The organism is Micrococcus sp. KRD026 (assembly GCF_017168445.1).
In the GTDB taxonomy this organism is placed as follows: Bacteria; Actinomycetota; Actinomycetes; order Actinomycetales; family Micrococcaceae; genus Micrococcus; species Micrococcus luteus.
This window is the reverse complement of the sequence record NZ_JABFBA010000019.1, coordinates 30,129-77,487: the sequence shown is the minus strand read 5'-3', so window position 1 is coordinate 77,487 and position 47,359 is coordinate 30,129. Positions and strand designations below refer to the sequence as shown.

Sequence of the window (47,359 nt, the reverse complement as noted above, 5' to 3'; positions counted from 1 at the left end):
CCTCGGGGTCGCGGGGGCGGGACATCCCGACCAGTCTAGGCGTCGGCGCGCCGTCCTGCCGGGGCTCACCAGCGGCCGAGCCGGTGCTGGAGCACGGCGAGGGCGGCGGGGCCGGCCGTGGAGGCGCGCAGCACGTGCGGGCCGAGCCGCACCGGCACGGCCCCCGCGGCCACGCAGGCCTCGAGCTCGGCCGGGCCGATCCCGCCCTCGGGGCCCACGACGACGGCGATCTCGACGGCCGCGGAGAGTCGCTCCGCCGGCACCGCGGACACCCCGTGCTCCGCGTCCTCGTGCAGTACGAGGACGAGCCGGCCGCCGTCGTCGTCCCAGGCCAGCCCGGCGACCGCCGTCCCGGAGACGTGGTCCCGGACCGCGGGCACCCGGGCGCGACGCGCCTGCTTGGCGGCCGCGCGGGCCGTGTCCGCCCACTTCCGGCGGGCCTTGGCGGCCTTGGGGCCCTTCCAGCGGACGATCGAGCGCTCCGCCTCCCAGGGCACCACGGCGTCCACGCCGAGCTCGACGGCGGCCTGGACCGCCATGAGGTCCCGGTCGCCCTTGGCGAGGGCCTGGACGAGCACGAGCGCCGGGGTGGGCGCCGGCTCCTCCGCCACCGCGTCCAGCCGCACGGACACCGCGTCCGGGGCGGCCGCGAGCACGGTGCCGTGGCCGAGCGTGCCCGACCCGTCGGCCAGGAGCACGGCCTCCCCGGGGGCCAGGCGCATGGCCGCGGCGGCGTGCCGGGCCTCGGCGCCGTCGAAGACGACCTCCGCGCCCGCGCTCGCGCCGGCCAGGGCGCCCGGCTCGAGGTGGAACAGGGGGGCGGTCACAGGTTCCTCAGGTTCTCCCGCAGCCGGGCGAACATGCCCTTGGCCTGGGGTGCGCCGTGCACGACCTCCTCGCCGCGCACCTCGGCCAGGCGCTCCAGGAGCTGGCGCTGCTCGTCGTCCAGGTCGGTGGGCGTGGTGACCACCACGTCCACCTTGAGGTCGCCACGGCCCTGCCCGCGCAGGCGACCGACGCCCAGGCCGTGGAGGACCTCGACGTGGCCGGACTGCACGCCCGGGTCCAGGCTGAGGGACTGCTTGCCGTCCAGGGTGTCCAGCGTGACGGTGGTGCCCAGGGCCGCGGCGGCCATGGGGACGGTCACGGTGGTGGCCAGGTGGTCGCCCTCGCGGCGGAAGGTCTCGTCCGGGCGGACCGCGATCTCCACGTAGAGGTCGCCGTTCGGGCCGCCGCCCGGGCCGGCCTCGCCGCGGCCGGCGAGGTGGATGCGGGTGCCGTCGTCCACGCCCGCGGGGATGCGCAGGGTCAGCGGCGTCCGGGTGCGGACGCGGCCCTGCCCGTCGCACTCGTGGCAGGGCGTCGGGATGACGGTGCCGAACCCCTGGCAGGCGGGGCAGGCCTCGGTGGCCATGACGGTGCCCAGCAGCGACCGCACGGGGCGCTGGATCATGCCGTGGCCATGGCAGGTCTGGCAGGTCTCCGGCTGGGTGCCGGGCTCGCAGCACGAGCCCTCGCACCGATCGCAGCGCACGGCCGTGTCCAGCTCGATCGTCTGCTCGCCGCCGAAGACGGCGTCGCGCAGGTCGATCCGCGCGGTCACCAGGGCGTCCTGGCCGCGGCGGGCGCGGCTGGCGGGGCCGCCGCGGCCGCCCTGGCCGGCGGCGTTCATGAAGGTCTCGAAGATGTCGGCGAAGCCCCCGAAGCCGCCCGCCCCGCCGAAGCCGCCCGGGAAGCCGGCCTGGCCGTTCTCGTTGCCCGTCGTGTCGTAGGCCCGGCGCCGGCCCTCGTCCGAGAGCACCTCGTAGGCGTGGGAGATGCGCTTGAACTGCTCGGCCGCCTCCGGGTCGGGGTTGACGTCCGGGTGGTGGGTGCGCGCGAGCTTGCGGTAGGCGCGGCGGATCTCCTCGGTGCTGGCGTCACGGCTGACGCCGAGCGTCTCGTAGTGGTCGGTCACGGTGGGGATTCCTCTCGGGGAGAGCGGGACGTGGGGCGATGCGGGACGGGGCCCGCCAGGACGCGTGGAGGCGCGTCAGGTGGTCAGGATGCGGGAGAGATAGCGGGCGATCGCCCGGACGGCGGCCATGGTGCCCGGGTAGTCCATCCGGGTCGGACCGATGACGCCGACCTTCGCCACGGCGCCGGGGCCGTAGGCGGCCGCGACCACCGAGGTGTCCGCGAGCGATCCGGCGTTCTCGGAGCCGATCCGCACGGACACCCCGTGGGCGTCCTGCTCCATCTCCGTGAGCAGGCGCAGCAGCACCACCTGCTCCTCAAGCGCCTCCAGGATCGGCCCGATGGACGCGCCGAAGTCCCCCGGGGAGCGGGCCAGGTTGGCGGTGCCGGCCAGGACGATGCGGTCCTGCCGGCCGGCCTCGAGCAGGTCGTGGACGGCCGCGGCCACGAGGGCGGCGGACTGCCGGTGCTCCGGGCGGACCCGGGTGACGACGTCGTCCACCACGGTGGCCGCCTGCACCGGACCGAGCCCCAGCAGGGCGTCCAGCAGGAGGCCGCGGAGCACGGACAGCTCCGCCTCGTCGACCGGACGGTCCAGCACGGCGTGCCGCTGGTCCACCCGCCCCGTGGACAGGATGAGGACCACGAGCACGCGCGTGGGCGCGAGGGAGACCAGTTCGAGGTGGCGGATCGTGGAGCCGTCCTCGTGGGGGAACTGCGCGACGGCGACCTGCTGGGTCAGCTGGGCCAGGAGGCGCACCGTGGACTCCATCATGTGCTCGGTGTCCGTCTCCGGGTCCAGCAGGGTCCGCACGGCCCGGCGCTCGGCGGGGGACAGCGGCTTCACCTCGGAGAGGCGGTCGACGAACACGCGGTAGCCCTTGTCCGTGGGGACGCGCCCGGCGGAGGTGTGCGGGGCCACGATGAGGCCCTCCTCCTCGAGCGCAGCCATGTCGTTGCGCACGGTCGCGGAGGACACGCCCAGGGCGTGCCGTTCCACGAGCGCCTTGGAGCCCACGGGCTCGCGCAGCGCCACGTAGTCCTCCACGATCGCCTGGAGCACCTGCAGGCGGCGGGGCTGCTCCGACATCTCGGTCCTCCTCTGGTCCGTCGGGATCCGGGGCGACCCCGGAGGTGCCCCTGGCTGGCACTCCGGCGGGTCAAGTGCCAATGCTACCGTCCGACCCGGGGGACGACCCGACCGGCCCGCACGGCTTCGCTCACGGTGATCGCCCGCCCCCGTTGCTACCGTGCTCTCCCATGGACTGGAGCAGCTGGGGCCCCGCGGGCCACGACGACCTGACGCGCCGCCCCGCCCGGACCGTCCCCGATGTGCCCGCCACCCCCGGCACGGTGGTCGAGGACGTGGCCTCCGGGTTCACCGGGGCCGTGAGCGGCATCGAGCGCTCCGGCGGCGTGCACGTGGTGGTCCTGGAGGACCGCCGCGGCGTGCGCCGCGGCTTCCCCCTCGGCGGCGGCTTCTGGATCGACGGCGAGCCCGTGACCCTGGTCCCCCCGACCGCCGCGGCCCCGGCGGCGCCGGCCCGCACCGCCTCCGGCTCGCGACGGGTCGAGGGGGCGCGGGCCCGCACTGCCCGCGCCTCTCGCATCTGGGTGGAGGGCGTGCACGACGCCGAGCTGGTGGAGAAGGTGTGGGGCGAGGACCTGCGCCTCGAGGGCATCGTCGTGGAGCCCCTGCACGGCGTGGACGACCTCGCCGGGGCGATCCGTGCGTTCGCCCCCGGTCCGCGGCGCCGGCTCGGGATCCTCGTGGACCATCTCGTCACCGGGTCCAAGGAGGAGCGCCTCGCGGCCGAGGCCATGCGCGTGCCGGGGGCCGCGGGCAACGTGCTCATCCTCGGTCACCCCTACGTGGACGTCTGGCAGGTCATCAAGCCCTCCGTCTTCGGCATCCCCGCGTGGCCCGTCGTGCCGAAGGGGCAGGACTGGAAGACGGGGATCCTGCGGGGACTGGGCTGGCCGCACGGGAGCAAGGAGGCCACGGGGCTGGGGTGGAAGCGGCTGCTCTCCCACGTCACCACGTACGCGGACCTCGAGCCGTCCCTGCTGGGCCGCGTGGAGGAGCTCATCGACTTCCTCACCGCCGCACCCGAGCACTGATCTCGGCGCGGCCCCCGCCCGCCCGCGCTATGCTGGCCCATGCCCTGCGCCCGGTCCCCGGCGCGCGGGTCCCGCGATCCAGGAGGAGCCCCTCGTGAACACCCGCGCGCAGCCCGACGCCGGCCGCACCGGCCACGGCCCGCCCGCCTGGCTCGTCTCGGCCGGCGGCCGCGGCGCCCCGCTCACGGCGAAGCAGGACCGTGACCGCGCGGCGCTGGCCCATCTCAGTCTGGCGTTCGGCGTGCTCGGCCCGCTGGTCGTGTGGCTGCTCTATCGCGACCGCGGCCCGTTCACCTCGCAGGAGTCGCGGGAGGCCCTGAACTTCTCCGGGCCGCCCACGCTCATCACGCTCCTGTTCTTCTTCCTGTCCCTGTTGCCGGTGGTCGGCCCGATCTTCGCGATCCTCGGCGCGCTCACGTGGGCCGCCATGGCGGTCTACGGCGTGATGGGCGCCTCGCACGTGTCCAAGGGCCGTCCGTTCCGGTACCCGTTCAACCTGCGCATCCTGCGCTGACCCGGGGTCGGCCGGTCAGAAGCCGGCCAGCGCCCGGACGATCGCGTCGTTGCGCAGCCGCCCCTCGAGCGTCGGGATGATGCGCCCGTCGACGGCGGCGCGCCCGTCCAGCAGGCCCGCGGCGATGAGTTCGGCGATCGCCCCGCGGATCCGCGCGGCCTCCCCCGGCGTCTCCGAGACGAGCTCCGCGGTCGGGAGCCCGCCCACCGTGCGCACCGCGAGCATGATGCGCTCGAGGCGCCGCGCGTCGGCGTCGGGCCGCTCGCGGCCGACGGCGGGGGTGACCCCCGTGGCCAGCCGCTGCGCGTAGGCGGCGGGGTGCTTGGCGTTCCAGAACCGGACGCCGGCGAGGTGCGAGTGCGCGCCCGGGCCGATCCCCCACCAGTCCTGGTCCTCCCAGTACGCCACGTTGTGCCGCGCGCGGTGGACCCCGGACCCCCGCGGATCCCGCGCCCAGTTGGACACCTCGTACCAGCGGTAGCCGGCGGCGCTGAGCAGCTCCTCGGCGAGCAGGTACTTGTCCGCCTGGTCGTCGGGGTCCACGTCCGCCACCTCGCCGCGGGCCACCTGGGCCCCGAGCTTGGTGCCCTCCTCCACGATCAGCGAGTACGCGCTCACGTGGTCCGGGGCCAGGACGACTGCGGCCTCGAGCGTGGCCCGCCAGTCGGCGAGGGACTCCCCCGCGGTCCCGTAGATCAGGTCCAGGGACACCTCCAGGCCGGCCTCGCGGGCCGCGGCGACGGCGGCGGGGACGGACTCGGGCCGATGGGTGCGCTCGAGCGTGGCGAGCACGTGCGGCATCGCGGACTGCATGCCCAGGGAGAGGCGGGTGAAGCCGCCGGCCGCGAGCTGGCGGGCGTACTCCGGGGTGATCGTGTCCGGGTTGGCCTCGGTGGTCACCTCCGCGCCGGGCGCGATCCCGAACCGGTCCACCGCCGCCTGGAGGATGCGCACGAGGTCCGCGGCCGGCAGGAGCGTGGGCGTGCCGCCGCCGAAGAACACCGTGTGCAGCGGGCGGGCGGGCACGTCCGAGGACGCGAGCACGTCCGCGGCGAAGTCCAGCTCCGCGACCGCCGACTCCCAGTAGTCGCCGCGACCCGCGCCGGGGCCAAAGTCGACGGCCGTGTACGTGTTGAAGTCGCAGTAGCCGCAGCGCACCGTGCAGAACGGCACGTGGACGTACAGGCTGAAGGTGCGCGCCGCGCCGTCGCGGGCGGCCGCGCGCACCCGCTGCCCGACGTCGGCCGGCAGCCGGCCGTCGTCGGGGACGGGCTCGCCGAGGGGCAGGGCGGGCACTTACTTCTTCGCGGCCTGGTCGGCGCCGGCGCCGTCCGAGGATAGGGCGGCGATGAAGGCCTCCTGCGGGACCTCGACCCGGCCGACCATCTTCATGCGCTTCTTGCCCTCCTTCTGCTTCTCGAGCAGCTTGCGCTTGCGGGAGATGTCTCCGCCGTAGCACTTGGAGAGCACGTCCTTGCGGATCGCGCGGATGTTCTCGCGGGCGATGATGCGCGAGCCGATGGCGGCCTGGATCGGCACCTCGTACTGCTGGCGCGGGATCAGCTCCTTGAGCTTGCCCGTCATCATCACGCCGTACGCGTAGGCGTTGTCCCTGTGGGTGATGGAGGAGAACGCGTCCACCTGTTCGCCCTGGAGCAGGATGTCCACCTTGACGAGGTCGGCGACCTGGTCGCCGTCGGCCTTCCAGTCCAGCGAGGCGTACCCCTTGGTGCGGGACTTGAGCTGGTCGAAGAAGTCGAACACGATCTCGGCCAGGGGGATCCAGTAGCGGATCTCCACGCGTTCCTCGGAGAGGTAGTCCATGCCCTTGAGGTTGCCGCGCTTGGCCTGGCACAGCTCCATGACGGCGCCGATGAACTCCGCCGGCACGATGATCGTGGCCGAGGCCATGGGCTCGCGCACCTCGAGGATCTTGCCCTCGGGGAACTCGGAGGGGTTGGTCACGGTGACGACCTCACGGTCCTCCCGGGTGACCTCGTAGACCACGTTGGGCGCGGTGGAGATGAGATCGAGGTCGAACTCGCGCTCGAGGCGCTCGCGCACGATCTCCAGATGCAGCAGACCGAGGAAGCCGACGCGGAAGCCGAAGCCCAGCGCGACCGAGGTCTCCGGCTCGTAGACGAGCGCGGCGTCGTTGAGCTTGAGCTTGTCCAGGGCGTCACGCAGCACGGGATAGTCCGAGCCGTCGATGGGATACAGGCCCGAGAACACCATGGGCTTGGGGTCCTCGTAGCCACCCAGGGACTGCTCCGCCGGGTGGGCGTGGTTGGTGACCGTGTCGCCCACCTTGGACTGACGCACGTCCTTCACGCCGGTGATGAGGTAGCCCACCTCGCCCGCGGCCAGACCGTTCGTGGGCACGGGCTCCGGGGAGGAGACGCCGATCTCGAGGAGCTCGTAGGTGGTGCCCGTGGACATCATGCGGACCTTCTCCCGCGGGGAGAGCCGGCCGTCCACGACGCGCACGTACGTGACGACGCCCCGGTAGGTGTCGTACACGGAGTCGAAGATCATCGCGCGGGCCGGGGCGTCCGCGTCCCCCTCCGGGCCGGGGATGGCGCGGACCACGCGGTCCAGCAGGTCCTCGACGCCGACGCCCGTCTTGCCGGAGACGCGCAGCACGTCCTCGGGCTCGCAGCCGATCAGGGAGGCCAGCTCGGCCGCGTAGCGGTCCGGATCCGCGGCGGGCAGGTCGATCTTGTTGAGCACGGGGATGATCTCCAGCTCGTGCTCCATGGCGAGGTAGAGGTTCGCCAGGGTCTGGGCCTCGATGCCCTGGGCGGCGTCCACCAGCAGGATCGCGCCCTCGCATGCGGCCAGCGAGCGGGAGACCTCATAGGTGAAGTCCACGTGCCCGGGGGTGTCGATCATGTTCAGGGCGTAGTCCACCCCGTCCACGGACCAGGGCATGCGCACGGCCTGGGACTTGATGGTGATGCCGCGCTCACGCTCGATGTCCATGCGGTCCAGGTACTGGGCCTTCATGTCGCGAGGCTGCACGACGCCGGTGGCCTGCAGCATGCGGTCCGCCAGCGTGGACTTGCCGTGGTCGATGTGGGCGATGATGCAGAAGTTGCGGATCACCGAGGGGTCGGTGGCAGCGGGCACCGGGGGGTTCGACGCCAGGGGCGACACGGGCACTTCCTCTACGGGTGACGGGGACGGGACTCTGACCGCCTAGTCTCTCATGTCCCGCCGCCGACCCGACCCGGACGCCGGGCCCGCGCGTCCACTAGATTCACGCCCATGGCCTTCGACCTGCATCGCGCCCTGTCCCTCGGCCGCCGGACGGCACGCCTGATCGGCGCCCTCCGCGACGACGCCCGGCCGCGTCGAGCCGCCTCTGAGGCCGGTCGACGGGCCGGCGAACGGAGCGGCCCGTCGCCCTTCCCGGGCCCGCCCGGGCCTCCCGGGCCCGCGTGGGACCCCACGGAGCCCACCGACTCGTGGCCGATGCCCGGGCCCGGGCAGGAGCGCCGGCCCCGGCGACAGGACACCGACCGCCACGTGTCCCTGCCGGACTTCACCGGGACCGTCCGCGTCGAATACGCGCCCGCGCCCGGGCCGACGGCCGGGCCGGGCGAGGTCGTGTGGACCTGGGTGCCGTACGAGGAGATGGACGGCCGGGGCAAGGACCGCCCCGTGCTCCTGATCGGCCGGGACGGGGCGCTCCTGCTCGGGCTCATGCTGACCAGCCGGGACCGGAACAACGCGCTGACCCGCGACGAGGACTACGTGGACGTGGGCGCAGGCGCCTGGGACCGGTCCGGCCGCGCCTCGGAGGTGAAGCTGGACCGGGTGGTCCGCGTGGATCCGGCCGCGGTGCGCCGGGAGGGCGGCGTCCTGGACCGGGCGGCCTTCGACCGGGTCACGGCCGCGCTGGCCCGCGCCCGGAGGCGGGTGCGCTGAGTCGGCCGCGCGGATCGCGGGGTCTGGGTGGTAGGATCGTCCGCATTGTGTCCGCCGGTCGACGGGCACCCCCGGAACGGGTCATCATCGGTGTTCCCCACGCCGCTCAGTCCACGGATCCGGGCACCCTCCACGACCCCCTGTTCATGCGGCGCCCGGACCCTCGTCCGCGCCGCCGACGACGAAGGACCCGATTTGGCTAACATCAAGTCCCAGAAGAAGCGCATCCTCACCAACGAGAAGGCGCGCCAGCGCAACGTCGCGGTGAAGTCCGAGCTGAAGACCGCCATCCGCGCCGTGGACAAGGCCGTCGCCGCCGGCGAGGCCGAGGCCGCCGCCGCCGCCCTGCGCACCGCCTCCCGCAAGCTGGACAAGGCCGCCTCGAAGGGCGTCATCCACAAGAACCAGGCCGCGAACCGCAAGTCCGGCATCGCCGCCCGCGTGAAGGCCCTCCTCGGCTAATCCACGCCCCCGGCTGTGACCGCGGCCCCCGCCCCGAGCGATCGGTGCGGGGGCCGTTTCGTGTCCGGGCTGCCCCCGTGGGGTGCCGTCCGGCGGCGCCGTCAGCGGCTGACGGCGGTGGCCACGCGGATGACCGCGCGCTCGACGGCGAACTCCGGGTTGCGGGAGGCGCCCTTGGCCTCGGCGTCGGCCTGGGCGATCCACTCCACGGCCTGCGCGATGCCGGCCGCCGTCCAGTGCCGCGCCGCCTGCTGGATGTAGCGCACCTGGAACGGGGCCACCCCGAGCAGGGACGGCAGCTCGGCGGCGGGCCGGCGGGCGTCGATCATCCGCGCCACCTGCCGCGCCTTGAGCGCGAGCGCCGCGGTGATCATCACCGGGTGGACGCCGGTGGCCATCGCGTGCCGCACGAGGGACACGGCCCTCGCCGCCTGCCCCTCGAGCGCCGCATCGGCCACCGCGAAGCTCGTGGCCTCCACGCGGCCGCTGTAGTAGGTGTCCACGGTCTCGACGGTGACGACGCCCTCGGTGTCGTCGACGAGCTGGGCGCACGCGGCCGCGAGCTCCGTGAGCGAGGCGCCGGTGGCGCGGATGAGCGCGCGGGCCGCCTCCTCGTCGATGCGCCGACGCCGGTCGCGGAACTCGGCCTGCACGAAGGCCAGCCGCTCCTCGTCCTTCTTCAGCGGCACGCACTCGACCACCGTGCCGGCCTGGGCGACGGCGTCCAGCAGCTTCTTGCCGCGGTTGCCGCCGGTGTGGCGCAGCACGAGCGTGACGTCGTCCGCGCCGGGGCCCTGCTGGACGAGGCGCAGGGCGTCCTCGAGGAACGCGTCGTTCATGGCCTCGAGGCCCTCGACCGTGATGAGGGTGGGCTCGGCGAAGAGGGACGGGCTGGCCGCGGTGGCCAGCTGGCCGGGCTGGTACTCCCCCGCGCGGAGCCGGTGGATCTCCAGCTGGCCGTGGCGCTCGCGCAGAGCCTGGGTCACGCGGTCCGTCACCCAGCGGGCGGCATGGTCCTCGGGTCCCTTGAGGAGCATGAGCGGGGCGGGCTCGGCTCGCCGCCAGGCCAGCGGGTCGGTGCGGCCGGCTCGGCCGGAACGGGGGCTGCGGGCGGCGGACATGCGTCCCATCCTAGGGTCCGGTGCGGACGCTCGAGGGCGGGCGGACGGTGTGAGCCGTGATCTCGGGCGCGCCGTCGGGGTCGGGGCCGTCCGCGGCCGTGAGGGCCAGCGTGCCGTGCAGGTCGGTGCGGGCCACCGGCCCGAGGCGGCCGAGCGCGTCCACCGTGGCCCGGTGGGGGTGTCCGTACGGGTTGTCGGCGCCCACGGAGACCATGTGCAGGCGGGCGCCGACCGCGCGCGGCACGGCCGTCCCACCGTTGCGGGCCCCGTGGTGGGCGACCTTGAGCACGTCCACGCGCGGCGGAGCGGCGGCATCGGACCGGTGCCCCGCGACCCATGCCGCGGAGGCGTCCTCCTCCATGTCGCCGGTGATCAGCGTCGTGACCGGACCGGCCTCGCTCTCGACGGTGACCAGCACCTGGGCGGAGGCGTCGTTCTCCTCGGGGGCCCGCGCGTCGGCGAGCAGCACGTGCCACCGCACCGGCCCGGCCGTGCCCGTCGCGCCGGTGCGGAGCCGTGCCGCGTCGGCGGGCCGGTCGACGCCGTCCGCCTCGCCGCCGCGCCCTCCCCTGCCCTGCGCCGGCGCGTCCCGGGTCGCGTAGTGCACCGCCCCGCGGGAGGCGCGGTCGACCACGCCGGGCAGTCCCCCGGTGTGGTCGGCGTGCAGGTGAGTGAGCAGCACGGCGTCCACCCGGTCGACGTCGAGGTCGTCGAGGCAGCGACGAGCGAGCCCAGGCTCGGGCCCGACATCGACGACGACCCCCGCGCGCGGGCCGGACCGGAACACGGCCATGTCTCCCTGGCCGACGTCGCAGAACGCCACCGCCCAGTCCGGCGGGGCCGCGCCCGAGGCCCGCGGCACGAGGACCGCCCCGACCGCACCCGTGGTGGCCGCGGCCAGCGCGGCGGCGAGCACGACCAGGGCGGGGAGGCGCTCGCGGGTCCGCGGCGCGCTGCGGCCGACACGCCGCACCGGGGCGGCCCGGCGTCGTTCGAGCAGGAGCACGGCGGCGAATCCGAGGAGCGTCGCGGCCACCAGCAGGACGCCCAGCCCGGCGCCGAGGGCTCCGGCCGGCCACGGACGCAGCGCCCCGGGCAGGGAGGCGCTGGTGTGGGCGACCCACCCGATCCAGGCCGCGGGCCACTGGATCACGGCGACGAGGGCGGCGGCGATCCCCGGCGCGGGCAGGGCGAGGGCCGCGGCGAGGGTGCCCAGGACGGTCACGGGCGGCACGGCCGGGGCGGCCAGCAGATTGGCCGGCACCGCGTAGGCCGACACCTCACCGGTCATGGCCAGGATGATCGGCTGGCAGGCCAGGTGGGCGGCCACGGTCACCGCGAGCGACGCCGAGAGCCACCGCGCCACGACGTCGGGCAGCACCCGGCCGAGCCCGGCGTGCAGCGCACGGTCGAGGGGCGCGCCGCCCAGGACGATGCCCGCGGTCGCCGCCAGGGAGAGGTGGAAGGCCGGTTCCACGGCGAGGGCCGGCACCGCGACGAGCAGGGCCGTGCCGCCCACCGTCAGGAGTCCGAACGCCTGCCGCGCGCGGCCGAAGAACACCGCGAGGGCGCCGAGAGCGCCCATCACGGCCGCCCGGAGGACCGACGGCTCCGGCCCCACGACGACCACGAACACCCCGAGGACCGCCAGCCCGGCGCTGAGGACCACCGCCCGGTGCACCCGCGCGCTGCGCAGGGTGATCGCGACCGCGCCGAGGATCATGGCCACGTTGGCCCCGGACACGGCAGACAGGTGCGACAGGCCCGAGGCCTTCATGGCGTCGTCGAGGGCGGCCCCCTGGGCGGAGCGGTCGCCCAGCACCAGCCCCGGGATGAGCTCCGGCGCCGTGCCGACCGTGCCCTCCGCGGACTGACGGAACGCGGCGCGCAGCGCCTCCCGCCGCGGCGGGCCCGGGCCGCCGTCGGTGGCCCCGCCTGCCGGCTCCGCCCCGCCGGGGCAGGGTCCCGGCTGCGGGGCGGCCGCGGCGGCCAGGAACACGGTGGAGCCGGACCTCGACGGCCGGGCCACCACGCACACCCGCGATCCCGGCCCGCCGCCGGGGGCCGCCGTCCCGTCCAACGGCGCGGCGATCGTCGCGGGCGGTGCGCCCCCGCCCGTGAGTCGGGCCGTCACGGCCGCCTCGGGGGCCCGCGGCGGATGACCGAACGTCTCGACCCGCACGGGCACGCTCCAGCGTGGGCCGAAGGTCGCCTCGCTCCGGGTGGCGGGCCCGTCCAGGGTCAGCTCGAGCCGCAGCGGTGAGCCGGCGTGCACCGCGCCGGTCCAGCCGCTGGCGCTGGCCGCGGCGGCGGGCCCGGCCGAGTGCTGCAGCATCAGGGCCGCGGCCACGCCGGCCAGCGTCGTCGCGGTGGCCACGCCCCGTATCCGACCGGTCGAGCGGGCGGCGCCCAGGACAGTGGTCGCGGCGACGGCCAGCCCGGTGAGGGCCGCCGCCGAGCGGGCCGGGGCGTCCCAGGCGACGCCGAGGATCCCGAGGGTCAGGCAGACGAGCAGGGCGGGCACCCACCGGGCCTCGAGCGGGCCGGGCACCTCGCGGTGGCGGGCGCGGCGGTCCACGGGATCGCTGGGCGGGCCCGGGGCCGGGCTCACCACGAGACGTGGTCACGCAGCCGGTCGAGCGTGGCCGGGCCGATGCCGGGCACCGCGTCCAGGTCCTGCAGGCCGGTGAACGGGCCGACCGTCTCGCGGTGGGCGATGATCTTCTCCGCCGTGGCGGGGCCGACGCCGGGCAGGGTCTGCAGCTCCGTGGCGTCGGCGGTGTTCAGGTCCACGGTGTCGCCGGACTCGGCGCCGCCCGGCTCGCCTCCGCCACCGGCCCTGCCCGTGGTCGGCGTGGGCTGCGCCTGCGCGGCCCCGGCCACCCGGTCCAGGGCGTCCTGCGGTGTGCGGGCGGAGGGGACGAGGACCTGTTGGCCGTCGTCCAACGGGGCCGCGAGGTTGATGCGCTCCGCCCGGGCGTGCCGGGTCGGGCCGCCGGCGGCGCCCACGGCGTCGGCCACCCGGGAGCCCGGCGCGAGGCTGACCACTCCCGGCCGGGCGACCTCGCCCACCACGTGCACCCGCAGCGGGCCGGACCCGGCGGGGCCGGACGCCTCCCCCGACGGCCCCGCCTCGGACGTCCGCGCGTCGGTGCCCGCCGCCGACGGGGCGGTGGAGGGCGCGTCGGTCTGCGGGATGCCTGCACCGGCCGCGGCCGCCGGGATGGCCGCGGGCGGCGCCGGGGTGGTCAGCCAGGCCACCGCCCACCAGGCCGTGGCGGCGACGAGCAGCACGGTGACGGCCAGCAGGGCCGGCCGCCACCGCAGCACCGGGCCCCGAGGTGGGGTGCGCTCCCACCGGGACGCGGCGTGCGGGCCGGCTGTGTCGACGTCGGGGGCGGCCGCGGGCGCGGGGTCCGGGGCGAAGGCGGGCGGATCGTCGCAGAGGCGGTGGCTGGGGCTCATGCGGGCAGTCTGCGGCCCCGTCGCCGAGTCGGGCGCGTCCCGCACCCGACCTGGGGATGACCTCCGCGGTCCAGGGTGGTGTGCAGGAACGGACGCGCCCGTCTCCTCGGCGCTCCCGCACGGGCGGCCTCAGTCCCCCGAGCCCCCCGTGGGCGATTCCAGCGGGCAGATCACCACACCCAGGGCGCCCAGGCCCAGGTGCGCGGCGAGCACGGCGGGCAGCTCGACGACGGGCACGGGGGTGGTGGAGACCGGCTGGAGCCGCTCCGCGAGCTGCACGGCCGTCTCGGGGTCGCCGTACTCGTGCACGGCGATCCGCACCGGGTCCCCGCCGGCCCGCTCGGTCGCGAGCTCCACGAGCCGGTCGACGGCCCGGGCCGCGGACCGCGGGCGGTCGACCAGGCCGATCGCGCCGTCGTCGACGGCCATGACGGGGCGCACCTGCAGCAGCGTGCCCAGCAGCGAGGCCAGCCCGCTGATCCGCCCGCCCCGGCGCAGCTGCTCGAGGCTGGGCACCGTGAACAGCACGTGGCTGGAGTCCACGGTGGCCTCGAGCCGCTCGCGGATGCGGGCCACGGGCATGCCCACCCCCGCGTCCACGGCGGCGTCCACCACGGCCATGCCCAGCGCGAAGCCCACGGTGCGCGAGTCCACCACGGTCACCGGGCGCTCGGCCTCCGCGGCGGCCAGGCGCGCGGCCTCCACGGTGCCGGAGAGCTCGCCGGACAGGTGGACGGAGAGGATGCGTGCGTAGCCGGCGCGGGCCAGCTCGGCGTAGGCCGTCCGGAACGCGCCCGGCGAGGGCCGTGAGGTGCGCACCGGGGTGCCGGCGGCCAGGGCCAGCGGCAGCTCCAGCGCGAGCTCGTCCGTGCCCTCCGTGTGGATCTGCTCGCCCACCATGACGGGCAGCGCCACCTGGCGGATCCCCGCGGCCAGACCGTGTCCGAGGACGGCGCCGGGCAGGGCCGCGGCCGAGTCCGTGACGACGGCCGTGCGGTCCCGGCGGGGCGGGCGCAGCCCGTAGCGTGCCCGCCCGGCCAGCTGGGAGCGGCGGGAGCGCAGGCGGACGAGCGCATCGTCGCGCCACTGCTCGATGCTCGCCACGGCCTGCCTCCTCTCCCCCGGCCCGGTCGGGGACGGTCTCACGCGGTCAGCGGATCACCAGGTTCACGAGCTTGGGCTCGCGCACGATCACCTTGACGATCTCGGCGTCCCCGATGAAGTTCCGCACCTTCTGCGACGCGCGGGCGCGCGCCTCGAGATCCTCGGCGGTGATGTCCGCGGGCACCTCGAGGGTGTCGCGGACCTTGCCCTTGACCTGGACGACCGCCGTGACGGTGTCCTCGACCAGCAGCGCCTCGTCCACCGCGGGCCAGCCGGCGCGGACCACGGAGGGCTCGTGGCCGAGCAGCACCCACATGTCCTCGGCCGTGTACGGCGCCACGAGCGAGAGCAGCACGGCCACGGCCTCGGCGGCCTCGCGGACGGCGGGGTCGGCCGCGCCGGCGCCGGCGTCGATCTCCTTGCGGGCCGCGTTGACCAGCTCCATCGTCTTGGCGACGACCACGTTGAACTTGCCGTCGTCCAGCAGCTGCTGGGCCTCGTGCACGGTCCGGTGGGTCACCCGGCGCAGGGTCACGGCCCCGCCCGCCGGGTCCGTGCCGGCCGGGGCGCCCGTCGCGCGGACGTCGCGGGCCAGGCGCCACGCGCGGGCCAGGAACTTGCCGGCGGCGCCCGGGGCGACGTCGGCCCAGTCCACGTCGTCCTCGGGCGGCGAGGCGAACACCATGGTCAGGCGCACGGCGTCGACGCCGAACTCGTCCAGCTGGTCGCCCAGGTCCACGCCGTTGCCCAGCGACTTGGACATGGCCTTGCCGCCGTTGAGCACCTGGCCCTGGTTGAGCAGGGCGCGGAACGGCTCGGTGAAGGGCACCAGGCCGAGGTCGTGCAGGGCCTTGGTGAAGAAGCGGGCGTACAGCAGGTGCAGGATCGCGTGCTCCACGCCGCCCACGTACTGGTCCACGGGCAGCCAGCGGCGCAGGGCGTCGGGGTCGAAAACGCGGGCGTCGTCGTTCGGGGACGCGTAGCGGAGCATGTACCAGGACGAGTCCACGAACGTGTCCATGGTGTCGGTGTCCCGTCGCGCGGGGCCGCCGCACTGCGGGCAGTCCACCTCGACCCACGACGTCGCCGCGGCCAGGGGCGACTGGCCCTTGGGGGCGAGCTGCTCGCCCTTGAGGTCGGTCGGCAGGGTGACCGGCAGCTGGTCCTCCGGCACGAGCACCTCGCCGCAGTCCGGGCAGTGGACCACGGGGATCGGGGTGCCCCAGAAGCGCTGACGGGAGAGCAGCCAGTCGCGCAGGCGGTACGTGGTGGTGCCCCGGCCGGTGCCGCGCTCCTGCACGATCTCGATGGCCCGCGCGATGGCGGCGGTCTTGTCCAGGCCGTCGAGCTCCCCGGAGTTCACCAGGATGCCCTCGCCGGTCGTCGCGACGCCGGAGACCGCCGGGTCCTCCTCGCCGGTGTCCAGCACGGTGCGCACGGGCAGGCCCATGGCGCGGGCGAAGTCGAGGTCGCGCTGGTCGTGGGCCGGCACGGCCATGATGGCGCCCGTGCCGTAGTCGGCCAGCACGTAGTCCGAGGCCCAGATCGGCAGACGCTCACCGGTCAGCGGGTTCACCGCGTGGCGGCCCAGGAACACGCCGCTCTTGGGACGGTCCGTGGCCTGGCGGTCGATGTCCGAGACCTTCTTCAGGTCCTCGCGGTACGCCTCGAGTTCGGCCCGCACGTCGTCGCCGGCGAGCTCGGCGGCCAGCGGGGCGTCGGCGGCGACCACCATGAAGGTCGCGCCGTGCAGCGTGTCCGGCCGGGTGGTGAAGACCGTGACGACGGGGCCGTCCTCGACCTGGAAGTCGACGTGGGCGCCCTCGGAGCGGCCGATCCAGTTGCGCTGCATGGCGAGCACGCGCTCGGGCCAGTGGCCGGTGAGCTGGTCCATGTCGTCCAGCAGCGCGTCCGCGTACTCGGTGATGCGGAAGTACCACTGGTTCAGGGTCCGCTTGGTGACCTCGGTGCCGCAGCGCTCGCAGCGGCCGTCCACGACCTGCTCGTTGGCGAGCACCGTCTGGTCCTGGGGGCACCAGTTGACCGGGGAGTCCTTCCGGTACGCCAGGCCCCTGCGGTACAGCTGCTGGAACAGCCACTGGGTCCACCGGTAGTACTCGGGGTCCGAGGTGTGCAGCTCACGGGACCAGTCCACGGCGATGCCGTACCGCTGGAAGGAGCGCTTCTGCGTCTCGATGTTCGCGTAGGTCCACTCGGCCGGGTGGGCGTCGCGCTTGATGGCGGCGTTCTCGGCCGGCAGGCCGAAGGAGTCCCAGCCGATGGGATGCAGCACGTCGAAGCCGCGCTGCATCCAGTGGCGCGCGACGACGTCGCCCATCGCGAACGCCTCGGCGTGCCCCATGTGCAGGTCGCCCGACGGGTACGGGAACATGTCGACCACGGTGCGGGTCTCGGAGCCGTCCTCGCGCGGGGCGAACGTCCCGGCCTGCTCCCAGTACCCGGCCCAGCGGGCCTCCACGTCACGGAACGAGTACTCCGCGTCGGCGGGGATGCTGGGGGTGGCCGGCACGGCGCTGTCGGGGGTCTGGCTCACGGCGGTTCGAGTCCTCACGCAGTCGGGATGGGGCGCCGGCCCTCGGGCGGCGCGGACGGGGCCGGCGGCACGGCCGGCCACCCCATCCTACGGCGACGGCGCCCCGGCTCGGCCACAGGGCCGCTCCGAGACGCCGTGCCCGGCCGGGCAGGCGCGTTCAGGCGGAGTGGCTGCCGCCTGCCGGACGCTCGGGCCCGGCGTCGGGACCGGGATGCACCTCGTCGGGGGTGACCGCGTCGTCCTCCTCCAGCACCTGGGCGACCTCGTCCTCGAGGGCCTCCGTCACCGCGCCTGGGGCCGCCACGGAGTCCCCGACCGCCTCCTGCAGCTGCACGGCGTGCTGGGCCGTGAAGGTCTTCTCCGGATGCTCACGCAGGCGGAGCAGCGCGAGCAGGCGCAGACGCAGCCCCGACTCGGCGGAGATCTGCCGGCGGTGGGTGAGCCACCAGACGAGGAGCACGAGCGCGAGCACGATCCCCAGGTGGCCCAGCGCCGGGTAGACGACGTTCATCAGGTCGCCGAAGCCGACGAAGCTCACCGCGAAGGCCAGCAGCGTGACGCCGGCGAACACGGGGCGGTAGCGGCCCGGATGGTCGGCCGTGAGGCGGCGTCCCAGCGCGTAGAACATGCCGATCGCGGTGTTGTAGATCATCAGGTAGATCACCACGACCATCGCCCAGCCCAGCCAGGGCGCGATCGAGGCGAACAGCCGCAGCATGGGGACGTCGGCGCGGCCGATCTCGGCGTAGCCGAGGTAGAGCAGCGTGGAGGCCATCAGGAGCAGGACGGTGTACATCAGGCCGCCGGTGAGGCCGCCGAGGAACGCCTCACGGGGGTGGGTGATGGACCCGCCGATCACGAGGCACATGGACACGGCCATCACGACGACGAGGCCGAAGTAGTTGACCGAGGACAGCCACCACGGGTCCACCGGCGTGGTGGCCTGGACGGCGAGGGACTCGTGGGCGGTGAAGCCGCCGTCGCGGGTGACCAGGACGTGGACGAACCCGGCCACGACCGCGACGACCACCAGGGGCGTGATCAGGGAGATGATCGCGGAGACCTTCTCCACGTCCAGCATGCCCGTCACGAGCACGAGCAGGGTCATCAGGGTGGAGCCCGCCCACGTCGGCCAGCCGAACTGCTGGGCGAGCGTCGAGCCCGCCCCGGCGAGCATGACGACGCCGATCGCGAAGAGCGTCACCGTGACCACGACGTCCAGGATGCGGGCCATCACGGGGTGTGAGACGCTCCGGAAGACGACCTTGTGGTCGGCCGCGAGGAACACGCTGCCCAGCTGGAGGATGACGGCGCCGCCGGCGGTGACGAGCAGGCCGGCCAGTCCCGCGCCCACGATGCCGATCCAGCCGAAGCCGACGAAGTACTGGATGACTTCGGCGCCGGTGGCGAAGCCGGCGCCGACGAGCAGACCGACGAAGGCGAGGGCGATCTTCAGGGATCTGAGGGCGACGGGGTGCTGCACGCATGGGCCTTTCGTGGGAGACGGGGTGCGCCCGTCCGGGCCCCGGGACCGAGGACGGGCTGGAGTACGGTAGGCACGCGTGCGCCATCGTGGCCAGGACCAGACGTCGCCGGGTTCCGGGCAGCGTGGCCTCAGGCCCACCCCAGGGCCGCCCTCCCGCCGGTACGCCCGCGGCCGTGATCAGGCCGAGCACCTCGGCGGACCCCGTCCCCGCGCCCAGGTCCATCTGCAGCGTGCGGGAGGCGTGGGTGACGTCGGTGAGGTTCCAGGCCGGCCTGGCTAGGGTGGGGACGTGCCTGTCCGGGCCCGCCCGTCCGCCTGCGCGATCTGCTGCGCCCGCCCGCGGCGCCCGCCGATCCCCGCGTGCTCACGGGCCACCCGGCCCGGACGCCCCGCCGGCGTACCCTGGCGGTCCCGGACCCCGTCCGCAGGACCCCGTCGTCCGTGGCCGTGTGGGAGTATGCCCCCGTTCCGGTGGCCGCGCCGGGATCGCCCGGCGCACTCGAGGGGGACGCGGCCGCTGCCCCGCTCGTGTTCGTGCACGGCTTCCGCGGGGACCACCACGGCCTCGCCCTGCTGGCCGACGCGCTCCCGGAGCATCCGATCCACTCGATCGAGCTGCCCGGCTTCGGGGCCTCGGAGCCCTTCCCCCGCGCCGAGCACACCGTGGCCCATCACGCGGACGCGGTGGCCGCCGCCGTCGTCGCCCTGGGGCTGCCGGCCGCCCCCGTGCTGGTCGCACACTCCTACGGGACGACGGTGGCGGCCGAGCTGGTCGCCCGGGAGCCGTCCCGGTGGGGACGGCTGGTCCTGCTCAACCCCATCGCCGAACCCGCGCTGCAGGCGTCGGCGTCCGCGACGAGTCGGGTGCTGGCGGCCGTCGCCGAGGGGTACTACGAGGTCGCCGCCCGCCTGCCCGAGCGCTCGGCGCGGCTGCTGCTGGGCGCGCCGCCGGTCGTGTGGGCGACCACGCTCGCCATGACCCGCACCAGGGACAGGGATGTCCTTGCGTACACCCATGACCAGCACCGGCGTCACTTCTCGGGCTTCGCCTCCGCGCGCATGCTCTCCGAGGCGTACCGCGCCTCGAGCACGGGCTCCGTGGCCGACGTCGCCGCCCGCCTCACCCTGCCGGTGCTGCTGGTCGCGGGGCGGGAGGATCCGCTGGGCTCGGTGCCGGCACAGGAGGCGCTCGCCGCGGCGATCGACGCCGCGGGCGGCACAGCGGAGCTGCACGTCCTCGACGGCGTCGGGCATCTGCTGCACTACGAGCGGCCGGCCGCCTGCGCGGCGCTGATCCGCGACTGGTTCCGCCGCGCCGGCCGCTGACGTCGTCGTCGCCCCGGCGTCGCCGCGCTCCGGCCCCTCGGGCTGGGGGTCGGTCCGGCCGCCCCCTCAGAGCACCCCGGCCGGGTCGAGCCGCACCCGCACCGGGGCGGTCTCGCGCCGGGCGCTCGCCGCGGACCGGGCGGCGCGCAGGGCGCCGACGGTGGCCTCGGCCGCCGCGTACGGGAAGATCAGCAGGGCGCGGGAGCGGGTCTCGTCGGCGGGGTCCGGCACCGGCCCGATCCAGGGCAGCCGCGCCGGGCCGCCGTCGAGCGGGGCCGAGTGCGGATCCTCGTGGACGTCCTCGTCCGGCCGTTCCCGGCGGGCGGCCTCCACGAGCTCGAGGTACTCCGCGACGGCGGCGGCCTCCCCCGTGACCTCTGCGAGGCGGCCGGCGGGAGGCAGGTGCAGCTCGCGCCGCTCGGCGACCTGGCGCGCGGCGAAGCCGTCGGGGTCCCGTCGGACGAGCGCGTTCACCGCCTCCCCCGCGTCCGCGGTGACCACCACGACGCCCCCGTCGGAGGCGGGGCGGACCAGGCAGGCGGCCGCGAGCCAGCGGGCGAGCACGCGGCCCGGCACGTCGAGGCCCTCGCGCTGGAGCTGGCTGTCCCCGTCGAGCAGCAGGGCGGCCGCGTAGCCGTCGGGCGTCACCGGCTCGGCCCCCACGGTCGCCACCACCAGGGAGGGCCCGGGCGGCACCGAGCCGAGCATGTGCTGCGCCGAGGAGGCGTGCACGGGCACGCGCGGGAACGCCCGGCCCAGCTCCTCGGCCGTGCGGTCCACGCCGCGGGCCCCGGCCCGCAGCGTCGTGCCGCCGCACTCGGTGCACCGGAAGCCGCGCTCCCGGGTGCCGCACCACCGGCACGCCACCTCCCCGTGCCGGGCGGCCCGCGCGTCGCGGAAGCCCAGCGGCCCCGCGCAGACGCGGCAGCGGGCGGGCGTGCGACAGCGCTCGCACACGAGGGCGGGGATGAAGCCGGCCCGGGCCACCTGCACGAGCACCGGGCCGGGCCGTGGCCCGAGCAGCGCGGCGCGGGCGGCGGCCCAGGCGGCCTGCGGCAACCGCGCCCGCTGCGCGAACGGGTCGCGCGCCGTCTCCCAGGCGTCGGCGGTGGAGACGACCCGCGGCCCGAGCTCCCGCTGGGTCGCGCGGGAGGGGCCCAGGTGCAGCAGCCAGCCCGACTCGACGAGCCGTTGCACCGGGACGGACCGGGAGGGCCCGGCGAAGAGCAGCGCCGCGCCGGTCGCGCGGGCCCGCTCCAGCACGACCTCTCGGGCGTGGAAGTAGGGCGCGCGGGGTTCTGCCCACGCGTCGTCGCCGTCGTCCCAGAGCACCACCAGCCGCAGGTCGCGCACGGGCGACCACACGGCGGCCCGGGTGCCGGCCACGATGCGCCGGGTGCCGCGCAGCGCGGCCAGGTGGGCGCGGTACCGGGGCGTGTTGCCGTCCTCGGAGCCGATCCGCGCGTAGGCGTCCTCCCCCACGTGCTCGTCGAGGGCGGCGCAGAGCCGGTCGAGGTCGCGGTGGTCGGGCACCAGCAGTAGGACGCCGCCGTCCGAGGCGGCCACCGTGCGCGCCAGGGCGGCCAGCGCGCCCGCCTCGTCCCATTCGAACAGGCGCGAGGGCACGACGGCGGCCGCCCGCGCGGCGTCCCCGGCCAGCACGGCGGACACGAACGCGGTGCCCCCCTCAAGGGACTCCCACACCGTGGGCACGAGGCCCTCCTCCGCCGCGGGAGGCTCCGGGCGCTCGGCGTCCGTGCCGGTCAGCGTCACAGGGTGGTCCGCGGCGGTTTCCGCGTCCTCCGCCAGGGCGGCCTTCTCGACCTGCGCGACGCGCGGGGGCACCGCGGCCCGCAGCACGTCCGTGACGACGCCGGCCTGGCGGCGGGCCACCGCGCGCGCGGTCGCCAGGACCTCCTCCGTCAGCGGCGGGATGACGGTGAGCACGCCGGTGAGCTCGGTGAGCTGGGCGCCGGTGGCCGGCTCCTGCTCCCGCGAGACGAGCCAGCCCGTCATGGCCCGTCCGCCGAAGCGGACGGACACGCGGGAGCCGGGGACCGCCCGGTCGTCCAGGGCCACGGGCACGAGATAGTCGAACTCGCGGTCCAGGTGCGGCACGGGCGAGTCCAGCAGGACGCGTGCGATCGGCCGCTCCGGCCACCCCTCGGCCCGCTCCGGCAGTCGGGGCGCGTCCTCCGGCTCCGGGAGGGCGAACAGCGCGTCTGTGATGCCCGCCTCCGGGTCAGAGGCCGGCGGCAGCGCGCAGCTGCTCGACGCGGTCCGTGCGCTCCCACGTGAAGTCGGCGTCGTCCCGGCCGAAGTGGCCGTTCGCGGCGGTCCGTCGGTAGATGGGCCGCAGGAGGTTCAGCTCCTTCACGATGGCGGCCGGACGCAGGTCGAACACCGCGTTCACGGCCTCGATGATCTTCTCCTCCGGCACCGTGGCCGTCCCGAAGGTGTCCACGTACAGGCCCACGGGCCGGGCCGAACCGATCGCGTAGGCCACCTGGAACTCGGCGCGCGAGGCGAGGCCGGCGGCCACCACGTTCTTCGCGACCCAGCGGAGCATGTAGGCGGCGGAGCGGTCCACCTTGGACGGGTCCTTGCCGGAGAAGGCGCCGCCGCCGTGCCGGGCCATGCCGCCGTAGGTGTCCACGATGATCTTGCGACCGGTGAGGCCGGCGTCGCCCACGGGGCCGCCGATGACGAACTTGCCGCCCGGGTTGATGATGATCCGCATGCCGGAGGTGTCGAGGCCGGAGCGCTCGATGACGGGCCGGATCACGTGCTCCTCCACGTCCGCCCGCAGCTGCTCCTGCGTGACCCACTCGTGGTGCTGCGTGGAGACCACCACGGCCTCGACCGTGGTGGGCACGTGGCCGGGCGCGTAGCCGATGGTGACCTGCGTCTTGCCGTCCGGCAGCAGGTACGGCATGGGCGTGTTCTCCGCCCGGCGCACCGCGGTGAGCCGCTCGGAGAGCCGGTGCGCGAGGTAGATGGGCATGGGCATGTACGCCGGGGTCTCGTCCGTGGCGTAGCCGAACATGATGCCCTGGTCCCCCGCGCCCTGCTCGTCCACCTCGTCCGCCGAGCCGTACTCGCGGGCCTCGAGGGACCGGGAGACGCCGGCGAAGATGTCCGAGGACTGCTGGCCGATGGAGATGTTCACGCCGCACTGGGCGCCGTCGAAGCCGTTGGCCGAGGAGTCGTAGCCGATGTCCAGGATGGTCTCGCGCACGATCCTGGGGATCTCCACGTACGCTGAGGTGTTCACCTCGCCGGCCACCTGCACCAGGCCGGTGGTGGTCAGGGTCTCCACGGCCACCTTCGCCGACGGGTCGGCGGCGAGGATCGCGTCCAGGATGGCGTCGGAGATCTGGTCGCAGATCTTGTCGGGGTGGCCCGCCGTGACGGACTCGGAGGTGAAGAGGCGGAGCTCTCCGCCGCCCACCCCCGAATACGGGTCGGCGTGGCGGGCGGGGCTCAGCGAGGCGGCATCGGTCATGCCGCACAGTCTAGGTCAGCGGCCCGACGCGCCGACGGGGTCGCGACCGGCGAGGTCATCCACGATCGCCTGCACGACGGCGGCCGCGGCCTCGTCCTTGGAGCCTGCGGCCTCCACGGCGGGGCGGCCGTCGGCGAACAGGATGGTCACGGCGGTCTCGTCCCGGCCGAACACCTTGTCCGTGCCGACCTCGTTGACCACGAGCATCTCGCAGCCCTTGCGCGCCAGTTTGGCCCGGCCGTACTCGAGCACGGAGGACGTCGCGTCGCCGGTCTCCGCGGCGAAGCCGACGATGAGCGGGGCCATGGGCCCGCCCTCGGAGCGGGTGCGCACGGCCGTGGCGAGCACGTCCGGGGTGCGCTCGAGCACGATGACGGGCGCGCCGCCGTCGTCGCCCTTCTTCATCTTGGCGTCCGAGACCTCGGCCGGCCGGAAGTCCGCGACGGCCGCCGCCATCACGAGGACGTCGGCGTCGGCGGCCTCCGCCTGCACGGCGTCCAACAGGTCCTGCGTGGACTCCACGGGCACGACGCGCTCGACGCCCTCGGGCGTCGGGACGGACATGGACCCGGCGACGAACCGCACGGTGGCGCCGGCGTCGAGGGCGGCGCGCGCCAGGGCGGCCCCCTGCTTGCCGGAGGAGCGGTTCCCCAGGTAGCGGACCGGGTCCAGGGCCTCGCGGGTGCCCCCGGCCGTGATCACCACGGTGCGACCGGCCAGCGGGCCGGGCGTCGGCTCGGCGTCGGACCCGGAGGCCCGGGGACGGCGCGGGGCGCCCGCGGCGGCGGCGGCCTGCGCACGCTCCCAGATCTCGGCGGGCTCGGGCAGACGTCCGGCGCCGGAGTCGGCCCCGGTGAGGCGGCCCACGGCGGGATCCACGACCGTGACGCCGCGCTCGCGCAGGAGGGCGACGTTGGCCACCGTGGCGGGGTGGTGCCACATCTCGGTGTGCATGGCGGGGGCCAGGACGACGGGGCACGTGGCGGTGAGCAGCACGTTGCCCAGCAGGTCGGGCGCCATCCCCGCGGCGGTGCGCGCGAGCAGGTCGGCCGTGGCCGGCGCGACCACCACGAGGTCCGCACGCCGGCCGAGCCGGACGTGGTTCACCTCGTCGACCGCCTCGAACGTGTCCGTGCGGACCGGGCGACCGGAGAGGGCCTCCCACGTCGCCGCGCCCACGAACTCGAGGGCGTTGGCGGTGGGCACCACGGTCACGCCGTGGCCGGCCTCGGTCATCAAGCGCAGCAGCAGCGCCGCCTTGTAGGCCGCGATGCCGCCGCCGACCCCGAGGACGATCTCCATGACGGGCTCAGGCCTCCGTGGCGTCCTCGGAGGTGCCCTCCTCGGCGCGCACCGTCTCGGCGGCCTCCTCGATGGCGGCGGGATCGCCCATCGGCTGGTGGGCGTCGGACGACTCGAGGGTGGCGAACGGGTCGTCCTCGCCCGGCAGGGAGAAGTCGCCGAAGTCCTCGGCGGCCAGGTCGGCCTCCGGGGTGGCCTCGACGGCCTCGTGGGACTCGAGCAGGTCGGCCTCGATCTCGCGCAGGGCGATGGACAGCGGCTTCTCGTTCAGCTGGGTGTCCACGAGCGGGCCGACGTACTCGAACAGCCCCTCGTGCAGCTGCGAGTAGTAGGCGTTGATCTGCCGGGCCCGCTTGGCGGCGAAGAGCACCAGGGCGTACTTCGAGTCGACCCGCTCCAGCAGGGAGTCGATGGGCGGGTTGACGATGCCTTCGTACTGTTCGGTCACGGGGTCTCCAAAGTCTTCATCTCACTGTCACGTCGGCGCCGGGTGCGGCGTCGGTGCGGCCGGTCCTCAGGCCTCGGTCGGACGGCGCTCGGGGTCCAGCCCCATGAGTCTCACCAGTTCCTCGGCGGCCCGCTCCACGCGGTCGTTCACGACGACGGCGTCGAACTCGGGTTCCGCTGCGAGTTCCAGTCTAGCCGTTTCGAGCCGACGCCGCTGTTCCTCCGGGCTCTCGGTGCCGCGGCCGAGCAGCCGGGACACGAGTTCCTCCCAGCTCGGCGGCGCCAGGAACACGAAGGTGGCCTCCGGCAGCGCACGGCGGACCTGGCGCGCGCCCTGCAGGTCGATCTCCAGCAGGACGTGGCGCCCCTGCGCCACGGCCTCCATCACACGGTCGCGCCGCGTGCCGTAGCGGTGGACGCCGTGGACGACGGCCCATTCCAGCATCTCGTCCGCCTCGACGAGGGAGTCGAACTCCTCCGGCGTCGTGAAGTAGTAGTGCACCCCGTCCTCCTCGCCCGGGCGCGCCGGGCGGGTGGTGGCGGAGACGGACAGCCAGGCCTCGGGGTAGTGCTCGCGGACATAGGCCGACACGGTGCCCTTGCCGACGGCGGTGGGGCCGGCCAGGACGGTGACGCCCGGGCCCGGAGGGCGTTCCTGGACGGCGGTGCGGGCCACCGGGACGGCGGGGGCGGGTCCGGGGTCGAACGTGTCGGTCACGCATCCTCCTGGTGGGACGGGCCTCGCAGACCCGTCACCCGGGCCGGCGCCGACCCGCCGGGATGTGGGGGTCACCGGCCAATATAGGCGATCAGCGCCTCGCGCTGACGACGGCCCAGGCCGCCCAGCCGACGCCGCGGCGAGATGCCGCACCCCGCCATCGCCTCCCGGGCCCGGACCTCGCCCACGCCCGGCAGGGCCAGCAGCAGGTCCACGGTCCGCAGACGGGCGACGGCGTCGTCGGCGTCCGCGCGCGCGAAAATGTCGGCCAGGCCGACCTCACCGGCGGCGAAGGCCGCCTTGAGCTCCGCCCGCGCCTGGCGGGCCTGGAGGGCCTTCCTCCGGGCCTCCGCCCTCTCCTGCACACTGAGCTGCCGCAACGCCATGGGTCTGACCTCGATGCCTCTCGTTCCCCACCGGCCCCGTCGTGACCCTTCCATGGTCAAGGACGACGAGCACAGCCGATCGAAAGGGAAGATACCATCCCGTCCACACGGCACGGGCGCGCCGGGAGGACGCGGGCGTCACCGCAGGGCGGCGCGATTCTCCTCGATCGTGTCCACCAGCGAGGCCACCGACGGGCCCGCGCTCAGGATGCCGCGGGACGAGGTCGCCAAGACCTGCGGCCAGGCCGTCCCGAAGTCGGCCCGCATGCCCCGGGCCGTGGCGCCCTGGGCACCGAACCCGGGCGCCAGCAGGGGCCCGCCGAGGGCCGGCAGGTCCAGGCCGAGGCGGTCCGCCTCGGCGGCCACCGTGGCGCCCAAGACGAGTCCCACCGGCCCCCACGCGTCGTCGCCGCGCAGGGCCGCGTTCTCGGCGGCCGCCGCCGCGGCGATGCGCCGGGCGACCGATCCCTCGGCCGACCCCTCGCCCACGTGCTGGACCTCGCGGCCCTCCGGATTGGAGGTCAGCGCGAGGACGAACACGCCGCGGCCGGCCTCGTGGGCGGCGCGGATGGTCGGCACGAGGGTGCCGAAACCCAGGTACGGGCTGAGCGTCACCGCATCCGCGGCCAGGGGCGAGGCATCGGCGATCCACGCGGCGGCGTAGCCGTCCATGGTGGAGCCGATGTCACCGCGCTTGGCGTCCGCGATCGTGAGCACCCCGGCGTCCCGGGCGGCCGCGAGCAGCCGCTCCAGGGCCGCCAGGCCGGCCGATCCGTGGCGCTCGTACAGCGCCACCTGGGGCTTGATCGCCGCCACGCGGGGCCCCTCGGGACCCACCGCCGCCTCGAGGGCGGTCAGGGAGAACGCCTCGAGGCCCGCCGGGGTGTCGCTCAGGCCCCACTGCCGCAGCAGGCCCGGATGGGGGTCCACGCCGAGGCACAGCGGACCGGCCGTCTCCATGGCCTGGGCCAGCCGCCGCCCGAAGGGGGCGCGGGGCCCCGCGCCGCCCGTCGCCGTCGTGGTCACGCCGCGGCCTCCGGACCGGCGACAGCCTGCTGCAGGCGCGCGTCGTGCTCCTGCAGTGAGGTGACGGACCACTCGTAGGACCGCATGGCCTCGATGGCCTGCAGGCACGCCCCGAACTCGGCCGTGGTCGTGATCACCGGCACGCCGAGCGACGTCGCGGCCGCGCGGATCTCGTAGCCGTCCGTGCGGGCGTCGCCGCCGGAGGGCGTGTTCAGCACGAGATCGACGGTGCCGGCGTGCAGCTGCTCCAGCACGGTGCCCGCGCCGTCCTCGTGCCCGGCGTCGGCGATCTTCGCCACGACCTCCGCGGGGATGCCGTTGCGCCGCAGCACCTCGGCGGTGCCGCCGGTGGAGACCACCTGGAAGCCGAGGTCGACGAGGCGCTTGGCCTGGCCCACGAGGGTGCGCTTGTCCCGGTTCGCGACCGACACGAACACGCGCCCCGAGGTGGGCAGCGGGCCGCCGGCGGCGGACTGGGACTTGGCGAACGCGGTGTCGAAGTGCTTGTCGATGCCCATGACCTCGCCCGTCGAGCGCATCTCCGGGCCCAGCAGCGAGTCGACCACGCGGCCCTCCGCGGTGCGGAAGCGGGTGAACGGCAGCACCGCCTCCTTGACCGCCACGGGCGCGCCGATCGGCAGGGTGCCGCCGTCGTACGCCGTGGGCAGCATGCCGGCCGCGCGCAGGTCGGCGATGCTCTCGCCGACGCCGATCCGCGCGGCCGCCTTGGCCAGCTGGACGCCCGTGGCCTTCGAGACGAACGGCACGGTCCGCGAGGCGCGCGGGTTCGCCTCGATCACGTACAGCACGTCCGAGGCGAGCGCGAACTGGATGTTGATCAGGCCGCGCACGCCGACGCCGGCCGCGATCCGCTCGGTGGCGCGGTGCACGCGCTCGAGCACGTCCGGGCCCAGGGTGACGGGGGGCAGCACGCACGCGGAGTCGCCCGAGTGGATGCCCGCCTCCTCGATGTGCTCCATGACGCCGCCGAGGTACAGCTCGGTGCCGTCGTAGAGGGCGTCGACGTCGATCTCGATCGCGTCCTCGAGGAAGCGGTCCACGAGCATCGGCTGGTCGGGGGTGATCTCCGTCGCGTGCGCCACGTAGTGGGCCAGCGCCTCCTCGGAGTACACGATCTCCATGCCGCGGCCGCCGAGCACGTAGGAGGGGCGCACGAGCACGGGGTAGCCGATCTCGTCCGCCACGCGCTTGGCGTCGTCGAAGGAGACGGCCGTGCCGTTCTTCGGCGCCACCAGGCCCGCGCGCTCGAGCACGAGCGCGAACTCACCGCGGTGCTCGGCCAGGTCGATGGCCGCGGGCGAGGTGCCCAGGATCGGCACGCCGGCGTCGGCGAGCTGCTGGGCCAGCTTGAGCGGGGTCTGGCCGCCGAGCTGCACGAAGACGCCGCGCACGCCGCCGGAGGCCTCCTCTGCCGCGATGACCTCCAGGACGTCCTCGAGCGTGAGCGGCTCGAAGTAGAGGCGATCGGAGATGTCGTAGTCCGTGGATACCGTCTCCGGGTTGCAGTTGACCATCACGGTCTCGTAGCCGGCCTCGCGCAGCGCCATGGTGGCGTGCACGCACGAGTAGTCGAACTCGATGCCCTGGCCGATCCGGTTCGGGCCCGAGCCGAGGATGATCACCGACTCGCCCTCGTGCGGGGCGACCTCGGTCTCGAGGTCGTAGCTGGAGTACCGGTACGGGGTGAAGGCCTCGAACTCGGCGGCACAGGTGTCCACGGTCTTGTAGACGGGGCGCACGCCCAGGGCGTGACGCACGCCGCGCACGACCGCGGCGTCCATGTGCCGCAGCGAGCCGATCTGGGCGTCGGAGAACCCGTGCCGCTTGGCGCGGCGCAGCAGGGCCTCGTCGAGGACCTCGGCGTCGCGGATCTCGTCCGCGACCTCGTTGATGAGCACGAACTGGTCCAGGAACCACGGGTCGATCGCGGTGGCCTCGAAGGCCTCCTCGATCGTGGCGCCGGCGTAGAGCGCCTGCTGGGTCTGGGAGAGCCGGTCGGTGGTGGCCGTGCTCGCCGCCGCGAGCAGGGCCTGCGGGTCGGCGTCCTGCGGGAACGCGAGCTCCGAGCCCTTCTGCTCGAGCGAGCGCAGGGCCTTCTGCAGGGCCTCCGTGAAGTTGCGGCCGATGGCCATGGCCTCGCCGACCGACTTCATGGTGGTGGTCAGCGTGGGATCCGCCGCCGGGAACTTCTCGAACGCGAAGCGCGGGACCTTCACGACCACGTAGTCCAGGACCGGCTCGAAGGACGCCGGGGTCTTCTGGGTGATGTCGTTGGGGATCTCGTCCATCGTGTAGCCCAGGGCCAGCTTGGTGGCGATCTTGGCGATCGCGAAGCCGGTGGCCTTCGAGGCCAGCGCCGAGGAGCGGGAGACGCGCGGGTTCATCTCGATGACGACGACGCGCCCGTCCACGGGGTTCACCGCGAACTGGATGTTGCAGCCGCCGGTGTCCACGCCGACCTCGCGGATGACGTTGATCGAGATGTCCCGCAGCTTCTGGTACTCGCGGTCCGTCAGCGTCATGGCCGGGGCCACGGTGATGGAGTCGCCGGTGTGCACGCCCACGGGGTCCACGTTCTCGATGGAGCAGACGACGACGACGTTGTCGTTCTTGTCCCGCATCATCTCCAGCTCGTACTCCTTCCAGCCGAGGATGGACTCCTCGAGCAGGACCTCGGAGGTCGGGCTGTACTGCAGGCCGGCGCCGCAGATGCGGTACAGGTCGGCCTCGTCGTAGGCCATGCCGGAGCCGAGGCCGCCCATCGTGAACGAGGGGCGCACCACCACGGGGTACTTCAGGTCCTCGACGGCGGCCAGGGCCTCCTCCATCGTGTGCACGATGTGGGACCGGGCGGACTCGCCGCCGGCACGCTCCACGACGCCCTTGAACAGCTCGCGGTTCTCGCCGAGCTCGATGGCCTCGATGTTCGCGCCGATCAGCTCGACGCCGAAGCGCTCGAGCACCCCGTCCTTGTCGAGGGCGATGGCGGTGTTCAGCGCCGTCTGGCCGCCCAGGGTGGGCAGCAGGGCGTCCGGGCGCTCCTTCTCGATGATCTTGGCGACCACGGCCGGGGTGATGGGCTCGACGTAGGTGGCGTCGGCCAGCTCCGGGTCGGTCATGATCGTGGCCGGGTTGGAGTTGACGAGGACGACGCGGACGCCCTCCTCCTTGAGGACGCGGATGGCCTGGGTGCCCGAGTAGTCGAACTCGGCGGCCTGGCCGATCACGATGGGGCCGGAGCCGATGACCAGGACGGACTTCAGGTCGGTGCGCTTGGGCATGGATCAGGCTCCTTCGGTGGCGGGGGTGGTGGCGGCGCGGTGCTCGGTGAGCAGCTGCACGAAGCGGTCGAACAGGTCGAGGGTGTCGTTGGGGCCGGCCGCGGACTCCGGGTGGAACTGCACGGAGAAGGCGGGCCGGTCGAGCAGGCGCAGGCCCTCGACGACCTGGTCGTTCAGGGACCAGTGGGAGACCTCGACGCGGCCGAAGCGCGACTCCGGCGCCTCGATCGGCTCGCCGAGGGGGGCGTCCACGGCGAAGCCGTGGTTCTGGGAGGTGATGGCCACGCGGCCCGTGGCCTTGTCCAGCACCGGCTGGTTCGGGCCGCGGTGGCCGAACTTCAGCTTGTAGGTGTCGAAGCCGAGCGCGCGGCCGAAGATCTGGTTGCCGAAGCAGATGCCGAAGAACGGCAGGCCGGCGTCGAGGACCTCGCGCAGCAGCTCCACCTGGGCGTCTGCCGTGGCCGGGTCGCCGGGGCCGTTGGACAGGAAGACGCCGTCCGGGTCCACGGCGCGGATGCCGGCCAGGTCCGTGGCCGCGGGCAGCACGTGCACGCGGATGCCGCGGGAGGCCAGGTGCCGCGGCGTGGCGGCCTTGATGCCGAGGTCGAGGGCGGCGATCTCGGCGATCGGCTCGCCCTCCCAGCCGTGCTCGGCCGGCTCGATGACGTACGGCTGCTCCGTGGTGACGGACTCCGCGAGGCGGGCGCCGGCCATCGACGGCTGGGCGCGCACCTCCGCCAGCAGCTCGGCCTCCGGGCGGGCGGCGTGCTCGCCGGAGAACACGCCGGCGCGCATCGAGCCCTCGGTGCGCAGGCGGCGGGTGATGGCCCGGGTGTCGACCTCGCGGATCCCGACGACGCCGAACGTCTCGAGCTCCTCGTCGAGGGTGCGCTCGGCGCGCCAGTTGGACGGACGCCGGGCCGCGTCGCGGACCACGTAGCCGGCGGCGAAGATCGCCCGCGACTCGCGGTCGGCGTCGTTGACCCCGGTGTTGCCGATGTGCGGGGAGGTCTGCACGATGATCTGCCCCGCGTAGGACGGGTCGGTGAGGGTCTCCTGGTAGCCGGTCATGCCCGTGGTGAACACGGCCTCGCCCAGGGTGCGGCCGCGGGCGCCGTAGGCCCGGCCGCGGTGGACGGTGCCGTCCTCGAGGACGAGCAGGGCCAGGTCGTCGGTGGGGGTGCTCATCGGGGGTCTCCTTCTCCTGCGCGGCCGGCCGGGTCGGCCGGGGCGGGGTCGATGATGGTCTGCAGGGCGGCGAGGAGCCGGTCGCGGTCCTCGGGGCGGTCGGGGCGGAAGGCGGAGGTGAGTTCGACGTCGCCGAGGCGCCAGCCCCAGGCGACGAGCCCGCCCGGCTCGACGAACTTGCCGGCGATCCCGCCGGACAGGCCGGCCTCGACGAGGTCGTCCGCGGGGATGAACAGGTTGGCGGCCCCGGGGCGGAGCACGAGCAGGCCGCGGTGGGTGCCGGCGTCGTGGACCTCGAGGACGGCGCGCGAGCGCAGGCCCAGGCCGTGCACCGCCACGCGGTCCAGTCGGTCCTCGCCGCGCACCGTGCCCACGTGCATGCCCTCCGCGGACAGCGTCGGCTCGGCGTCGTAGAGGGCCGTCGGCACGGGGGCCGGGGCCGGGATCCCGGCCTGCGCCCGGCGGCGGGCCCGCCACCCGAGGGCCAGCAGGCCGAGCAGCACGAGGACGACGGCCAGGGTGCCCAGGGTCACCGGCAGCCACACGTCCGCGTAGTCCTTCGTCGGGGTCCGCGGCGGGACGGGACGGGCCGCCAGGGCGGCGGCCAGGGAGGTGATGCTCACGCGCGCTCCCCCGTCTCCGTCAGGGCCGGGTGGCGGTACGGCCGGGCGGGGGCGCCGTCGGCGACGACGCGGGCGCCGCGGTAGACCGTGTGGCGTACCGCGCCCGGCAGCTCCATGCCCCGGTACGGGCTGTTGCGGGACTTGGTCAGGTGCTGCTCGGGGTCCACGGTGCGGCGGGCCTGCGGGTCCACGAGCACGAGGTTGGCCACGGCGCCGACGCGCGGGACGCCGCGCTCGTCGGCCTGGCCCTGGTCGGTCAGGCCGGCGATCCGGGCCGGCGCCGTGGACATTACGCGGGCGACGCCGGCCCAGTCCATCAGGCCGGTGTCCACCATCGCCTGCTGCACCACGGACAGGGCGGTCTCGAGGCCCGTCATGCCCATCGCCGCGACCGTCCACTCGCACTGCTTGGTCTCGGCGGTGTGTGGGGCGTGGTCGGTGCCCACGGTGTCGATGGTGCCGTCGGCCAGCCCGGCGCGCAGGGCCATCACGTCGGACTCGCGGCGCAGCGGCGGGTTGACCTTGAACACGGGGTCGTAGGAGCGGACGAGCTCCTCGGTGAGCAGCAGGTGGTGCGGGGTGACCTCGGCGGTCACGGCCACGCCCTGGGCCTTGGCCCAGCGGATCAGCTCGACGGAGCCGGCCGTGGAGACGTGGCACACGTGCAGGCGGGAGTCCACGTGCTGGGCCAGCAGCACGTCACGGGCGATGATGGCCTCCTCCGCCACGGCGGGCCAGCCGGCCAGGCCGAGGACGCCGGAGAGCTCGGACTCGTTCATCTGGGCGCCGGCGGTGAGGTTCGGCTCCTGCGCGTGCTGGGCCACGAAGCCGCCGAAGGACTTCACGTACTCGAGCGCACGGCGCATCAGCACGGCGTCGTGGACGCACATGCCGTCGTCGGAGAACATCCGCACGCGGGCCTGCGAGTCGGCCATCGCGCCGAGGTCGGCCAGGGCCTCGCCGGCCAGGCCCACGGTCACCGCGCCCACGGGGTGCACATCGCACCAGCCCGCGTCCCGGCCCAGCCGCCACACCTGCTCCACCACGCCGGCGGTGTCGGCCGTCGGCGTCGAGTTGGCCATCGCGTGGACCGAGGTGAAGCCGCCCATCGCGGCGGCGCGGGTGCCGGTCTCGACCGTCTCCGCGTCCTCCTTGCCGGGCTGGCGCAGATGGGTGTGCAGGTCGACGAGCCCGGGCAGCAGCACCAGGCCGGCGCAGTCGACCTCCTCGGGGGCCGGGTCGAGGCCGGCGGCGTGGGTCGCGGCGTCCGGGCCGAGGGCGGCGATCCGGCCCTCGGCGACGAGCACGTCGGCGGTCTCGCCCGTGGTCAGGCGCGCGCTGCGCAGCAGCAGGGGGGCGGGGCTGGGGGCGCTCACGGGCGGACCTCCTGGTCGTGGTTGAGGACGAGGTGCAGGACCGCCATGCGGACGGACACGCCGTTGGCGACCTGCTCGAGGGCGGTGTTGCGGGGCGAGTCCGCCGCCGCCGGGCTGATCTCCAGGCCGCGGTTCATCGGGCCGGGGTGCATGACCACGGGCTCGTCGAGCAGGGCGCCCCGGCCGGCGGTGAGGCGGGCGAAGCGGTCGTCGGTCAGCCCCCAGGTCCGGGTGTACTCCCCTGCGGACGGGAAGAAGGCGCCGCCCATTCGCTCGGCCTGGACGCGGAGCATCATGACGGCGTCGGGGCCGGCGTCGAGGGCCTCGTCCAGCGAGTAGGTGACCTGGCACGGCCACGCGGCCACGCCCACGGGCAGCAGGGTGGGCGGGGCGGCCAGGGTGACCTGTGCGCCCAGCGTGCTGAGCAGCCACACGTTGGACCGGGCCACGCGCGAGTGCAGGATGTCCCCCACGATCACCACGCGCATGCCGGTCAGGTCCCGGCCGACCAGGTCCTCTCCCGTCGCCGCGGCGAGGCGCCGGCGCAGGGTGAAGGCGTCCAGGAGGGCCTGGGTGGGGTGCTCGTGGGTGCCGTCGCCGGCGTTCACGACGGCGGAGCGCACCCAGCCGGAGTCGGCCAGCTGGCGGGCCGCGCCCGAGGACCAGTGGCGCATCACGATGGCGTCCGCGCCGATGGCCTCGAGCGTCTGGACGGTGTCCTTGAGCGACTCCCCCTTGGAGACGGACGACCCCTTCGCGGAGAAGTTGATCACGTCCGCGGAGAGCCGCTTGGCGGCGGCCTCGAAGGAGATGCGGGTGCGGGTGGAGTCCTCGAGGAAGAGGTTCACCACGGTGCGGCCGCGCAGGGCGGGCAGCTTCTTGACCTCGCGCTGGTTGACGGCGGCCATCTCCTCGGCGGTGTCGAGGACGGCGAGGGCGTCGGCGCGGGAGAGGTCGGCGGTGGACAGCAGGTGGCGCACGGCTCAACCCTCCCGGGTCGCGACACGGTCGACGATGCTCACGGCGTCCTCAGTGACCTCGCCGGTGCCCTCGGGGCCGTCGACCTCCATGAGCCGGACCTGGACGCGCTCGGCGGTGGAGGTCGGCAGGTTCTTGCCCACGAAGTCGGCCCGGACGGGCAGCTCGCGGTGCCCGCGGTCCACGAGGACGGCCAGGCGCACGGCGGCGGGGCGGCCCAGGTCGGCGATCGCGTCGAGGGCGGCCCGGACGGTGCGGCCGGAGAAGAGGACGTCGTCCACGAGCACGACGACGGCGCCGTCGAGGGGGACCTCGGGCAGGCGGGTGGGCATCGGGGTGCGGGCCGTGCCGCGGCGGAGGTCGTCCCGGTAGAGCGTCACGTCCACCTCACCGACGGCGGCGGTGGGGTCGAAGGCCGGCTCGATGCGGGCCAGCAGGGCGCCGAGCCGCCGGGCCAGGGGGGCCCCGCGGCGCGGGATCCCCATCAGGACGAGACCCTCGGCGCCCTTGTTGGACTCGAGGATCTCGTGGGCGATCCGGGTCAGCGCCCGGTCGATCTCGGACGTGGACAGCACGGTCCGGGCAGCACGAGGTGCGGCGGGGTCAGTTCCCATGCCGGCGCCTCCTTCCCCGCCTCACAGGACGGCTCTTAAAGGATGCGTGGTTCGTCCCGGGGCGCCGGTGGGCCCCCGCGCGGGACGTCGCCGACTCTACCAGCGAGGCCCGCCCCACGGCGCGGATGACGCGGTGCGGGACGGGCCTCGTGACGGAGCTCTCGGCCGCTCAGGCGAGCAGCGTCGGCTTGACCTGCTGCAGGCGGCCGAGCAGACCGTTGACGAACTCGGGCGAGTCGTCCGTGGACAGCTGGGCGGCCAGGGCGACGGCCTCGGAGATGGCGACGGCGTCCGGCACGTCGTCCTGGAACAGCAGCTCCCAGGCCCCCACGCGCAGGATCGCCCGGTCGACGGCGGGCATGCGGTCCAGGGACCAGCCGCGGGAGTAGGAGCTCAGGGCCTCGTCGAGCCGCTCCTGGTCCGCGATGACGCCTTCCACGAGCCGCTGGGTGTAGGCGTTCACCTGCAGATCGGTGCTCTCGCGGCGGGTGCGGATGCCCTCCAGCGCGCTGGAGCCCCGCTGCTCGGCCTCGAACAGGATCTCCACCGCACGCTGCCGGGAGCGGCTGCGCGCCGTGGTCCCCCGCTTGGCAGCGGAGCCGGCGGAGGCCCGCTCAGTCATTGACGCGGCCGAGGTAGTCGCCGGTGCGGGTGTCGACCTTGACGCGGGTGCCCTGCTCGACGAAGAGCGGCACCTGGATCTCGGCGCCGGTCTCCACGGTGGCGGGCTTGGTGCCGGCGGACGAGCGGTCCCCCTGCAGGCCCGGCTCGGTGTAGGTGATCTCCAGGACCACGGACGCCGGCATCTCGAGGTACAGCGGCGTGCCCTCGTGCAGGGCGATGACCACCTGGGTGTTCTCGAGCATGTACTTCGCGGCGTCGCCGACCACGGCCCCGGGCACGGTGATCTGGTCGTAGTCCTTGACGTCCATGAACACGTAGTCCGCGCCGTCCTGGTAGAGGTACTGGTAGTCGGAGCGGTCCACGGTGGCGAACTCGACCTTGGCGCCGGCGTTGAAGGTCTTGTCCACGACCTTGCCCGTGGTGATGTTCTTCATCTTGGTGCGGACGAACGCGCCGCCCTTGCCCGGCTTGACGTGCTGGAACTCGGTGACGTTCCAGAGCTGGCCCTCCAGCTTCAGGACGGCGCCGTTCTTGATGTCGTTGCTCGTTGCCACGTGTGTGTGCTCCCGATCGGTCTCGCGGACCGTCACGGGTCCGCCTGCAGTGGGTGGGGTCTTGGATGTGCGCGGGCCAGTCTACGGGAGGCCCCGCGCGGGGCCGGGGTCAGCGGCGGCTCACTCTGCGATCTCCTGGTACGCCGCGAAGAGCAGGGACGCGTCCGGGATGTCCACGGTGGTGGGCTGCGCGAGCCCGTCCAGCAGGACGAAGCGCAGCTGGTCGCCGCGGTTCTTCTTGTCCCGGCGGATGCCCTCGAGCAGGGTCTGCCACCGGTCCCCGCGGTAGGAGACGGGCAGGCCCAGGGCCGTCAGCACCGACCAGTGGCGGTCCGCGGTGGCGTCGTCGAGCCGGCCGAGGGAGCGGGCCAGCTCGGCCGCGAAGACCAGCCCCACGGACACCGCGGCGCCGTGGCGCCACTGGTAGCGCTCGGCGAGCTCGATCGCGTGCCCCATCGTGTGGCCGTAGTTCAGCGCCTCGCGGGCGCCCGACTCGCGGGGGTCGCGGGAGACGACGTCCGCCTTGACCCGGATCGAACGCTCGATCAGCTCGCGCAGCCGCGCGGAGTGCGGGTTCTGGGCCTGGGCCGGGTCCTCCTCGATGAGGTCGAGGATCGCGGGGTCGGCGATGAAGCCGCACTTCACGACCTCGGCCAGGCCGGAGATCAGCTCGTTGGCCGGCAGGGTGAGCAGCGTGTCCAGGTCCGCCAGCACGCCGGCCGGATTGTGGAACGCCCCCACCAGGTTCTTGCCCTCGGCGGTGTTGATGCCGGTCTTGCCGCCCACCGCCGCGTCCACCATGCCCAGCAGGGTGGTGGGCATGTGCACGACGCGGACGCCGCGCAGCCACGTGGCCGCCACGAAGCCGGCCAGGTCGGACACGGCGCCGCCGCCCACGGAGACGATCGCGTCCGACCGGGTGAAGTCGTTCTGGCCGAGCACCTGCCAGCAGAACCCGGCCACCTGCAGGTGCTTGCCCTCCTCGGCGTCCGGGATCTCGGCGGTCAGTGCGGTCAGGCCCACGGCCTCGAGGTCGTTCTTGACGACGTCGCCGGTGGCCCGGAGGGCGCGCGGATGGATGACCAGCACGCGTCGGACGGTCGGGCCGAGCATGTCCGGCAGGCGCGCGAGCAGGCCCCGGCCCACCACCACGTCGTAGCCGCCGTGCACGGCCGCCTCGTGGCCGCCGGCCACGGGGATGACCGTCACGTCCTCGGGTGCGGCCGGAGCGGCCGCGGGCGCCGCCCCCGGGGTCTCCTGCTCGGTGATGTCCGGCTCACGGTCGGTCATGGGTGTGACTCACTCCTTCGGGGGCGGTGGGCGTCCCCCACGATACGCCAGGCCGCCTCGGCGGCCGTCAGGCCTGTGGTGTCGAGCACGAGGTCGGCGACCTCGCGGTACAGCCCCTCGCGTTCGGCGAGGATGCGCCGCCAGGTCCCGGCGGGGTCTCCGGCCAGGACGGGGCGGCCCGCGCCGCCGCCCACGCGGCGCAGCGCCTCCTCCTCTCCGACCGCGAGGTAGACGACGTCGGAGTCCGGCCCGGCCAGCGCGCGGCGGGTGCCCGGATGCAGGACGGCGCCGCCGCCGCACGAGAGGACGCACGGGGCGGGTCGGCCGAGCACATGGCCGATGACGCGCGCCTCCTCCGCCCGGAACGCGGCCTCGCCGTGCTCGGCGAAGAACTCCGGGATCGGGCCGTGCACCTGGGTGAACAGCTCGTCGGAGTCCACGAAGGGCAGCCCGGTCACGGCGGCCAGGGCCCGGCCGACCGTCGTCTTCCCGGCCCCCATCGGGCCGACGAGGACGATCCGGCGGGCCGGGCGCGCGGCCGGGTCCTCGTCGGCCGCGGCGGCCACCGTGGCCGCGGCCGTCAGGCGCGCCTCGAGGGCACCGATCATGCCCTCCCACGGGCACACGGTGACGGGCCCGGGGACGGGACGCGTGCTCGGGTCCGGTCCCGGGGCCGGCGCGGTCCCGGGGGTGTCGGTCACGGCAGGGGGTCGCCCATCGGGCCGTCCGCCACGACGTCGGCGCCCGGCTCCGGCAGGGCGGGGACCGCGGCCTGGAACGCTTCGAGGTTGCGGCGCGTCTCGGCCACGGAGTCGCCGCCGAACTTCTCGAGCATCGCGTCGGCCAGGACGAGGGCGACCATGGCCTCGGCGACGATGCCCGCGGCGGGCACGGCCGCCACGTCGGAGCGCTGATGGTGGGCCGTGGTCTCCGCGCCCGTGGCGACGTCGACCGTGGGCAGTGCGCGCGGCACCGTGGCGATCGGCTTCATCGCGGCGCTCACGCGCAGCAGCTCGCCCGTCGACATGCCGGCCTCGATGCCGCCGGCCCGGTCGGTCGTGCGCCGGGGGCGGCCGTCCGCGCCGCGGGCGATCCCGTCGTGGGCGGCGGTGCCGCGTCGGGCGGCCGTGGCGAACCCGTCGCCGACCTGCACGCCCTTGATCGCCTGGATGCCCATGAGCGCCCCCGCCAGCCGCGCGTCGAGGCGGCGGTCCCAGTGGACGTGGGAGCCCAGGCCGATCGGCACGCCGTACGCCAGCACCTCCACGACGCCGCCGAGGGTCTCCCCGGCGCGGTGGGCGTCGTCGACCTCGGCGACCATCGCCGCGGAGGTCTGCGGGTCGAGGCAGCGGACCGGGTCGGCGTCGAGGCGGGCCTCGTCCTCGGGGACGGGGAACGGGTGGCCCTCCGGCAGGGCGGCCTCCCCGAAGGCCACGGTGTGGGAGACGATCCGCACGCCGAGCTCGCCGAGGAAGGCGCGGGCGACGGTGCCCAGGGCCACACGGGCGGCGGTCTCACGGGCGGAGGCGCGCTCGAGGAGGGGGCGGGCCTCGTCGAAGCCGTACTTCTGCATGCCGGTCAGGTCGGCGTGGCCGGGCCGCGGGCGGGTGAGCGCCGCGTTGCGGGCCAGACCGTCGAGCTCCTCCGCGGGGACGGGATCGGCGGCCATCACCTTCTCCCACTTGGGCCATTCCGTGTTGCCCACCTGGATCGCCACAGGCGAGCCGAGGGTGCGGCCGTGGCGGACGCCGCCGAGGATCGTCACCGCGTCCTGCTCGAACTTCATGCGCGCGCCGCGCCCGTACCCCAGGCGGCGGCGCGCGAGCGCGTCCTGCACGTCCTGCGTCGTGACCGGGATCCCGGCCGGCAGTCCCTCTACGATTCCTGTGAGCGCGGGGCCGTGAGACTCCCCCGCTGTCAACCAGCGCACCATGGCGTGCAGTCTCTCACGCACGGGGCGCCGCGCCGTCACGTGTGACCGGACGGGACGCACCGGATCCGGCGTTCGACGCTCAGCCGGCGGCCGGTCCCAGGGCGTCCGCCGCGGCGCGCGTCACCGCCGCCCAGTCCGGCTCGGGCATCCCGGCCGCGGCGCGGGGCCGGGCCGTGAACAGCCGGACCTGCTCGATGCCCTGGTGCAGCAGCATGGACAGCCCGGACGCCACCGGACCGCCCTCCCGGGACCAGGCGGACGCCAGCACGGAGGGCCACGGGTCGTAGGCCGCGTCCAGCAGGGGCGGCAGGGCGGCGCCGGCCGGCACGTGTGCGGCCAGGGCGTCCGCGGCGCGCGGCGGCAGGGTGGCGACGACGGCACGCAGCCCCGGCGCCCGCCGGAGCAGATCCGCCTGGGTCAGGGTCGCCCAGCGCAGCCCGAGCGCGTCGGCCAGGGCCGTCACCTCGGCGGCGCGGGCGGGGTCGCGGACGCCGAAGAGCACCGCGTCCGCGCCGAGCGTGGCGGCGGCGAGGACGGCCGCCGTCGCGGTCCCCCCGTTCCCGAGGACGCCGACGGTCCCGCCCCGGGCGGCACGGTCGAGGCCGGCCGCGGCGAGGGCGCCGAGGATGCCGTCCACGTCCGTGTTCTCGGCGTGGACGACCCCGGGCGCGGAGGGGTGGTCGCGCACGAGGGTGTTCGCGGTGCCCAGGAGGCGGACGCGGTCGCTGACGTGCCCGGCGGCGGCGACGACCGCCCGCTTCAGCGGCATGGTGACGGAGCAGCCGAGCCAGTCCTGCCCGCGGGCCGCGGCCGCGCCGCCGTCGGCCGTGCCCGGGGCGCCGAGGTGCTCGGCCGCGAAGGCGAGCACCTCGTCCTCGCCCAGGTCTCGGCGGCCGTAGTCGACGTCGAGGCCCAGGACCCGGTAGCCGGCCGCGTGCAGCACCGGGGAGAGCGAGTGGGCGATCGGCCGGCCCAGGACCGCCGCGCGCAGCGTGGGGCGCATCAGCACACCCCCGGATTGGAGGCGCAGTAGCGCTGCAGGGTGCGCACGTGCTGCTGGTGCTCCTCATAGGTGCGGGAGAACTCGGTGTGGCCGGTGCCGATGTCCGTGGTCACCCAGTAGTAGGCGTCCGTCTCGGCCGGGTCGAGGGCGGCCTCGACGGCCGCGTCGGAGGGCATGCCGATCGGACCCGGCGGCAGGCCCGGGTGCACGTACGTGTTGTAGGGGTTCGACGCGTCCTGGCGCTGGCCCGAGGTGAAGCTGAGGCTGCGCACGCCGAGGCCGTACGTGACGGTGGCGTCGATCTGCAGGAGCCCGCGCGTCTCGGTGTTGTCCGGGGCGAGGCGGTTCTCGATGGCGCCGGCGACCTGCCGGTAGTCCTGGGGCAGGGCCTCCGCCTCGAGGATGGAGGCGATCGTGAGCAGGCGCTGCTGCTCGGCCGGGTCGCGGACGTCGAGGGCGTCGAGCTCGGCGAGGGTGGGCCGGATCAGGGAGTCGAGCACCTGCTCGGCGGTGGCGTCGACGGGGAGGCGGTACTCCCCCGCGTCGAGCCAGCCCTCGAGCGTGCCCGCCTCCCCGGGGACGCCGTAGCGGGTCGGGTCGTGGGCGGCGGCCTCGAGCTCCTCGCGGGGCAGCCCCGTGGCCTCGGCGACGGCGTCCAGCACCTCGGTGAGTCGCCGGCCGCGCTCCACGAGCACGTAGTGCACGGCCCCGTCCGCGGCGCCCTGGAGCACCGCGAGGGCCTCGGCCGCGGGCATCCGCTCGCGCAGCACGAAGTCCCCCGAGCGCACGAGACCGCTGCCCGTGTCCCTGGCGGCGCGCTCGAACGCACGGGCGGAGGCCACGATGCCGGCCCGGTCCAGGCGGGCCGCCACGGAGCCCAGGTCCTCGCCCGGCTCCACCGAGAACGTCACCTCGTCGCCCTCGACGGCCGTGTGGTCGGGGCCGCCCAGGAACCCGCGCACGATCAGCCCGACCACGACGGCGAACGCCACGAGCACCGTGCCCAGCACCAGCGCGGTCCGCCGCCGGCCGGCGCCGCGATCGACCCGCGGGGCCGGGTGGGACCCGGAGCCCCGGCGACGCAGGAACGTGCGGGGCCGGCATGGGCCGGCCGCGTCGACCGGCTGGGACGGGACGCCGAGATCGGCCTCGTCCGCCTCGCCGTGGGCGAAGCCGAACACGTCGAGGTCGTCGTGGACGTCGGCCTCGTCGCCGAGCAGATCGTCCCAGTGGTCCTCACGCCGCGCGTGCTGGTGGTCGCCGGTCACCGGATCTGCTCCCGGTCCTGGCCGGCCCAGCGGCCGGTGCGGCGCTGCTCGTCCACGGCGGCCTGCAGGATCGCGACGGCGGCCGCCTGGTCGATCACGCCGCGGCTGTACTTGACGGACCGGCCCGCGGCCCGCAGTCCGGCCTGCGCGGAGACCGTGCTGAGCCGCTCGTCGACGAGCCGGACCGGCACGGGGTGGCCCGCCTCGACCAGGGCGGCGGCGACGGCGTCCGCGTAGTCGAGGGCGTCCTGCGTGGACGGCGTGTGCTCGCCCCGCAGATTCACCGGCAGGCCGACGTACACGGCGACGACGTCGAGCTCGCGTGCGTGGGCGACGAGCTCGTCCACGTCACGACGTCGACGCGCATCCCGCCGCAGGGTGGCCACGGGGGTGGCGATCAGGCCGTCGGGGTCGGCCGACGCGACGCCCACGCGGGCACGTCCGACGTCGACGCCGAGGGTGCGCCCCCGGCGCACGGCGTCGCTCGCCACGGCGGCCCCGTCCTGACCTGCGCTCACGTCCGCCTCAGGCCGCGCGCACCGCGGCGACGACGGCCTCGAGCGCGTCCCCGACGCGCGTGACGTCCTGGCCGCCGCCCTGGGCGACGTCGTCCTTGCCTCCGCCCCCGCCGCCGAGCACGCCGGTGGCGGTCTTGACCATGGCGCCCGCCTTGAGGCCGGCCGCGCGGGCGGCCTCGTTGGTCGCCACGACCACGAGGGGCCGGCCCTTGGCCTCGGCCGTGAGGGCCACGAGCACGGGCGTGCCCGCCGCGTTGCCGCCGGCCGACTCGATCCGGGCGCGCAGGTCCAGCACGAGGGAACGCAGCTGGTCCCCGGCCACGTCGCCGACGTGGTGCGCCAGCACCCGCACCGACGTCCCGGCGGACGTCGTGACGTCCTGGGCCTGCCCGGCGAGCTGCCCGGCCTGGGCCTGCAGCGCCTGGGCCCGCAGCTCCGCGACCTGCTTCTCGGCCGCCTTGAGCCGGTCCAGGGTGGCGCCGATGCGGTCCTTGAGCTCCTCGGCCGGGGCCTTGAACATCTCCGAGAGCTCGGAGACGAGGGTGCGCTCCGCGGCGAGGTGGCGGAACGAGTCCAGGCCGACGAGCGCCTCGACGCGGCGGTTGCCCGAGCCCACGGACTGCTCGCCGAGCAGGGTCAGCGAGCCGATCTGCGCGGTGCGGCCCACGTGGGTGCCGCCGCACAGCTCGCGGGACCAGGCGCCGTCGATCTCCACGACGCGCACCCGGTCGCCGTACTTCTCGCCGAACAGGCTCATCGCGCCGAGTGCGCGCGCCTCCTCGAGGCTCATCTCCTGGGTGAGCACGGCGTGGTCGTCGCGGATGGCGATGTTCACCACGTCCTCGACCTCGGAGCGGGCCCCGGCCGAGAGCGCCTCGGCCCAGCGGAAGTCGAAGCGCAGGTAGCCCTCCTTGTTGAAGGAGCCGGACTGGGTGGCCTCGGGGCCGAGGATCTGGTGCAGTGCGGCGTGCACCAGGTGGGTGCCGGAGTGGGCCTTCTCGCCGTCGAGGCGGCGCTGCAGGTCGATCGCGCCGAGGGCCTGCGCGCCGGCGGCGACCTCGCCGTCGAGGACCTTGACCCTGTGCACGGACAGCCCCTTCACGGGGGCCTGCACGTCGAGCACCTCGAGGCGGAAGCCGTCGCCGGTGATCAGGCCGGTGTCCGCGGCCTGGCCGCCGGACTCCGCGTAGAACGGCGTGGCGTCCAGGACGAGCTCGAGCTCCGTGCCGGCGCCGGCGGACGCGACCTCCTCGCCGTTCTGCAGCAGGCCGCGCACCACGGACTCGGTGGTGTGCTCGGTGTAGCCGGTGAAGTGGGTCTGGCCCTCGGCGCGCAGGCGCTGGTACACGGCGGTGTCCGTGTGGCCGGCCTTCTTGGCCTTGGCGTCCGCGCGGGCGCGGTCGCGCTGCTCGGCCATGAGGGCGCGGAACCCGGCCTCGTCCACGGCGACGCCGGCCTCCTCCGCGATCTCCAGCGTCAGCTCGATCGGGAAGCCGTAGGTGTCGTGCAGCTCGAACGCGTCCGGGCCCGCGATGCCGCCGCCCGCCGAGCGGGCCTGGCCCACCGCGGCGTCGAGGCGGGCCGTGCCCGCGGCGATGGTCCGCAGGAACGCCTTCTCCTCGGCGTAGGCGATCCGGGAGATGCGCTCGAACTCGTCCGCGACCACCGGGTAGGTGCCCTTCATCGCGTCCCGGGAGACCGGCAGCAGCTCAGGGAAAACGGGCTCGGTGACGCCCATCAGGCGCAGGGCGCGGACGACGCGGCGGATGAGGCGGCGCAGCACGTAGCCGCGGCCCTCGTTGCCGGGGCGCACGCCGTCGCTGATCAGCATCAGGGCCGAGCGCACGTGGTCGGCCACCATGCGCAGGCGGACGTCGTCGTCGTAGTGCGGGTCGGCCGGGTCCTCGGTGGAGGTGTAGGAGCGGCCGGCCAGCTGCGCGGCGCGGTCGAGCACGGGGCGGACCTGGTCCGTCTCGTACATGTTCTCCACACCCTGGAGGATCATGGCGAGCCGCTCGAGGCCGAGACCGGTGTCGATGTTCTTGTGCTCGAGCTCGCCGGCGATGTCGAAGTCGTCCTTCGAGCGCACCGCGGAGAGGCGGTACTGCATGAACACGAGGTTCCAGATCTCGATGTAGCGGGTGTCGTCCGCGGCCGGGCCGCCGTCGACGCCGTACGCGGGGCCGCGGTCGTAGAAGATCTCCGAGCAGGGGCCGCCCGGGCCGGGCTGGCCGGTGTTCCAGTAGTTGTCGTCCTTGCCCATGCGCTGGATGCGCTCGGGACGGACGCCCACGTCCTCGCGCCAGATGCGCTCGGCCTCGTCGTCCTCGCGGTACACGGTGACCCAGAGGCGCTCGGGGTCCAGGCCGAAGCCGCCGTCCTCGACCGAGGACGTCAGCAGCTCCCAGGCCATCGGGATGGCCGTCTCCTTGAAGTAGTCGCCGAAGGAGAAGTTGCCGCACATCTGGAAGAAGGTGCCGTGGCGGACGGTCTTGCCGACCTCCTCGATGTCCGCGGTGCGGATGCACTTCTGCACCGAGACGACGCGCGGGCTCGGCGGGGTCTGCTCCCCCAGGAAGTACGGGATGAACGGGACCATGCCGGCCACCGTGAACAGCAGCGACGGATCCGGCGAGACGAGCGACGCCGACGGCACCACGCGGTGCCCCCTGGACTCAAAGAAGGCGGTCCAGCGGCGGGCGATCTCCTGGGACTTCATGCGGGGGTGTCCTTCTGCGTGGTGGTGGTCTGGGGGCGGGCGGCGCCGTGCGACGGCGGCTCCACGGTCTCCCCGGAGATGATCGGCCCCGTGTGGGGCAGGTAGGGCGCGGCCCAGGGGGCCTCGGCGCGGACGCGCTCGGCCAGGCGCCGGGCACCGTCCTGCAGGGCGGCCGCCGCGGCGTCGGCGGCGGCCTCACCGGCCTGGCGGGCCAGACGCTCCGGGTCCAGGCGGGCGGAGAACCCCGCGCGCCCCCCCGCGGAGCCAGGGTCAGACGTCGGCGCGTCGGTCGCGTCGGTGGCCGGGTGGGCACGGTCGCCGAGGGCGCGGTGTGCGAACCAGCCGGATGCGGCGCCGGCGCCGACGAGCAGCAGCGAGCGGAGCATGGCGGGGGCCTCCTTCGGACGGCAGGGATTCCGGCCCCACCTTACCGGGCGCGGCGCCGATCCCCGGCGGCGGGCCCGGGGGACGCCGCAGGCCCGGTCACCTCCGAGAGGTGACCGGGCCTGCGGGACGCGCGGGGCGCCGTCGTCCGGGACGGACCCGGCCGCGGCGGATCAGCGCGCGTAGTACTCGACCACGAGCTGCTCCTCGCAGGTCACGGGGACCTCGGAGCGCTTCGGGCGACGGGTGAGGGTGGCGCGCAGCTTGTCGATCTCCACGGTCAGGTAGCCCGGGGTGGCGGGCAGGACCTGCTGGTGGGCGCCGGCGGCGGCCAGCTGGAAGGGGACCATCTTCTCCGAGCGCTCGTGCACGTGGATCATCTGGCCCTCCTTCACGCGGAACGAGGGGACGTCCACGCGCTTGCCGTCCACCAGGATGTGGCGGTGCACGACGAGCTGACGGGCCTGCTGGATGGTGCGGGCGAAGCCGGCACGCAGCACGAGGGCGTCGAGGCGCTGCTCGAGGAGCTCGACCAGGTTCTCACCGGTCAGGCCGGCGGTGCGCTTGGCCTCCTCGAAGTAGCGGCGCATCTGGGCCTCGCGGATGTTGTACTGGGCGCGCAGACGCTGCTTCTCCTTGAGGCGCACCGCGTAGTCCGAGTCCTGCTTGCGGCGGGCACGGCCGTGCTGGCCGGGGCCGTACGGACGACGCTCCATGTACTTCTCGGCCTTGGGGGTCAGCGCGATGCCCAGGGCGCGGGAGTGCCGCACGGTGCGGCGGGTGCGAAGGTTGCCACTCATGGTGGACCTGCCTTTCCTTGACGTGCGGCACGGTTCGGGTTTGTCTCGAGGTCTCGTCCGCGCGCCGGGGCACACGGGTCAAGGGGACTCGAACCTGGCCTCCCCGCGATCCTGAGGAGAGCTGAGGGGCGTGCCGCCGCCCGTCATCCACTGATGCGCTGCGCGTCCCTCGACCGGGCACGCGGGTGTCCCGTGGACCGTTCGAGGGGGATGCGTCCGGGGCGCAGCGCCTGCCAGACCGGTCCACCTTACCAGAGCGACGACGACGGGGCGGGCCGGGGCTCAGGCGCGCGGCGTGGCCGCGGTGCCGGGGTCCGCGCCGAGGAGCTGACCGGCCTGGTCCAGGTGGGAGGCCTCGACCAGCACGTCGTACGACTCGGCCTCCATGGTCTGCAGGGACGTGAAGTCGCGCCTGCCGCCGGTGGCCGCGTGGCCGATCGCCCCGAAGACGGCCCCCCACAGGGCGCCCAGGCCCAGGGAGATCAGCAGGATCCAGAGGAACCCGAAGCCGGGGGCGAAGATCGAGAAGAGCAGGCCGAGCAGGAGGCCGAACCACAGGCCCTGCAGCCCGCCGCGGACGGCGGCCTTGCCGGTGGTCATCCGGCCCAGGACCTGCTCCACGGAGCGCAGCCCGGTGCCCACGATGCGCACGCGCTCCACGGGGAACCCGGCGTCGGAGAGCTGGTCCACGAGGGCCTGGGCCTCGGCGTAGGCCGGGACGGAGCGCAGGATGCGGTAGTCGGCCTGCGGGAGGGCGGGGCC

General features: G+C 74.8%; 41 protein-coding genes. 5 read left to right on the top strand and 36 right to left on the bottom strand.

Annotation, left to right across the window (positions count from 1 at the left end; all coding sequences use genetic code 11):
• Positions 1–65: 65 nt before the first annotated feature.
• The 3 genes from J1M40_RS06760 to hrcA all read right to left on the bottom strand — a co-directional run bounded on the left by J1M40_RS06760 (position 66) and on the right by hrcA (position 3,046).
• The gene (locus J1M40_RS06760; RefSeq protein ID WP_036317210.1) at positions 66–827 is read right to left on the bottom strand and encodes a 16S rRNA (uracil(1498)-N(3))-methyltransferase; all 762 of its coding nucleotides are present in this window, start codon (positions 825–827) and stop codon (positions 66–68) included.
• Positions 824–1,957, bottom strand: a complete 1,134-nt coding sequence (gene dnaJ, locus J1M40_RS06755) for a molecular chaperone DnaJ (protein WP_036317203.1) — start codon at positions 1,955–1,957, stop codon at positions 824–826. Before dnaJ ends, J1M40_RS06760 begins: the two co-directional genes overlap by 4 nt.
• A gap of 75 nt (positions 1,958–2,032) precedes the next feature.
• Positions 2,033–3,046, bottom strand: coding sequence for a heat-inducible transcriptional repressor HrcA (gene hrcA, locus J1M40_RS06750; RefSeq protein WP_036317200.1), 1,014 nt, complete (start codon positions 3,044–3,046; stop codon positions 2,033–2,035).
• A gap of 170 nt (positions 3,047–3,216) precedes the next feature.
• Between hrcA and J1M40_RS06745 the strand changes: the two genes are divergently transcribed.
• Entirely contained in the window at positions 3,217–4,077 is an 861-nt protein-coding gene (locus J1M40_RS06745) for a DUF3097 family protein (protein ID WP_036317197.1), read from the top strand.
• A 94-nt stretch (positions 4,078–4,171) separates the two neighbouring features.
• Positions 4,172–4,591: a DUF4870 domain-containing protein gene (locus J1M40_RS12730; RefSeq protein ID WP_002854682.1), complete on the top strand. Its 420-nt coding sequence runs from the start codon at positions 4,172–4,174 to the stop codon at positions 4,589–4,591.
• Positions 4,592–4,606: 15 nt separating this feature from the next.
• On the opposite strand, the gene hemW is transcribed toward J1M40_RS12730, so the two are convergent.
• Together hemW and lepA are read right to left on the bottom strand one after the other, a co-directional pair.
• The gene (gene hemW, locus J1M40_RS06735; protein ID WP_036317191.1) at positions 4,607–5,887 is read right to left on the bottom strand and encodes a radical SAM family heme chaperone HemW; all 1,281 of its coding nucleotides are present in this window, start codon (positions 5,885–5,887) and stop codon (positions 4,607–4,609) included.
• A complete protein-coding gene (gene lepA, locus J1M40_RS06730; RefSeq protein WP_036317188.1) occupies positions 5,888–7,747 on the bottom strand; it encodes a translation elongation factor 4 in 1,860 nt (619 codons plus the stop codon).
• Positions 7,748–7,858: 111 nt separating this feature from the next.
• On the opposite strand from lepA, the gene J1M40_RS06725 reads away from it, so the two are divergent.
• Positions 7,859–8,521, top strand: a complete 663-nt coding sequence (locus J1M40_RS06725; protein WP_036317185.1) for a type II toxin-antitoxin system PemK/MazF family toxin — start codon at positions 7,859–7,861, stop codon at positions 8,519–8,521.
• A 195-nt stretch (positions 8,522–8,716) separates the two neighbouring features.
• The gene (rpsT, locus tag J1M40_RS06720; RefSeq protein WP_002854699.1) at positions 8,717–8,983 is read left to right on the top strand and encodes a 30S ribosomal protein S20; all 267 of its coding nucleotides are present in this window, start codon (positions 8,717–8,719) and stop codon (positions 8,981–8,983) included.
• 101 nt (positions 8,984–9,084) lie between these two features.
• Here rpsT and holA read toward each other — a convergent pair whose 3' ends face one another.
• The 6 genes from holA to J1M40_RS06690 all read right to left on the bottom strand — a co-directional run bounded on the left by holA (position 9,085) and on the right by J1M40_RS06690 (position 18,710).
• A complete protein-coding gene (gene holA / locus J1M40_RS06715; protein ID WP_036317182.1) occupies positions 9,085–10,104 on the bottom strand; it encodes a DNA polymerase III subunit delta in 1,020 nt (339 codons plus the stop codon).
• 10 nt (positions 10,105–10,114) lie between these two features.
• On the bottom strand, positions 10,115–12,715 hold the full coding sequence (locus tag J1M40_RS06710) for a ComEC/Rec2 family competence protein (protein WP_223247540.1): 2,601 nt from the start codon (positions 12,713–12,715) through the stop codon (positions 10,115–10,117).
• Entirely contained in the window at positions 12,712–13,569 is an 858-nt protein-coding gene (locus J1M40_RS06705; protein WP_036313756.1) for a ComEA family DNA-binding protein, read from the bottom strand. The genes J1M40_RS06710 and J1M40_RS06705 overlap by 4 nt, the downstream gene beginning before the upstream one ends.
• Before the next feature lie 129 nt (positions 13,570–13,698).
• A complete protein-coding gene (locus tag J1M40_RS06700; RefSeq protein WP_206450624.1) occupies positions 13,699–14,673 on the bottom strand; it encodes a DegV family protein in 975 nt (324 codons plus the stop codon).
• Positions 14,674–14,719: 46 nt separating this feature from the next.
• Positions 14,720–17,227, bottom strand: a complete 2,508-nt coding sequence (leuS, locus tag J1M40_RS06695; RefSeq protein WP_036313750.1) for a leucine--tRNA ligase — start codon at positions 17,225–17,227, stop codon at positions 14,720–14,722.
• A gap of 157 nt (positions 17,228–17,384) precedes the next feature.
• Positions 17,385–18,710 carry a membrane protein gene (locus J1M40_RS06690; RefSeq protein WP_036313747.1) on the bottom strand — a complete coding sequence of 442 codons (1,326 nt, stop codon included), beginning with the start codon at positions 18,708–18,710 and terminating at the stop codon, positions 17,385–17,387.
• A 444-nt stretch (positions 18,711–19,154) separates the two neighbouring features.
• Between J1M40_RS06690 and J1M40_RS06685 the strand changes: the two genes are divergently transcribed.
• The gene (locus J1M40_RS06685; RefSeq protein WP_342356891.1) at positions 19,155–20,039 is read left to right on the top strand and encodes an alpha/beta hydrolase; all 885 of its coding nucleotides are present in this window, start codon (positions 19,155–19,157) and stop codon (positions 20,037–20,039) included.
• 66 nt (positions 20,040–20,105) lie between these two features.
• Here J1M40_RS06685 and J1M40_RS06680 read toward each other — a convergent pair whose 3' ends face one another.
• The 25 genes from J1M40_RS06680 to J1M40_RS06560 form a co-directional block, all read right to left on the bottom strand.
• Positions 20,106–22,169, bottom strand: a complete 2,064-nt coding sequence (locus J1M40_RS06680) for a primosomal protein N' (protein ID WP_257997795.1) — start codon at positions 22,167–22,169, stop codon at positions 20,106–20,108.
• A gap of 112 nt (positions 22,170–22,281) precedes the next feature.
• Positions 22,282–23,544 (bottom strand): methionine adenosyltransferase, encoded by a 1,263-nt coding sequence (metK, locus tag J1M40_RS06675; RefSeq protein ID WP_036313737.1) that lies wholly within the window; start codon positions 23,542–23,544, stop codon positions 22,282–22,284.
• Positions 23,545–23,559: 15 nt separating this feature from the next.
• On the bottom strand, positions 23,560–24,846 hold the full coding sequence (coaBC, locus tag J1M40_RS06670) for a bifunctional phosphopantothenoylcysteine decarboxylase/phosphopantothenate--cysteine ligase CoaBC (RefSeq protein ID WP_036313734.1): 1,287 nt from the start codon (positions 24,844–24,846) through the stop codon (positions 23,560–23,562).
• A 7-nt stretch (positions 24,847–24,853) separates the two neighbouring features.
• Positions 24,854–25,294 (bottom strand): DNA-directed RNA polymerase subunit omega, encoded by a 441-nt coding sequence (gene rpoZ, locus J1M40_RS12985; RefSeq protein WP_036313731.1) that lies wholly within the window; start codon positions 25,292–25,294, stop codon positions 24,854–24,856.
• 66 nt (positions 25,295–25,360) lie between these two features.
• Positions 25,361–26,011 (bottom strand): guanylate kinase, encoded by a 651-nt coding sequence (gene gmk / locus J1M40_RS06660; RefSeq protein WP_010078602.1) that lies wholly within the window; start codon positions 26,009–26,011, stop codon positions 25,361–25,363.
• Positions 26,012–26,082: 71 nt separating this feature from the next.
• A complete protein-coding gene (gene mihF, locus J1M40_RS06655; RefSeq protein ID WP_010078601.1) occupies positions 26,083–26,397 on the bottom strand; it encodes an integration host factor, actinobacterial type in 315 nt (104 codons plus the stop codon).
• Between the two features lie 138 nt (positions 26,398–26,535).
• Entirely contained in the window at positions 26,536–27,423 is an 888-nt protein-coding gene (pyrF, locus tag J1M40_RS06650; RefSeq protein WP_036313723.1) for an orotidine-5'-phosphate decarboxylase, read from the bottom strand.
• A complete protein-coding gene (gene carB, locus J1M40_RS06645; protein WP_010078599.1) occupies positions 27,420–30,725 on the bottom strand; it encodes a carbamoyl-phosphate synthase large subunit in 3,306 nt (1,101 codons plus the stop codon). Before carB ends, pyrF begins: the two co-directional genes overlap by 4 nt.
• Positions 30,726–30,728: 3 nt before the next feature.
• Complete coding sequence (gene carA / locus J1M40_RS06640) at positions 30,729–31,913, bottom strand: glutamine-hydrolyzing carbamoyl-phosphate synthase small subunit (protein WP_036313720.1); 1,185 nt, start codon at positions 31,911–31,913, stop codon at positions 30,729–30,731.
• On the bottom strand, positions 31,910–32,536 hold the full coding sequence (locus J1M40_RS06635; protein WP_012750893.1) for a hypothetical protein: 627 nt from the start codon (positions 32,534–32,536) through the stop codon (positions 31,910–31,912). The genes carA and J1M40_RS06635 overlap by 4 nt, the downstream gene beginning before the upstream one ends.
• Positions 32,533–33,912, bottom strand: a complete 1,380-nt coding sequence (locus J1M40_RS06630) for a dihydroorotase (protein ID WP_036313718.1) — start codon at positions 33,910–33,912, stop codon at positions 32,533–32,535. The genes J1M40_RS06635 and J1M40_RS06630 overlap by 4 nt, the downstream gene beginning before the upstream one ends.
• Positions 33,909–34,892 (bottom strand): aspartate carbamoyltransferase catalytic subunit, encoded by a 984-nt coding sequence (locus tag J1M40_RS06625; protein WP_036313715.1) that lies wholly within the window; start codon positions 34,890–34,892, stop codon positions 33,909–33,911. The genes J1M40_RS06630 and J1M40_RS06625 overlap by 4 nt, the downstream gene beginning before the upstream one ends.
• A gap of 3 nt (positions 34,893–34,895) precedes the next feature.
• A complete protein-coding gene (gene pyrR, locus J1M40_RS06620) occupies positions 34,896–35,504 on the bottom strand; it encodes a bifunctional pyr operon transcriptional regulator/uracil phosphoribosyltransferase PyrR (RefSeq protein ID WP_036313707.1) in 609 nt (202 codons plus the stop codon).
• A 169-nt stretch (positions 35,505–35,673) separates the two neighbouring features.
• Entirely contained in the window at positions 35,674–36,126 is a 453-nt protein-coding gene (gene nusB, locus J1M40_RS06615; protein WP_044659811.1) for a transcription antitermination factor NusB, read from the bottom strand.
• Positions 36,119–36,682: an elongation factor P gene (gene efp, locus J1M40_RS06610; RefSeq protein ID WP_002857030.1), complete on the bottom strand. Its 564-nt coding sequence runs from the start codon at positions 36,680–36,682 to the stop codon at positions 36,119–36,121. The genes nusB and efp overlap by 8 nt, the downstream gene beginning before the upstream one ends.
• Positions 36,683–36,802: 120 nt before the next feature.
• Complete coding sequence (aroB, locus tag J1M40_RS06605) at positions 36,803–37,972, bottom strand: 3-dehydroquinate synthase (RefSeq protein WP_081097731.1); 1,170 nt, start codon at positions 37,970–37,972, stop codon at positions 36,803–36,805.
• Positions 37,969–38,673, bottom strand: a complete 705-nt coding sequence (locus J1M40_RS06600) for a shikimate kinase (protein WP_044659812.1) — start codon at positions 38,671–38,673, stop codon at positions 37,969–37,971. Before J1M40_RS06600 ends, aroB begins: the two co-directional genes overlap by 4 nt.
• A complete protein-coding gene (gene aroC / locus J1M40_RS06595) occupies positions 38,670–39,905 on the bottom strand; it encodes a chorismate synthase (protein WP_036336604.1) in 1,236 nt (411 codons plus the stop codon). The genes J1M40_RS06600 and aroC overlap by 4 nt, the downstream gene beginning before the upstream one ends.
• Positions 39,906–39,984: 79 nt before the next feature.
• The gene (locus J1M40_RS06590) at positions 39,985–40,908 is read right to left on the bottom strand and encodes a shikimate dehydrogenase (protein ID WP_113914224.1); all 924 of its coding nucleotides are present in this window, start codon (positions 40,906–40,908) and stop codon (positions 39,985–39,987) included.
• Complete coding sequence (gene mltG, locus J1M40_RS06585; protein WP_113914219.1) at positions 40,908–42,176, bottom strand: endolytic transglycosylase MltG; 1,269 nt, start codon at positions 42,174–42,176, stop codon at positions 40,908–40,910. Before mltG ends, J1M40_RS06590 begins: the two co-directional genes overlap by 1 nt.
• Positions 42,173–42,694, bottom strand: a complete 522-nt coding sequence (gene ruvX / locus J1M40_RS06580) for a Holliday junction resolvase RuvX (protein WP_052006958.1) — start codon at positions 42,692–42,694, stop codon at positions 42,173–42,175. Before ruvX ends, mltG begins: the two co-directional genes overlap by 4 nt.
• Positions 42,695–42,701: 7 nt before the next feature.
• Positions 42,702–45,413, bottom strand: a complete 2,712-nt coding sequence (gene alaS / locus J1M40_RS06575; RefSeq protein WP_113914220.1) for an alanine--tRNA ligase — start codon at positions 45,411–45,413, stop codon at positions 42,702–42,704.
• Entirely contained in the window at positions 45,410–45,799 is a 390-nt protein-coding gene (locus tag J1M40_RS06570) for a hypothetical protein (protein WP_020621562.1), read from the bottom strand. Before J1M40_RS06570 ends, alaS begins: the two co-directional genes overlap by 4 nt.
• A gap of 171 nt (positions 45,800–45,970) precedes the next feature.
• A complete protein-coding gene (rpsD, locus tag J1M40_RS06565; RefSeq protein ID WP_020621561.1) occupies positions 45,971–46,597 on the bottom strand; it encodes a 30S ribosomal protein S4 in 627 nt (208 codons plus the stop codon).
• Positions 46,598–46,879: 282 nt separating this feature from the next.
• A partial coding sequence (locus J1M40_RS06560) for a general stress protein (RefSeq protein ID WP_241252140.1) occupies positions 46,880–47,359 on the bottom strand: 480 nt, incomplete at its 5' end.

Excerpts from the sequence above, each read along its gene's own strand:
- hrcA (WP_036317200.1), bottom strand. The coding sequence starts at position 3,046 with ATGTCGGAGCAGCCCCGCCGCCTGCAGGTGCTCCAGGCGATCGTGGAG.
- J1M40_RS06745 (WP_036317197.1), top strand. The coding sequence starts at position 3,217 with ATGGACTGGAGCAGCTGGGGCCCCGCGGGCCACGACGACCTGACGCGC.
- J1M40_RS06725 (WP_036317185.1), top strand. The coding sequence starts at position 7,859 with ATGGCCTTCGACCTGCATCGCGCCCTGTCCCTCGGCCGCCGGACGGCA.
- holA (WP_036317182.1), bottom strand. The coding sequence starts at position 10,104 with ATGTCCGCCGCCCGCAGCCCCCGTTCCGGCCGAGCCGGCCGCACCGAC.
- J1M40_RS06705 (WP_036313756.1), bottom strand. The coding sequence starts at position 13,569 with ATGAGCCCCAGCCACCGCCTCTGCGACGATCCGCCCGCCTTCGCCCCG.
- metK (WP_036313737.1), bottom strand. The coding sequence starts at position 23,544 with ATGACCGATGCCGCCTCGCTGAGCCCCGCCCGCCACGCCGACCCGTAT.
- coaBC (WP_036313734.1), bottom strand. The coding sequence starts at position 24,846 with ATGGAGATCGTCCTCGGGGTCGGCGGCGGCATCGCGGCCTACAAGGCG.
- mihF (WP_010078601.1), bottom strand. The coding sequence starts at position 26,397 with ATGGCGTTGCGGCAGCTCAGTGTGCAGGAGAGGGCGGAGGCCCGGAGG.
- carB (WP_010078599.1), bottom strand. The coding sequence starts at position 30,725 with ATGCCCAAGCGCACCGACCTGAAGTCCGTCCTGGTCATCGGCTCCGGC.
- carA (WP_036313720.1), bottom strand. The coding sequence starts at position 31,913 with ATGAGCACCCCCACCGACGACCTGGCCCTGCTCGTCCTCGAGGACGGC.
- pyrR (WP_036313707.1), bottom strand. The coding sequence starts at position 35,504 with ATGGGAACTGACCCCGCCGCACCTCGTGCTGCCCGGACCGTGCTGTCC.
- nusB (WP_044659811.1), bottom strand. The coding sequence starts at position 36,126 with ATGACTGAGCGGGCCTCCGCCGGCTCCGCTGCCAAGCGGGGGACCACG.
- aroB (WP_081097731.1), bottom strand. The coding sequence starts at position 37,972 with ATGACCGACCGTGAGCCGGACATCACCGAGCAGGAGACCCCGGGGGCG.
- aroC (WP_036336604.1), bottom strand. The coding sequence starts at position 39,905 with ATGGTGCGCTGGTTGACAGCGGGGGAGTCTCACGGCCCCGCGCTCACA.
- J1M40_RS06590 (WP_113914224.1), bottom strand. The coding sequence starts at position 40,908 with ATGCGCCCCACGCTGCGCGCGGCGGTCCTGGGCCGGCCGATCGCCCAC.
- alaS (WP_113914220.1), bottom strand. The coding sequence starts at position 45,413 with ATGAAGTCCCAGGAGATCGCCCGCCGCTGGACCGCCTTCTTTGAGTCC.
- J1M40_RS06570 (WP_020621562.1), bottom strand. The coding sequence starts at position 45,799 with ATGCTCCGCTCGCTGCTGCTCGTCGGCGCCGGCGCCGCATCCGGCTGG.
- rpsD (WP_020621561.1), bottom strand. The coding sequence starts at position 46,597 with ATGAGTGGCAACCTTCGCACCCGCCGCACCGTGCGGCACTCCCGCGCC.